This window comes from Streptomyces sp. NBC_01166 (assembly GCF_045039765.1).
Classification (GTDB): Bacteria; Actinomycetota; Actinomycetes; order Streptomycetales; family Streptomycetaceae; genus Streptomyces.
The window spans coordinates 7,013,203-7,068,679 of record NZ_CP108613.1; the positions used below are offsets into that span (position 1 = coordinate 7,013,203).

Here is a 55,477-nt window from a genome sequence, read left to right on the forward strand (position 1 = left end):
GCCGTCCGGCGCGGCAAGCCGGAGGAGTGGATCGCCAACGCCATCGCGCTGATCGGTCTCTCCATCCCGACCTTCTGGCTCGGCATCGTGCTCGTCCTCGGATTCGCCATCGCCGTCCCGGTGTTCGCCGCCTCCGGTTACGTACCCTTCGGCACCGATCCCGTCGACAACCTGCGCCGCATGGTGCTCCCCGCGATCGTGCTCGGCTCCGGCCTCGCCGCCGTCGTGATGCGCCAGACGCGGGCCGCGATGCTCGATTCGCTCTCCGCCGACTACGTCAGGACCGCCCGCGCCAAGGGTCTGTCCGGGGGCTCCGTCGTCGGCGGGCACGCGCTGCGCAACTCGCTCGTCACCGTCGTGACCGTGCTCGGCCTCCAGCTCGGCCACCTGATCTCCGGCGCCGTGGTCACCGAGCAGATCTTCGTCCTCCCCGGCTTCGGCAAACTCACCATCGACGCCGTCTTCACCCGCGACTACGCGACACTCCAGGCCGTGGTGCTCTGCACCTCCGCCGCGTACATCCTCATCAACCTGCTGGTCGACGTGGTCTATTCGGTCATCGACCCGCGCATCCGGCTCGGAGGTGCCCGGTGACCACCGCGACCACAGTGCTCCCCACCCCGCCCGAGGCGGGCAAGCGGAAGTCCGGCGGCGGCAAGCTGCGCGCCCTGCGCAGGAACCGGCTCGCGCTCACCGGCGCGGTCATCGCCGCCGTCTTCATCCTGGCCGCCCTGTTCGCCCCGCTCATCGCCCCGTACGACCCGTCGCAGCCCGACTTCGGGAACGTCCTGGCGGAGCCCAGCGCCTCGCACTGGCTCGGTACGGACGACCTCGGCCGCGACCAGCTCTCCCGCATCGTGCACGGCGCCCGCGCGTCCATGCAGGTCGGCCTCGTCGCCGTCGTGCTGGCCTTCCTCGTCGGCGTACCGCTGGGGCTGCTCGCCGGCTACTACGGCCGGTTCGCGGACACCGCGGTGTCCCGCCTCACCGACACCATGCTGGCTTTCCCCTTCCTGGTGCTCGCCGTCGGACTCGCCGCGATCCTCGGCCCGTCGCTCACCAACGCGACCATCGCCATCGGCATCTCGCAGATCCCCGCCGTCATCCGCATCACCCGGGCGGAGACCCTGCGGCTCAAGCACGTCGACTACGTCGCCGCGGCCGTCGCCAACGGGGGCGGCGACGGCACCGTCCTCTTCCGGCACATCCTCCCCAACGCCACCTCCGCCCTGATCGTCCAGGCGACCGTGGGCATCCCCGCCGCGATCATCGGCGAGGCGCTGCTGAGCTTCCTCGGCCTCGGCGTCCAGCCGCCGAACCCCTCGCTGGGTGTGATGCTCTCGGGCGCCCAGTCCTTCCTGGCGCCCGCCCCCTGGCTGGCCGTCTTCCCCGGCCTCGCGATCGTCGCGGCGACGCTGGCCTTCAACCTGCTCGGCGACGGGCTGCGTGACGTCCTGGACCCACGAGGAGCGACCCGATGACCGAGACCGTTCTCGAACCCGCGCGGAAGACGGCGGCCGAACCCGCCCTGAGCGTGCGCGACCTGTCGGTCTCCTTCCACTCCGACACCCGCACCGTGCACGCCGTCGACGGGGTCTCCTACGACCTGGCGCCCGGCGAGGTCCTCGCCGTGGTGGGGGAGTCGGGCTGCGGGAAGTCCGTCACCTCCATGGCTGCCATGGGCCTGCTCCCGCCGACCGCCCGCATCGGCGGCTCGATCAGGCTCGGCGGGCGAGAGCTGGTCGGCGCTCCCGAGAAGGAGCTCCGGCACGTCCGCGGCAAAGACATCGCGATGATCTTCCAGGAGCCGATGACCTCGCTGAACCCGGTCCTCACCATCGGCCGGCAGATCGGCGAAGTGCTCCGCCGGCACCAGGGGCTGAGCCGCAAGGAGGCCAGGGCCCGCGCCGTCGAACTCCTCGAACTCGTCGGGATCCCGGCGCCGGCACGCCGGATCGACGAGTACCCGCACCAGCTCTCCGGCGGCATGCGGCAGCGCGTCATGATCGCGATCGCGGTGGCCTGCGACCCGGCCGTCCTCATCGCCGACGAACCGACGACCGCCCTGGACGTCACCGTGCAGGCCGGCATCCTCGAGGTCCTCCAGTCCCTGCGCGAGCGCCTCGGCACCGCCATCGTCCTGGTCACCCACGACCTCGGGGTCGTCGCCGACGCCGCCGACCGGGTGCTCGTCATGTACGCCGGGCGAGCCGTCGAACAGGCCCCGGTCCACGACCTGTTCGCCTCAAGCCGGCACCCGTACACCCGTGGTCTGCTCGGCGCCGTGCTGCGGCCCGGCGGCGAGGGCAAGCGGCGGCTGCCCGAGATCCCCGGCCTGGTCCCGAGCCTCGACAGCCAGCCCGACGCCTGCACCTTCGCGCCCCGCTGCTCCCGCGCCGACGACACCTGCACCGGCAGCCGCCCCGGCTTCCGTGCCGTCGACCCCGAGGCCGGAGCGGACGCGCCGCACCGGGCCGCCTGCTGGCACCCGTACCCGGAGAGCGACGCCGAGGCCACCACCGAAACGCCCACGCGCCCCGAGGACCTCGGATCGCGACCCGACCAGGAGGCCGGAAAGTGACCACCGCACAGACCGTCCCCGCCCCGCGCGACGCCGACGGCGAGGACGCCGCCCCGCACCCCCCGGTGCTGGAGATCAACGGCATGGAACGGCACTTCGGTGCCTCCGGCGGCGGCACCGTCCGGGCCGTCGACGGCGTCTCGATCACCATCGGCCGCGGCGAGGTCGTCGGCCTCGTGGGCGAGTCCGGCAGCGGCAAGTCGACCGTCGGCCGCTGCGCCGTACGCCTCGACGAACCCACCGCCGGCACCGTCCACATCAACGGCACCGACATCAGCCACCTCTCCCGCCGCGCCCTGCGCCCCCTGCGCAAGGACTTCCACCTGGTCTTCCAGGACCCCTCGTCCTCCCTGGACCCCCGGATGACCGTCGGCCAGATCATCGCGGAGCCCATCCGGCTGCACCGCCGCGCCCGCGGAGCGGCCGTACGGGAACGGGTCGAGCAGCTGCTCGGCCAGGTCGGGCTGCGCCCCGAGCACGCCGACCGGCACCCCCACGAGCTGTCCGGCGGGCAGCGCCAGCGCATCTCGATCGCCCGGGCCCTGTCCTGCGACCCCGACCTGGTCGTCGCCGACGAACCCACCTCGGCGCTCGACGTCTCGGTCCAGGCGTCCGTGCTCAACCTCCTCGCCGATCTCCAGCGCGACCGGGGCTTCGGCTGCCTGTTCATCACCCACGACCTGGCCGCCGTCGAATTCCTCGCCGACCGGATCGCCGTGATGTACCTCGGGCAGATCGTCGAACAGGCTCCGACCGCCGAGTTGTTCGCCGCCCCCAAGCACCCCTACACCCAGGCACTGCTCTCCGCGGCGCCGGTCCCCGACCCCGTCGTCCAGCGCTCCCGCGAGCGCATCGTGCTGCACGGCGAGCTGCCCAGCCCGCTCGACCCTCCGCCCGGCTGCCGCTTCCACACCCGCTGCCCGCTCGCCGTCGACCGGTGCCGCACCGAGGTGCCCGCCCTGCGCGAGATCCCCGGCGGGCGGCAGGTCTCCTGCCATCTCGTGGCCGACGACGGCACCGCCCCGGACGCGGCGACCTGACGGGCCCCGCCCGCCCTCCGTACGATCCACAACGCACCACAGAACTCCGCACGCCCGCAGCAAGGAGCCGCACCCGTGTTCACCACCCGCCCCACCCTCCAGGGCACCTTCGGCATGGTGTCCTCCACCCACTGGCTCGCCTCGCAGTCCGCGATGGCCGTCCTGGAGGACGGCGGCAACGCCTACGACGCCGCCGTCGCCGCCGGATTCGTCCTGCACGTCGTCGAGCCGCACCTCAACGGACCGGCCGGCGAAGTCCCGATGATCCTCGCGCCGAAGGACGGCGACGTGCGGGTGCTGTGCGGCCAGGGCCCCGCCCCCGCCGGCGCGTCGGCCGCGCACTACCGCTCGCTCGGCCTCGACCTCGTCCCCGGCACCGGCCCGCTCGCCGCCGCCGTACCCGGCGCCTTCGACGCCTGGATGCTGCTGCTGCGCGACCACGGGACGAAGACCCTCGCCGAGGTCCTGCGCTACGCCATCGGATACGCCGAGGACGGCCACGCCCCCGTCGAGCGCGTCGGCCAGACGGTGGAGACCGTCCGCGAGCTCTTCGAGACCGAGTGGCCGACCTCCGCCGAGGTCTACCTCCCCGGCGGGAAGGCGCCCGAGCCCGGCAAGCTGTTCCGCAACCCCGCCCTCGCCGCCACCTGGCGCCGCCTGATAGCCGAGGCCGAGGAGAAGGGCGGTACGGACCGCGTCGCGCAGATCGACGCCGCCCGCGCCGTCTGGCGCACCGGCTTCATCGCCGAGGCGCTGCTCCGCCAGGCCGCCGTCCCCACCATGGACACCAGCGGCACCCGCCACACCGGCACGCTCGCCGCCGCCGACCTGGCGGACTGGTCCGCGACGTACGAGGCGCCCGCCACCTACGACTGGAACGGCTGGACGCTGGCCAAGGCGGCGGGCTGGAGCCAGGGCCCCGCCTTCCTCCAGCAGCTCGCCCTCCTCCCGGCCGAACTCCCCGCCTACGGTTCCGCCGACTACGTCCATCTGCTCATCGAGGGCTGCAAGCTGGCCATGGCCGACCGCGAGGCCTGGTACGGCGACGCCACCGGCGTACCGCTCGACGCGCTGCTCTCCGAGGCGTACAACGACGAGCGCCGGGCCCTGGTCGAGGACACCGCCTCCCTTGAGCTGCGCCCCGGCAGCCCCGAGGGCCGCGCCCCGGTCCTCAGCGCGCACGCCCACGCCGTGGCCTCCGGCGAGGCCGGCTTCGACGCCATGGGCATCCCGGTGGCCGGAGCGGGCGAGCCCACCGTCGCGAAGGAGGGCGCGGGCGAGCCGACGGCCACCGCGGACCGTGCCGGCGAGCCGACGGTGACCAGGGACGGCGCGACCCGCGGCGACACCTGCCACCTCGACATCGTCGACCGCTGGGGGAACATGGTCGCCGCCACCCCCAGCGGTGGCTGGCTCCAGTCCAACCCGGTCGTGCCCGAGCTCGGCTTCCCGCTCGGCACCCGCCTGCAGATGGCCTGGCTCGACGAGGATCTGCCGAACACGCTGACCCCCGGCCGCCGCCCGCGCACCACCCTGACCCCGTCCCTCGCCCTGCGCGACGGAGTCCCCGTCATGGCGTTCGGCACCCCCGGCGGTGACCAGCAGGACCAGTGGCAGCTGCACTTCTTCCTCGCCGTGGCGCTGCGGGACCGGGTCCGTGGCGGCCTCGACCTCCAGGGCGCCATCGACGCTCCCAACTGGCACAACGACAGCTTCCCCGGCTCCTTCTTCCCGCGCGGGATGCGCCCGGGCAGCGTCACCGTCGAGGAGGGCATGGACCCGGAGATCGTCGCCGAGCTGCGCCGCCGCGGTCACGACGTCACGGTGGGCGACGCGTGGTCCGAGGGCCGGATGTGTGCCGTCGCCAGGGACCCGGAGACCGGCGTCCTGTCCGCCGCCGCCAACCCCCGCGGGATGCAGGGCTACGCGGTCGGCCGCTGACCACCTGCCCGGGGTGCCCCCGGCGGACCGTGCTTAGCTGGAGTCATGATCGATGACTTTCTGTACGGGAACGCCGGGCACGCCGGGCCGGCGGCCGAGGTGGAGGCGGCGGTCCGGGCGGCGGCCGCCGCCGAGATCATGCCGCGCTACCGGCAGCTGGCCGCACACGAGATCGTCGAGAAGAGCGGCCCCCACGACCTCGTCACCGCCGCCGACCGGCTCGCCGAGGAGCACCTCGCCGCGTCCCTGACCCGGCTGCTGCCCGGCTCGGTCGTCGTCGGCGAGGAGGCCGTCCACGCCGACCCCACCGTCCTGGACGCCCTGGGCGGCGACGCACCCGTGTGGATCGTCGACCCGGTCGACGGCACCCGCCAGTTCGTCCACGGCGAACCCGGCTTCTGCACCCTGGTGGCGCTCGCCCGGCACGGAGAGGTGTACGCCTCATGGACGTACGCCCCCGTCCTCGACGAGATGGCCGTCGCCGTCCGCGGCCGGGGAGCCACGCTCAACGGCACGGCTCTGCACAGTGGTTCTCCCGCCCCCGGCGCGGTGCTCAAGGTGGCCATGTCCCACCCGGACTACACCTCCGACGCCCAGAAGCGCGCCCTGCTCGGCCTGCGGACCGACGGAATCGACGCCCGCGCGTGCGGATCGGCCGGCTTGGAGTACCTCGCGGTCGCCTGCGGCGCGCAGGACGCGGTCGCGTTCAACTGGGAGTTCGCGTGGGACCACGCGGCGGGGCTGCTCCTGGTCACCGAGGCCGGCGGCGTCCAGTCGACGCTCTCCGGGGCCCCCTACCGAATCACGGGCGGAAACGACCTGCCGTTCACCGCGGCCAGGGACAGGGCGACGGCGGACAGGATCCTTCAGGCTCTCCGGGCCGGCAAACAGGCCTAGGGGCGCTCGTCCGGATCATGCCGGGCTCGCGGGTCCAGCACCGGCGCCTCTCGTGCGGGCCGGACCCGTACAGCTGTGGCCGGTGCGGGAGTCCCGCACCGGCCACGGCCGGAAGGCCCGTACCGCTAGTTGCCCGCAGCCGCACGCCGCCGGACGGCGTAGAAGATTCCGCCGCCCGCGATCAGCGCCGCCGCTGCCGCGCCCACCATGGGCACGGTGGAGTCGGAGCCGGTCGCCGCCAGATTGCCGCTCGTCATCGTCTTCGGGTCGGAGCCACCGGCCGTGGAGCCACCGGCCGTGGAGCCACCGGAGGCGGAACCGCCGGAGGTGTCCGTACCGCCGGTGGTCGAGGAGCCTTCGGTCGAGGAACCGCCGGTCGTGGAACCACCCGTCGAGGAACCGCCGGTCGTGGTGCCGGTACCGGCGTCGATCACGATCTCCGCGGTGTCGTTGGCCGCGTTCTTGTCGAAGGGCCTGTCCGCCCCGGTGAAGGAGACCTTCCCGGTCGCACCCTCGACAGCCTTGTCGATCCGGAGGACGAACGGGTACGTCTCGCCACCCGCCTCGTCCACCCACGACTGCGAGGTGCCGCAGGTGTAATGGGTCTTGGTGACCGGGCTGCAGTAGTCGTGCGCCTTCACGACCGAGGTTCCCGAGGGGATCCGGACGTCGACGGTCGCGGCACCCTGGCCCAGCTCGCGGTAGACCCAGGCCGGTCCCTTGTTGAGGAACTTCACCGACGCGGTGACCTCGTCGCCGACCTTGCCGTCGAGCTGGGCGCCGGTCAGTGCGAAGTCGGCCGTGTTGACCGCGGTGACGTCGGCCGTGGAGGAACCCTCGCTGTGGCTCGCCCGGTCGGCGTCGGTCGCCGGAGCCTTCTCGACCAGCTTCAGCGGTGCGCCCGTGCCCGGCACGGGGTCCGTCCCGCCGCCGTCGCCCGTTCCGGGATCCGTGGCCTCGACGGTCATGCGGACCTTGTCGTACAGCGCGTTGTCCAGCGCCTTGAGCCCGATCGGCTTCTCCGGCACGTAGACGACGCCCGGCTTCAGCGGCTGCTCGACGGCGCACACCGCGAGGGTCTTCTCAGGCTCCTCGTCGGCCGACGACTGCGTCGAGTAGGTGCAGTTGCCGTAGGAGTCGGCCGTGCCGAGGCCCGACGTGACGGAGTACGTCACCCAGGTCTTCCCGACTTCCTCGGTGCCCTTGTTCAGTACCGAGAACGGCACGTCGACGCCGCTGCCCGGCTGCGCATCCGTGATCGGCGCCAGCGGCCCGATCCCGAGGTCGGGCTCCGCGGCTACGGCGACGGCGGGCAGGGAGGCGAGCCCGGTCAGCGCGGCGGCGGCGAGTACACCGACCAGGGTGCGCGACGGACGGCGGCCGGGAAGGGGGTGAGTCATAGAGGTTCCCTCGTCATGGCGTGCGGTGGAGAAATGCCGTCTCCGGCACAATCACTTACCGCGACGGAAGACGCTTACGGCCGTCGAACGGTTGCATGCACGCGCCACCGATAGTTCACCCGTCCGAAAGCCCCTGGACACCGTCGACGGCCGGGGAGTTGCCGTCCAGGACAGCCCGAACATCCTGTACGACACCGGCCGCCACCTCCACCGCCGGGGCGTCCAGGCCGCGCAGAGCGGCGGACACCCGGTCCGCGAAGTCCGCCGGGGTGTCCGGCAGGGCGGCGGCGGAGGCGAGCGCACCCTTCTCGTTCAGACACCAGGCGCGGTGGTGGGCGTGCAGGGCCTGGGTAAGGATCCCGAACGCCTTCGACAGGCAGAGGGCGACATGGAGCGTGTCCCCGGACGGGGCCGACTTGCGGGCGGAGGCCACGGAGAACTCCGCCTCCCACGCCGCGTCGGTCAGCGCGCGTCGCAGCGGCTCGGGGTAGGAGCGCGTCGCCTCCTGAAGGGACGTCAGCTCGCCGCCCGGGTCCACCAGCACCCGGCCGAGGGCGACCTCACCCACGTAACACGGTGACCAGAAGCCCAGCGGATGGCCGGGCTGGACCCCCACCTCGAAGCGACCCGCCCGGCAGTCCGACCACACCGACTCCACCCGGGCCAGATCGCGCAGGATCCAGTCGACGGCGACCCCGTCCACCGTCAGCCACGCCCCGCCGTTCACCCAGGGACCCCACTCGCCGGGTCCCGCCACGTCGGCCGGCGCCCCCTGGACGTCGGACGCCAGGGCCGTGAGGGCACCCAGATCCGGGGCGCCCCGGTAGTAGACGCCCAGATCCCAGTCCGAGTCGGGACGATGGGTGCCACGGGCGCGGCTTCCGCCCAGGGCGACGGCCTCGATACCGGACACCTGGGCGAGCCGGGACGCCATCGCGGCGACGGCGGGAGAGGGCGGGCATGCGGTACTCATCGGACGGGAGGCTACCCGGAACCCTGTTGTCGGCGTACATGAATATCCTGGGTGCCCTGGCCACCGGCTGACAAAGGAGTCCGAAGGTGCCGTCGATGCTGGATGCCGTCGTCGTGGGGGCGGGCCCGAACGGGCTGACAGCCGCTGTCGAGCTGGCCCGCCGCGGTTTCGCCGTGGAGGTGTTCGAGGCCGGGGAGACCGTCGGGGGTGGTGCCCGCACCGAGGAGCTGACCCTTCCCGGCTTCCGCCACGACCCCTGTTCCGCCGTGCACCCGCTGGGCATCGGTTCCCCCGCCTTCCGGGCGATGCCGCTCGCCCGGCACGGCCTCGAATGGCTTCAGGCGCCGCTCTCGCTCGCCCATCCGTTCCCGGACGGTTCCGCCGCGGTGCTCACCGGGTCCGTCGGGGAGACGGCCATGTCGCTCGGCCCGGAGGACGCGGGCGCCTACCGCAGGCTGGTCGCGCCCTTCACCGGCCACTGGGACACCCTCGCCGCGGACTTCCTGCGCACCCCGTGGGACGGCCTGCCCCAGGATCCGTACCGCTGGGCCCGCTTCGGGCTGGACGCCGTCCAGCCGGCCACGCTGCTCTCCCGGCGTTTCAAGGGGGAGAAGGCGCGCGGTCTGCTCGCGGGTCTCGCGGGGCACGCCATCGCGCCCGCAGGCGGCCTCGCGACCGGCGGGATCGCACTGCTCTTCGCGCTCGCGGCGCACGAGAACGGCTGGCCTGTGCCGCGCGGCGGCTCGCAAGCCATCTCGGACGCCCTCGCCGCCTTCCTGCGCGAACAGGGCGGCACCATCCGCACGGGCATCGAGGTCAAACGCCTCGACGAGCTCCCGCCCGCCCGTGCCTACGTCTTCGACACCTCACCGACCGCGCTCGCCCGGATCGCCGGACTCGGCGGCGCCTACGACCACTACCGCTACGGGCCCTCCTGCTTCAAGATCGACTACGCGCTGTCGGGACCGGTGCCGTGGACGGCCGAGGAGGCCCGGCGCGCGGGCACGGTCCATGTCGGCCCCTCCGCAGCCGAGATCGACGCCGCCCTGCGCGCCGCCGTGGCCGGCCGCGACCCGGACGTCCCCTTCCTGATCACCGCGCAGCCCAGCATCGTCGACCCGACCCGCGCCCCCGAGGGCCGCCATGTCTTCTGGGTGTACGGGCATGTCCCGTCCGGCTGGGAGGGCGACGCCACCGAGGTCATCGAGCGTCAGCTGGAGCGCTTCGCCCCCGGGTTCCGCGACCTGGTCCTCGCCCGCGCCGTAGCCGGACCGCCCCGTCTCGCCGTACGCAACGCCAACTACGTCGGCGGCGACATCGCCACCGGGGCGTTCGCCGGGCTGCAGACGGTGCTCCGCCCCAAGCTCGCCCGCGTGCCGTACGCCACCGCGCACCCCGCGGTCTTCCTCTGCTCGTCGGCCACCCCGCCCGGCCCCGGTGTGCACGGCATGTCGGGGCACCACGCGGCGAAGGCGGTGTGGCGGCGGCTGCGGGCGAGGTGACGGGGGCCGGCGGTGGCTCAGCCCGTGGGTGCCAGCACCGCCGTACGCCCGCCGAGCAGACGGGAGAAGGTGTCGGTGACCTGGGCGAGAGCCTCCGCCGAGCCCGGCGCGACGCTCAGGGTGCCGTTCTCGCCGGCGGTGAGGTCCTTGTCGAGGGTGAACCAGCCCGGGACGATGTGCGCCGCGCCCATGGAGCTGAGCACCGGGCGCAGCGCGTAGTCGATCGCCAGCACATGGGCCGTGCTGCCCCCGGTGGCCAGCGGCAGCACGGTCTTGCCGGCCAGCGCGTACTGCGGCAGCAGGTCCAGCAGCGTCTTCAGCAGGCCCGAGTAGGCGGCCTTGTAGACGGGGGTGCCTATGACCACCCCGTCCGCCTTCTCGAAGAGCGCCGTGGCCTCGACGACGGCCGGGTGCCGGAAGTCGGCGCCCAGCAGTGCCTCGGCCGGCAGTGTGCGCACGTCCAGCGGCGTCACGTCGTGGCCCTGGTCCCGGAGCCGGTCGTCCAGGTGGCGCAGGAGCCGTGCCGTGCGGGAGGTGGCGGAGGGACTGCCGGAGACGGACAGGATGGTTGCCATGGGGAGCCTTTCTCTACGGGTCAGGAACGCCGGTGGCGTTGGACATGGCCGAGGGCGGCGGCGCTCACCACGCGCTCGAATCGACGGTGACGACCGGCACCAGTTCGTTGCGCAGGGTCTCCAGGAAGGTGACGATCTCCGCGGCCACCGAGCGGTGCTGCATGTCGTTGAGGACGTCGTGGTGGGCGTCCCGCACCACCGACAGGCGGGCCCGCGGAAGGGACTTCGCCGTACGCACGAGTGCCTCACGGTCCGCGAGCGGGTCGGCGTCGCCGGTCAGGAGCAGTGCGGGAACACCGATGTCACCGGCGTACGCCGCCGCGAGCAGGGCCTCCGGCACCGCTTCGTCGAGCGCCCCGCGCCGGAGCCCGGTGTCCTCGGTGAGCGTGCCCCTGTGTGCGGGGCAGGCGGTACGCACGTCGAGCTCGTCCTCCCACCCGCCGACGGAGGCGGCCCCGCCGGAGGGGAGCCCCGCCAGGACGACGGCGTCCGGCCGGGCGGCGGACGGTACGTCCTCCCGGCCGATCAGCGCCGCGACGGCGACGGCTCCGCTGTCCGCTCCCACCAGCACGAGGGGGCGTACGACGCCGTCCTCGCCCGAGCCCTCGGCCGCGGCGGCGATTCGGGCGCCGAAGCGGGTCAGCGAACCGGCCGGGTCGCCCTCGTCGAGCTCGGGTGCGTCGACCACACGGACGCGGTAGGCGTCGGCGGCCAGCCGCCTGCCGAGCCGGGTGTAGGTCGCCCGGGTCTCGCCCCGGCCGGGCACCACGAGGAGGGTGCCGCGCGTGCGAAGTCCCTCGGGGGCGTGGTGGTCGGTGTACTCGGTCATCTGGATCCTCCGTGTGCGTGCCTGTTCAGGGGGTGCGCGGACCGCGTCAGTCGTTCGCGAGCTCGCGCTCGGCGGTGTGGCGGTTCGCGGGGACGGGCAGCCCGAGGTTGCCGCGCAGGGTGTCCGCCTCGTACTCGGTCCGGAACAGGCCGCGCTTCTGCAGGAGCGGCACGACTCCGTCGACGAAGCGGTGGAGGTCGTCGTTGTTCCGGAACGCCAGGTTGATGCCGTCCAGCGTGCCGGCGTCCGACCACTTCTCGATGGTGTCGGCGACGGTCTCCGGAGCCCCGACGAACGGCGAGCGGCGGAACGCGTTCACGGACTCGGCCACCTGACGCAAAGTCAGGTTCTCCGCCCTGGCGCGCTCGATGATCTTCCCGGCGCCCGTACGGCCACCCTTCTCCGCGAGGTGGGCGACGTCGGGGAACGGCGCGTCCAGGTCGTGCACGCCGAAGTCGTACGCGCCGAAGGACCGGCCCAGGAGCGCGAGGTTGCTCGCGAAGTCGTTGTCCTCCTCGAAGATCTCCCGTTCCCGGCGCCGGGCCTCCTCGTCGGTCGCGCCGACGATCGGGCCGCCGTGGATGAAGACCTTGATGTGGTCGGGGTCGCGTCCGTAGGCCGCGGTGCGCTTCTTGATGTCGGCGTAGTACTCCTGCGCGGACTCCAGCGTGCCGCCCGGTGCGTAGATGCCCTCGGCGACGCGCGCGGCGAGGTCGCGGCCCTCGGCGGAGACCCCGGCCTGGAAGATGACCGGCTGCCCCTGCGCCGAGCGGGAGATGTTGAGCGGACCTGCGACCTTGAAGTGCTCCCCGACATGGTCCAGCGCGTGCAGCCTGGACGGGTCGAGGAAGACGTCGCGCTCCACGTCGGCGGGGAAGGCGTCGTCCTCGTAGGAGTCCCAGAGCCCGCGGGCGACCTGGACGAACTCCAGGGCGCGGCCGTACCGGGTGGCGTAGTCGAGGTGTTCGTCGAGCCCGTAGTTCTTCGACGTGCCGGTGTCGAAGCTGGTCACCACGTTCCAGCCGGCGCGTCCGCCGCTGATGTGGTCCAGGGAGGCGAACCGGCGGGCCAGGTTGAACGGGGAGTTGTACGTCGAGCTCGCCGTGCCGACCAGGCCGAGGTGCTTGGTGTGGGTGGCGACGGCGGAGAGCAGGGTGAGCGGTTCCAGCCGGTTCAGGTAGTGCGACGGGTAGGTGGAGTTGATGAACTGGCTGTCGACGACGAACAGCGCGTCGAAGAGAGCGTGTTCGGCCGCCTGGGCCTGCTGGATGTAGTAGTTGATGTCGATGCTGGCGTTCTTCGCGACGAGCGGGTCCTTCCACAGACCGTGCTGGCCGGGACCCCCGACGCCGTACGGGTGTAGTGCGAGATGGATCCTGCGGGACATGGGTGTTCCTCTCGGTGGTGCGGGGATGTGCGGAGGCGCGCTGCGGTCAGCCGCTCAGCTGTGCGCGCAGGGCCTCTCGCCCGGAGCGGTCGGCGGTCCGCGAGTGCAGCGTCGGTGCGGAGCCGACGAGCAGCCGCGTGTACACGTGCCGCGGGTGGTTGATGACGTCACGGGCGGAGCCCACCTCGACGAGCTCCCCCCTGTAGAGAACGGCGATGCGGTCTGCGGTCCCGGCGATGGAACCGAGGTCGTGGGAGATGAAGACGAGGGAAGTCCCGGCGGCGCGGAGCTCCTTGAGGATCTCCAGGACCTGTACGCGGTTGGCGGAGTCCAGGGCACTGACGGGCTCGTCGAGGATGACCAGGGCGGGCTCCGTGACCAGGGCGCGGGCCACGGCGACACGCTGGCGCTGGCCGCCGGAGAGCTCGCCGGGCAGCCGCCCGAGCAGCTCCGCGGAGAGGTGGACCCGGTCGAGGAACGCGCGGGCCCGTTCCACCGCCTCCCTACGCGACACCCCCTGGATGAGCAGCGGTTCGGTCAGGGAGTCCTCGACGGTGAGGTCCGGGTCGAGGCTGCGCAGCGGGTCCTGGAAGACGTACTGGACGATGCCCCGGCGGCGCAGGGCGCGCCAGCGGCGGTTGCCGTAACCGGTCACCTCCTCGCCGCCGACCCGGATCGAGCCGGCCGAGGCGCGCACGAGGCCGAGCACGGCGCGGGCCAGCGTGGACTTCCCGGAGCCCGTCTCGCCGATGACGCCGACGGTCTCCCCGGGTGCGACGCTCAGCGAGACCCCTCGCAGGGCGTTCCGGCCGCGGCGTCCCCGGCCGTAGCGCACGTCGAGACCCTCGACGGCGAGGACGGGGGAGGGTGCCTCCTCCTCCCGGCCCGCGGTCCTGGCTTCCGGCGACGTGGTGGTCATGACGCCTCCTCGGGGTCTTCGGGGTCCTTCGGGGTGCCCGCGGCCTCCGGGTTCCGGGGGTTCTCCGGGCTCTCCGGGCTCCCGGGGTCCTCCGGGTTCTCCAGGTCCTTCGGGTCCTTCGGGTCCTTCGGGGTCAGGAACTTGTCCAGGCCGTACTGCTCGTGCTCGGCCATCAGCAGCCGGGTGTACGCGTGTCGCGGATCGTGCAGCACCGACCGCGTCGGGCCCTGCTCCACCACCTCGCCCTGCCGCATGACCAGGACCTCGTCGCACAACTGGGCGACGACGGCCAGGTCGTGGGAGACGACGACGAGCGCCAGGCCGGTGCGCTCGCGCAGTTCGGCCAGCAGGTCGAGGATCTCGGCCTGGACCGTGACGTCGAGGGCCGTCGTGGCCTCGTCGGCGATGAGGGCCCGCGGCTCGACGGCCACGGCCGCCGCGATCAGGACGCGCTGGAGCATGCCCCCCGACAGCTCGTAGGTGTACTGGCCGTAGACCAGCTCCGGGTCCCGCAGGCGTACGGCCCTGAGGAGACCGAGGGCCTGCCGGCGCGCCTCGCGCCGCTTCACGCCCTTCTTGACGCGGATGACCTCGGCGATCTGGGCCCCCACGCGGATCGAAGGGTTGAGATACGACGCCGGGTCCTGGAAGACGGCACCGATCGTGGTGCCGCGCAGGGCGGTCCACTGCCGGGGCGTCAGGGTCGCGATGTCGGTGCCGTCGATCTCGACCGAACCGCCGGAGACCTCGAAGTGCGGGGGCAGGATCCCGAGGACGGCCCGGCAGGTCAGGGTCTTGCCGCTGCCGGATTCGCCGACGATGCCGACCGCCTTGCCGGGGGTGAGCCCGAAGCCGACGCCGTGGACGATCTCCCGGCCGGTGACCCGGTCGGTGATGTGCACGTCGCGGACGGCGATCACCGGGGGAGCGGCGGGGGCGGCCGGATTCGCGGCCCCGGCGGGCGCCGACTCCTCGGTGCGGTCGGGGACGGTGTTCTGGGACAGGGTCCTCATCGGGAGCCTCCCACGGGGACGGGGGCGGATGTGCCGGTGCGGGCCCGGGCCTTGCGCCGGTTGACCAGGGCGCGGCCCGCCTCACCGGAGACGTCGCGGATGGCGTCGGCGAGCAGGTTGCACGCCCAGACGGTGACCATGATCAGCAGGGCGGGCGCCACCGGCGCCCAGGGCTGGTGGCTGAGGTAGCCCAGGTCGGAGGCGAGCAGACCGCCCCAGGTGGGAGCGGGGGGCTGCACTCCGATGCCGAGGAAGGTCAGGCTGGAGACGATGACGAAGCCCACGCCGATGGTCTGGGCGAGCGCCACCGCGATCGGCGGGAGCACCTTGACCCATACGTGGCGGCGTACGATCCAGCCGACCGAGGCGCCGGAGACGATCGCGGCCTCCACGTACGGCGAGCGGGCCACGGCCAGCGTCGCCGCGCGCGACACCCGGTAGAAGAGCGGTGAGACCAGTGCGCCCGTGACGAGCATGGCCTGCGTGATTCCGTTGCCGAGCAGCGCGATCACGGCGATGGCGAACAGCATGAACGGCAGGGCGACCAGGGTGTCGGCCAGACGGAGGGTCAGCCATTCGAAGACCCGGCCCGAGTAGACCGACAGGATGCCGGGGACCGCACCGACGACGAGGGCCGTCAGCGCGACCTCCAGGGACCCGAGCACGCTGATCCGTGACCCGTCCAGGAGGCGGCTGAACACGTCACGGCCCAGGTAGTCCGTCCCCAGCCAATGGGCGCCCGAGGCCGATGCGAGCGTGTTGTCGCTGGTGGCCAGGGGATCCTGCGGGGCGAGCCAGGGGCCGCAGACGGCGAGCAGGGCGACCAGCACCAGGATCACCACGGCGATCCGGCCGGATGTGAGTGAGAGGACGCGGCGCACCATCGTCATACCCCCCGCTGGGATGCCGGCATCACACGCGCCAGCACCAGGTTGATGATCAGGTTGAAGGAGACGACCAGCACGATCGACACCACGAGCACGCCCTGCACCGCCGGCACGTCACCGGCCTGGGCCGAGTCGTTGGCGAACCGGCCGAAGCCCTGGAGACCGAAGATCCACTCCGTGACCACGGAGGCACCCACCAGCGCCGGGAACTTCTGTCCGACCGTCGCGAGGGCGGGCCCCAGGCCGTTTCGCAGGACGTGGGCGAAGAAGATCCGCCGTGGGCTCAGGCCCCGGACCACCGCGCCCGTCACGTAGTTCTCGCCGTAGGCCGCGATGAGGCTGGACCGCAACTGGCGGGCGACGTCGGCGATGACGTCGAAGCTCAGCGCGAGTGCGGGGAGAGTGATGTGGGCGAGCCAGGGACCGGCACCCTGTTCGGCCGGGATGTAACCGGCCGAGGGGAACAGATCGAGTCCCACCGCGAGGACCGCCACCAGCACGATGCCCACCACGAAGGCCGGCATCACCGAGATCACGGTGACGAATCCGGTGATCGCCCGGTCCACGACGGTGGTGCGCCGGAGCGCCGCCACCGTGCCGAGCAGGAAGCCCACGACCACACCGATGACCAGCGCGAAGGTCGCGACCGAGAGGCTCACCCCCAGGCCGAGCCCGATCAGTGTCGAGATGTCGGCCCCGTTGACCCAGCTGGTGCCGAGCTGTCCGTGCAGGACCCCGCTGAACCAGTCCCAGTACTGGGTCAAAAAGGGCTTGTCGAGCCCCCACTCGGCCTCGACGCGCTGGATCGCCTCGGGGGTCGCCTCCTCGCCCAGCTGGATGCGCGCCGGGCTGAGCCCGCTCATGGACCGCAGCGCGAACGTCACGAAGGTCGCCACCAGGAACACCGGCACGAAGATCGCGACCGACCGGCCGAGGACCGCAGCCACCCGACCCGCCGCATGCCGCGTCCTGGTCGTGGCGACCCGGCCGCGCTCAGGAGTGCCGCGCTCGGGCGCGAGCTCCGGTGTGGTCGTCGTCATGGGGCTTCCTCCCCCTTTCTGCAGTGGTGGACGGGACGGTCAGGAGTCGCCGGCGATCTTCACGCCGGTCCAGTCGATGTGGGCGGGGTTCTTCGGCAGACCGGAGAGCGCCTTGCTCTTGGCGAAGAGGTTGGGCGACGAGAAGGTGAAGATCAGGGCCTTGCTCTCCAGGCCCGCACGCGTCGCCGCCTGGAGCACCCGCCGGTAGTCGGGGGCGTCCAGAGGCGTCTGACGGACCTTGGCGACGGCCTCCTTGAAGCCCTCCGGTTCGTACGGAGTGCTCAGGTTCAGCGGGCCGTTGGGGCCGAAGTGGGCGGTGAGGGTCTGCACCGCGGAGTCGCGGCCCGTCGTCGAGTACAGGGAGAAGGCCAGGTCCTTGGCGAAGAAGGGGGTGGCCCAGTTCTTGTCGATCTTGATGGTGACCTTGATGCCCACGGCCGCCAGCTGCGACTGGACGATCTCGGCCTGCGGATCCTCCGCCGGGATGACCAGGTTCAGCTTGATGTCGCCGGGGCCGTGGCCCGCCTCGGCCAGGAGCTTCTTCGACTTCGCCGGGTCGTACGGGTAGGCGTTCTCCGACTCGGTGTCGTAGGCCTCGTACCCCTTGGGGAAGGGCTGGTCGGTGGCCTCGCCATGACCGAACGTCAGCTTGTCGACGAACTCCTTGCGGTTGACCGCGTAGCGGAGCGCGTCGACGACCCTGTCGTCGTCGAACGGCGCCTTGTTGACGTTCAGGCTGATGTTGGAGGCGTTGAAGCCGGGCTGGGAGAACACGTCCAGGCCCGCCTTCTCGGCGGCGGAGGCCTGGCTCGGGTCGAGGTCGGCGAAGTTGTAGACACCGGTCTGGAGACCCGGGACCACGGTGGAGGCATCGGGTGCGGAGACCAGCTCGACGTTGTCGATGTGGATGTTCTTCGCGTCCCAGTAGTCGGGGTTCTTCCGCAGGACCGCCTTGGTGCCCGGGATCAGCTGGTCGATGACGAACGGCCCGGCACCGACAGGTGCCTGGTCCAGCTTCGCGGGGTTCGCGGCCGCCTTCGGGCTGGCTATCTGCAGGACGCGCTCCCCGAGCAACTGCGGTATCTGGTAGTCGACCTGGGTGAGGTCGAGCGTGGCGTCGAGCCCGTCGGCCTTCACCGACCCGATGGACGTCAGGTCGCCGAAGAGCGCGGAGTTCTTCTGCTTCTGCGCCCGCTCGATCGCGGCCTTCACGGCCGCGCCGTCGACCGGCTGACCGTCGCTGAACTTCAGCCCGGGGCGCACGTGGAAGGTGATCCGGTCACCCTTCTCGTTGTACTCCCAGCTCTCGGCGAGGTCCGGGACCGCCTTTCCCTCCTCGTCGGTGCGCGTCAACGAGGCGTATACGAGCGCGAGTTCGCGGAACTGCGCGCCGCTTCCCCCCACCACCGGATCCCAGTGGCTCGGGAAATAGGAGGAGGCCCATTTCAGGGTGGCGCCGCCGGCCGACGACGAGGCGCTGCCGCCGCAGGCGCTCAGAGCCGGCACGAGCAGGGCGATGAAGGCGGTTCCGAGGGCAGCGACCCTCAGGCCGCCCGCCTGTCGGACCGACCGGGCGTCCGGTCGGCGTCGGATCGTGAGTCGTGCGGGCATCTCGTTCTCTCTGATGAGTCCCGGCCCGGAGCAGGGCAGGAGGAGGCGGGGGAGCGCGGAGGGAGGCGCGGCACTCGCACGGAACCGTCGTCGCGTGTGCGGGCGTGCGTCGTCGAGGCGTCGGCGCACGGCTGGGCAGGAGCGGGCCCGGGCGGGGGCGTCGAGGAACTCACGGCCCCGGACGGGGATGCGACGGAAGGGCGCGACGGAAGGCGGGAAGCCGGCGCGAGAGCACAGGCGCGGATCAGCGGACCGGCGGACAGCCGGTGCTGCCGACAGAGGTCAGGCAGCGCCTGTGGGGCGTGGGTGGTGGGCGGTCAGCGACAGAGTGCGCTGGAGGTGCGCCGCAGGTCCACGTAGCGGCACACCACACCGGGGTGCGTCGTGAGCATGGGCTCATCCTGGCGGCAGCCGTCCTCGCCTGTCAATGGACACCCTTTGGTGTCTCATTCAGCGGGACGGGGCTCAACCGCAGCTCAGGGCGGTGCCGCAGCGAACTCAGCCGAGACCAGGGTGCGCTGACGCCTCGTCGGGATGCAGCCAGAGGAGGCCGTTCGCCGTCTCCATGGGGACCGCTCCCGGCGGAGGCCACGCGCCCTCCGCCAGCAGGCCTCGGTCCGGTCCGGTGAGGCTCCGGTACCGCTCCAGTGCCTCGGCGGGGGAGAGCGGCGCGGAGAGGCCGAGGAGCCCCGGGCAGAGCTCGTCGACGGCCGCAGCGTACGTCCCGTACGACCGCCAACCGGGTACCGCGCGGTAGCCCGCCGGGGCGCGCAGCAGGAGCGTCGGCAGCGCGTAGCGGTACCCGCCCTCAGGGGTCTCCTTGGCCGTGCCGGGGTGCGGCGATCCGCTCTGCACGGACAGGACTTCGGGGACCGGGCTCCGCGCCTCCGCCCGGTCCGCGCGCACCCGCTCCAGGACGCCGGGCGAGGCCGCGTCGGCCCTCAGCCGGTCCGGGTCCAGGCCCGGGACGCCCCGCGCGGCGGCCACCGCGGCCTCCAGGGTGTCCGCCGGCTCGCCCAGGACGAAGACGGTCTCCCGAAGCCGCCGCAGGACCCGTTCGGCCACGTCGGCGCCCTGGAGCTCGGCGGCCCCGGCCACGAGCGACGACGGCCAGGAGCTCGCCGCGACGCGGCTCAGCCGGGCCGCCCGCGGGGCTCGGGTGTGCGCGCTGATCCTCTCGACGTAACCCGCGTAGTACGCGGTTTCGGCTGCCGGATCGGGTGCCGGGTCGTCCTCGTCGTCGAAGAGGATCGCGTACGCCCGCCGCCAGCGGACCCGGCCGGCCAGCGCGGTCCGCAGCCTGCGGAAGGCGGGCTCCGACCCCCAGGCCCAGGGGCACATCGGGTCGGTGTACTCCACCACCTCCAGTGGCGGCGCGTCCGGCCCGCCGGTCACGCGGCACCGATCGCGGACGGCTGTTCGCGCGCCTCGGCGGGCAGTAGCGAGGCCAGGGTCAGCCCTCCGAGGACCGCCGCGGCGTCCGACTCGACCCGCCTCCACACCCCGGGCAGACCCACAGCGGGGCCCGGGTAGTCGAGCCCTCTGAGCGACTCGCCCCGGAGGGTGATCAGCTCACCGTCGACGGCGCGCACGACATCCAGCAGGGCGATCTCCCCGGCAGGTCTGCCGAGCCAGTAACCGCCCTCGCAGCCGCGCTGGCTGCGCACCAGACCGGCCCTGCGCAGCTCGCCCACCACGGACTTCAAGAACCTGAACGGAATCTCCTGCGAGGAGGCGATGGCTTCGCAGGAGAGCGGACGGCCGGGATCACTCGCGAGCTCCAGAAGGGCGCGCGTGGCGTAGTCCGCCTTCGCGGAGATATGCATGCGCACATCATGCCCCGGCGGTGCGCCGCGGGCGAGGCACTTCCGGCCGTTACCCCGACTGCGTCGCGCCGTACATTGCGGGAACATTGCCGCAGGTGAAGGGCAAAGGACACCTCTTGACATCCTTTTCGCCGCCGCCCTAACGTCCCTGCCATGAGCGAGCCGTTGACGACCCCCGGAGAAGGGTTCCACCCTCACCTCCACGAAACCCCGGGCCGCGCGGCGGCACCCCTGCGCACCCGTCTGCACCACATCCGCGCGGACGCGCTGGACGGCGACACGGCCCAGACCGGCGGCATGCGGAGATTCGGTGCCGTCAGCGGCAGGACCGTGGGTTCCGAGAAACTCTGGATGGGCCAGACCCACGTCGCCCCCGCGACCGCGTCCTCCGACCACCATCACGGCGAGTCCGAGACCGCCATCCATGTGGTCAGCGGACACCCGGAGTTCGTCTTCCTGGACGACTCGGGGGACGAGCCGGAGGAGGTGCGGCTGCGCACCTCACCCGGCGACTACATCTTCGTCCCGCCGTTCGTGCCGCACCGCGAGGAGAACCCGGACCCCACCGAGGAGGCCGTGGTCGTCATCGCCCGCAGCACCCAGGAGGCGATCGTGGTCAACCTGCCGCGTCTGTACGCCCTGGACCTCGACGCGAACGCCTGACGGGCCCGGTCACCCACGGCCGAGCAAGCGGCACGGCCATGCCCGCTCGCTCGCACGGCCGTCCCCGTCGCGTTCCACGCGGTACAGGCCCGAGTCCGGGGCCCGGGTGACGGATTCCTGGACGCGTCCGTCCGTGAGGAGAACGCCCACGCCGTCGTCCAGCGCCCACCCGGCCGGCAGCATGCCGGTGGCGACGGCGTCCTGGTAGGAGGGGCGGCGGCCCGGTTCGCTGCCGTAGTGGGGACACACCGACCCGGGCAGCAGGCCGAGCCCGTCCCGCAGGAACGTCAGCGGGCCGAAGGAGTCGGTGTGCGAGCCCTCGGCCCAGCAGTTGGCGCCGGCACTGATCCCGCACAGCAGCGTGCCCCGCTCGGCCGCCTCCCGCAGCAGCTGGTCCACGCCGTGCACGCGCCAGACCGCGAGCAGGTTCGCGGTGTTGCCGCCGCCGACGTACACCACGTCCTGCGAGAGCAGAAAGGTCCGCAGATCGGCGTCGTTCAACTCCCTCCGGAACAGTGGCAGTACGGAGGGCTCGCAGTGGCGCGAGCGGAAGGCTCTCTCGAACTGCTCGACATAGGCCGGCGCGTCCCCGCTCGCCGTGGGGACGAAGCACACCTTCGGGCGGGCAACGCCCGCACGGGAGAGCAGCCAGTCGTCCAGCAGCCCGTCCTCATCCATGGAGAAGCCGCCTCCGAGGAGTGCCACACGGTGAGGGGGAACGACGGCCACGGGAGGTCCTCTCGGCAGGCAGGCAGGCAGGCGTCGGCGACAGGAGAAGGCGCTCCGCACTCTGCCCGGGTCACGGGCCCCCTGACAGACGAACAGCCAGGTGGAGGAAGCCCCGGCGCTCGATATCGCCCCGAGATTACCTCAGCGGTAATCGACCCTCTGCGACGAGTGCGACAGGCTGCGGAGCACAAGGAAGGGCGGCACACCGACGGTGAGCCGCCGTCCGGCCAGGCTGCCCGCCGGTGAGGCGGGAAGCACGGCCGTTTGCCGCAGGCGCGCCGTCCGGTGCACCCGCAGAGACGAGAGGACACCGCTGTGACCATGCACGAGGACGCCGTCGAGCGCTACTTCACCGCCTGGAACGCTGCCACCCCCGAGGATCTGGCCAAGGCAGTCGCTGCCGCGTTCACCGAGGAGGGCACCTACACCGACCCGTTGGGTGAGGCGAAGGGGCACGAGGGGATCGCTGCGGCGATCACGGGCGCCCACCAGCAGTTCCCCGGCTTCGCGTTCGAGCTCACGGGTACGCCCGACGCGCACCACAACCTGGTGCGCTTCACATGGGACCTGGTCTCCACCGCCGACGGGTCCGCTCCCGCCGCCGGCTTCGACGTGATCACGCTCGCCGGCGACGGCCGCATCAGCAGCGTCGCCGGCTTCCTGGACCGCCTGCCGGGGGCGTGACCTCTCCCTCAGCCGGTCTCCTGAAGGGCGGCGGCGGTCTCCGTGTCCGCGGGCAGGAACGTCTCGACCGCCAACTCGGCAACGGTCACATCCATCGGTGTGTTGAAGGTCGTCGCCGTCGAGATGAAGGACAGCACCCGGCCGCCCGCCGCGATCCGGAGCGGCAGCGCGTACGGGTGGGCCGCCGAGCCCCGCCCGTCCGTACGCCCGTCCGGGCCGGCAGACGTGTCGCCGGCCGGGACCGGATAGGCGGCCACCTCCTCGTAGAGGCCGCGCAGCGCTTCGGAGGAACGCAGCGCGGCCTGCCGCTCCATCCGTTCCAGGAGGTGGCCACGCCATTCGCCCAGGTTGCGGATCCGCGGGGCCAGGCCCTGAGGGTGCAGCGTCAGACGCATGGCGTTCATGGGCGGCCGCAGCAGGTGGCCGGCCACCCCGTCGAGCAGCAGCCGCACGCCCTTGTTCGCGGCCACCACGTCGTACATCCCGTCCATCACCAGGGCGGGAAAGGGTTCGTAGGCGGTCAGCAGCTGGTCCAGTCCGGCCCGCAACGTCGTCATGGCCGGTGCGGTCAGCGCTGTTTCCGGATACGAGGGGGCGTAACCCGCGGCCACGAGCAGCGCGTTGCGGTCCCGTACGGGAACGTCGAGGTGCTCGGCCAGATGCAACACCATGGACCGGCTCGGCGTGGACCGGCCGGTCTCGATGAAACTGATATGGCGTGCGGAACTGTCGGCCTTGAGGGCCAGTTCGAGCTGGGTGACACCCCGCAGCTTGCGCCAGCCCCGCAGCAGGCTCCCGGCGTTCACGTCATCGACCGTCCTGGTCATGGCAGTCGTCATGGCCAGGACGGTACTAGAGGGCCTCAGGACCCCGCTCGCCCGTGCGGACCCGCACAGCGGTCTCCACGGGCATCGCCCACACCTTGCCGTCGCCGATCTTGCCGGTGCGGGCGGCGCGGACCACCGCTTCGATCACCGGCTCCGCGTCCGCGTCCTCGACGAGGACCTCTATACGGATCTTGGGCACCAGGTCCACCCGGTACTCGGCGCCCCGGTAGACCTCGGTGTGACCGTGCTGGCGCCCGTACCCGCTGGCCTCGGTGACCGTCAGCCCGTTCACACCGAGGTCCTGCAGAGCGGTCTTCACCTCGTCGAGGCGGTGCGGCTTCACGACGGCGGTGATGAGCTTCATGGGGCGGTGCTCCTGTCCTGGGAGAGAAGTGCGGAGTGGCCCGGGGTCTGCGCGGCTGCGTGACCCAGGCCGCCGTGATCGTAGGCGCTCTCCGCGTGCACTGTCTGGTCCAGGCCCGTGAGCTCCTCCTCCTCGGACGCCCGCACACCCATCAGCCGGTCGATCGCCTTGCCGATCCCGTACGTCGCCAGGAAGGTGTACGCGGCCACGGCGAGCACCGCGACCGCCTGCCGGGCGAGCTGGCCCGCTCCGCCGCCGTAGAGGAGACCCTCCGCGCCCCCGGTCATCGTGGCCGTCGCGAACAGGCCTATGAGCAGCGTGCCGACGACGCCTCCCACGAAGTGCACACCGACGACGTCCAGGGAGTCGTCGTAGTCGAACCGGAACTTCCACGCGACGGCGTACGAGCAGACGACTCCGGCCGCGAGTCCCACGACGGCCGCGCCGAGCACCCCGACGGTCCCGCAGGCGGGTGTGATCGCGACCAGGCCGGCGACCACCCCGGAGGCCGCACCGAAGGTGGTCGGGTGGCCGTCGCGCCGCTGTTCGACGAAGAGCCAGCCGAGCAGCCCGGTGCATCCGGCGACCAGGGTGTTGAGGACGGAGGCGGCGGCGAGGCCGTTGGCGCCGAGCGCCGAGCCGCCGTTGAACCCGAGCCAGCCGAACCAGAGCAGGCCCGCGCCGAGCATCACCATCGGCAGGTTGTGCGGACGCATCGCGTCCTTCTTGAAGCCGATGCGGGGCCCGATCACCAGGGCGAGGGCCAGGCCCGACGCTCCGCAGGTGATCTCCACGACGAGACCGCCGGCGAAGTCCAGGGCCCCGAGAGAGTCCTTGATCCAACCGCCGGGCCCCCATACCCAGTGGGCGACGGGAACGTATACGAGCAGGGTCCACACCGGCACGAAGACCAGCCACGCCGCGAACTTCATACGGTCCGCGATCGCCCCGCTGATCAGCGCGGCGGTGAGGATCGCGAAGGTCAGCTGGAAGGTGGTGAACAGCAGGGTGGGGACGCTGCCGGTGAGGTCGTCGGGGCCGATACCGACCATGCCCACGTGGCCGAGGCCGCCGACGAGCCCGGCGAAGGTGTCGTCGCCGAAGGCCAGCGAATAGCCCGCGACCAGCCACACGACCGTGACCAGCGCGATCGACACGAAGCTCATCATCAGCATGTTGAGGACGCTCTTCGTACGGACCATGCCGCCGTAGAACAGGGCCAGGCCCGGCGTCATCAGCAGGACGAGAGCGGTGGCGGCGAGGAGCCAGGCGGTGTCGCCGGTGTCGAGGCCTGCCGAGGCCAGGGTCACGGGGGTCAAGGGGGGTTCCTCCTCGGGGCGGCGTGGGGTCCGGCCCAGAGAGGGTCGCGGGCGCGCGTTTCGCGGAGGGCGCCGTCGCGTTTCGGGGATGTTTCATTGCTTCAAGGTGACCGAAACCTCACCGTGGGCGGACCGACGGCCTCCGCCGGCCCGTCCGGATAGGGCGGACGGACCGGCGGAGGCGCGGGTGTGGCTGCGGTTACGGCGTCACCTTGTTGCCGCCGAAGGTCACGACGAGGGAGCCGTCCGAGGCGAACGACCAGTCCATCGCACCGGCGTACGCCGAGCAGGACGAGCCGTTCGAGCCGGTCCAGAACTGGTTGGAGCTGTCCGCGTCGCCCACCGTCTTGTCGTTGGAGCCGTCGTCGCTGCGGCAGGAGACGTTGTCACGGAACACCGAAGTGCCTTTGTCGAAGGAGAAGTTGCGTTCGGCGTTGTCGATGCTGACGTTGCCCGACACCGTCATGGAGCCGGGGTTGCTGTTGTAGGTGAATCCGTGGTGGCCGTTGTTGTAGGCGATGTTGCGCCGGACGATGTGGTCCACCTCGATGTCGTCACCGCCGAGCTTGTAGCCGTTGCGGTCGCCGTCGGAGTTCACGGTCCCGTCGGACAGGGTGCCGTTGTCGTAGGAGAGGGAGTCCTCGATGGTCACAGGACCGATCGGGCCCGTCTCGGACTTGGTGTAGAGGTCCCATCCGTCGTCGATGTTGTTGTGGGACACGGTGTAGCGGAAGACGTTGCCGGGGCCCGAGGTGAGCTTCGACGCGAAGCCGTCGGCGTCCTCACCGTCGGAGTCCGCGTTGTCGTGCGACTCCGAGCTCAGGATGAGGTTGTCGGCAGGCCACTCGTCGTCGGGGGTGTCGGAGGCGATCCGGGAGATCTGCAGGCCCGAGTCGTGGTTGAAGCGCGTCACGACATGTTCGATGACGTTGTTGCTGCCGCCGACGAAGATCCCGTTGTCACCGGCGTGCTCGACGACGATGCCGTCGATGTGCCAGTACGCGCCGTTCACGGCGAGCCCGCGGTTCGCCGGATCCTCGCTCATGGCGGCGAAGTTGAGGACGGGGGTCTCGTCCGGGTAGGCGGCGAGCGTCGTGCGGGCACTCGACGTGCCGTCGTTGCCCGGCGGGATGGTGACCGTCTCGGAGTGCTCGTACGTCCCGCCGCGCAGGTAGATCGTCCCACCGGAGGTCACGCGGCCGATCGCCGAGGCGAGCGTGGTCGGGTCCGACTCCGTGCCCGCCGCGTCGTCACTGCCGTCGGGCGCCACATACAGGGCGCCGGCGGCCACCGCAGCCGAGGCGCTGACCGTTCTGGTCGCGGCGGTCGTGTGGGGGGCGGACGTGGCCTGCGCCATGGTGCCGGAAAGCGCGAGGGCGGATCCGGCAAGCAGGCTGATACACGCGATGACGGACTTCTTCTTCTGCATCGATCGTCTCCAGGTCGGTTGGTTCGTCCGGCCGGTGGGCGCCGGGGCCGCGGATCCGGAAGCCGGGCCGGGGATACGACAAGGCGATCTGTTCGAGTTTCTGAACAGGTCGCGTCACCGGTGCCACACTGGGTGGGGGGCAAGCGCTTTCTAGGACCGTAAGTGCGTGTCGTGACCACGTCAATAGATCTGTACGTGATCAAAGTTCATGAATCTGAACTACGGATCCGGCCGGGGGAGTCGTCGGCGCCGTGGAACCGTGTCGGATTTCCGCGCGAGGTCGATGTCGGATTTCCGCCAGCCGACCGGCCCCTCCGTGGCCGATGCTTGGACCATGCACACCGACACCGAGCGCTGCGTGAGGGCCGTACGGTCGAGAGACGCCCGCTTCGACGGCTGGTTCTTCACGGCGGTCCTGACCACCCGGATCTACTGCCGGCCCAGCTGCCCGGTGGTGGCGCCGAAGGCCCGGAACATGACCTTCTACCCCAGCGCCGCCGCGTGCCAGCAGGCCGGCTTCCGCGCCTGCAAGCGGTGCCGGCCCGACACCAGCCCCGGCTCCCCGGAGTGGAACGCCCGCGCCGACTCCGTCGCCCGGGCCATGCGGCTCATCCAGGACGGCGTCGTCGACCGGGAGGGCGTGCAGGGACTGGCCGCCCGGCTCGGATACTCCGCCCGGCAGGTCGAGCGCCAGCTCCTCGCCGAGCTCGGCGCGGGCCCGCTCGCGCTGGCCAGGTCCCAGCGCGCCCAGACCGCAAGGGTCCTCATCGAGACGACCGGGCTCCCCATGGCCGAGGTCGCGTTCGCGGCCGGGTTCTCATCGATCCGTACGTTCAACGACACCGTGCGGGAGGTCTTCGCGCTCGCCCCGGGCGAACTGCGCGCCCGGGCGGAACGCGGGACCCGTAAGCCGGTGGCCCCGGGGGTCATCGCCCTCCGGCTCCCGTACCGGGCCCCGCTCAACCCGAGCAACCTCTTCGGCCACCTCGCCGCCACCGCCGTCCCGGGCGTCGAGGAATGGCGCGACGGCGCCTACCGCCGCACCCTCACCCTGCCGCACGGCCACGGCATCGTGGCGCTGTCCCCGCAGCCCGGCCACATCGACTGCCGGCTCTCCCTCACCGATCCCCGCGATCTCACCCAGGCCATCAGCCGCTGCCGCAGACTCCTCGACCTGGACGCCGATCCGGTCGCCGTGGACGGCCAGCTGCGCTCGGATCCGCTGCTCGCCCCGCTGGTCGACGCGGCCCCGGGACGCCGGGTGCCGCGCACGGTCGACGCGGCGGAGTTCGCCGTACGCGCGGTGCTCGGCCAGCAGGTCTCCACGGCCGCCGCCCGTACCCACGCGGCCCGTCTGGTCAGCGCCCACGGGATCCCGGTGGAGGACCCCGAAGGCGGCCTGACCCATCTCTTCCCGACCCCTGAGGCACTGTCCGGGCTCGACCCCGAGGCGCTCGCCCTGCCGCGCAGCCGCCGCGCGACGCTCACCACCCTCGTGGCCGCCCTCGCCGGAGGGTCCCTGGACCTGGGGGAGGGGACCGACTGGGAGAGGGCACGCGCGGAACTGGCCGCGCTGCCGGGCTTCGGTCCCTGGACGGTCGAGGTCATCGCCATGCGGGCCCTCGGGGACCCGGACGCCTTCCTCCCCACCGACCTCGGGATCCGCAGGGCGGCCGGACAGCTCGGACTCCCGGCCACCCCCGCCGCCCTCACCGCATCCGCCACGCGGTGGCGCCCCTGGCGGGCGTACGCGGTGCAGTATCTGTGGACCGTCGACGACCACCCCATCAACCACCTGCCCACCTGAGGACGACCATGACCACACCCACATCGACCAGGCAGCACACGGTCGTCGACAGCCCGTACGGGGCGCTCACCCTGGTCGCGACCGACGGCGTGCTGTCCGGTCTCTACATGACCGGGCAGCGGCACCGCCCGCCCGAGGAGACCTTCGGCGTACCCGACGCGCGGCCCTTCGGCGAGACCGTCCGCCAGTTGCACGCCTACTTCGCGGGCGAGCTGAAGGAGTTCGACCTCCCGCTGCGCCTGCACGGCACCGACTTCCAGCGGGGCGTGTGGTCCGAGCTCGTACGCATCCCGTACGGCGAGACCCGCTCCTACGGGGAACTGGCCGACCGCCTGGGCAGGCCCGGAGCGTCCCGCGCGGTGGGCCTCGCCAACGGCAGGAATCCGGTCGGGATCATCGTGCCCTGCCACCGCGTCATCGGAGCCTCGGGGAGCCTGACGGGGTACGGCGGCGGGCTGGACCGAAAGCAGCGGCTGCTCGCCTTCGAGCGGGGTGCGGAGTGCGAGGTGCCGGCCCTGTTCTGAGCGGGGTGGCCGGGAGATCCGGCCACCCGGCTCACCCCGGTACCCGGGGCGCCGCTCAGCCCGTGAAGATCTCGACGACCGACCAGATGGCCAGACCGAGCATGCACAGCCCGCCGATGCGCTGCACCGTCTTCAGCGGCACCCGCTTGGCGATGAACCGCCCGGCCAGCAGCGCCAGCGCCGACACCGACATCAGGGCGACAGCCGCCCCGACGGCCGTGGACCAGGCGCCGTTGCTCGCGGCGAGGTTCGCGGTGGTGATCTGGGTCAGGTCGCCCCACTCGCTGATGAACACCGCCATGAAGGCGGTCGAGTAGACCGGCCAGAAGCCGGTGACGGTCTTGATCTCCCCGTCCTCGTCGTCGTCACCGCCACCACTGCGCAGCAGCATGAACGCGCCGAAGGCGAAGAGGGCGGCCGAGACCACCTTGACGACCCAGTCGGGCAGCAGGCCGATCAGACCGCCCGCCCCGACCGCGATGGCGACGTGCACGATGAACGCGGACGACGTACCGAACCAGACGTAGAGCGGGCGCATACGCGTGCCCATGGCCAGCGAGGCGAACATCGTCTTGTCGGGGAGCTCCGCGAGGAAGATCAGCCCGAAGGCGGTGAGGATCGCCAGGGGGTCGAGATGCATTCCGGGTGGCCTTCTGTGAGAGCCGGGCTCCGGGACTTCCGCGAAGCGCCGCTCGGGCTTTTCGGAGGACCACTCGGCCCGGCATGACGGCAACGCCCGCAGGGCGCGGACGTGTCATACCTGACCGAAGGTCTCGCCCGCCCGTGGAAATCCACGAACCCGGCCACCGGGAACCCGGAGGCTCCAGTGTGTCGACGACCGGTTTGCAGGGCTACTCCCCTTCGCAGCCGTCAACACTACCTCACCGGAGCTGCCGGGAAGCGGCTCGGTAGAGTCCTACGATGATCAGCAACGCAGTCCCCGGGAGCACACCCGCATGAGCCGCCGACCGCACAAGGCCGCCGGGCCCGGCCCGTCCCGGCCCACGGTGAGCGTCTGCCGGGGCTGCTGCTGCGGCACCGAGAAGATCCCGGGAGTGGACCACGCCGGGCAGCTCGCGCAACTACGGCAGTCCGCGGGCGCGGCCGCGACCGTGCGCGCGGTGGAATGCCTGGACGCCTGCGAGCACGGCAACGTCATCGTCGTACAGCCCTCGGCCGAGGGTCGCCGGGCGGGCGGCCGGCCGGTCTGGCTGGGTCTGGTCAACGATCCGCATGCTGTGGCCGACATCGCCGCCTGGGCGGCGGCCGGCGGGCCCGGCCTCGCGGACGCCCCGGAGATCCTGGACCTGTACGCCTTCAGCCCTTCCCGCCGGATCCGGGCCGGGCTGGAGGACTGAGCGCCTGCCGGGCGGACTCCGGCAGCGGACCGTGCGCGGTCGGCGCGTCTCGCCGCGGAGGGTCCGCGGCGACCGCCGCCTCGACGAACGAGGCGACGAGTGGCCGGCGGTCCGTCTCCGGCCAGGCGAGGACCAGGTGACTGGCCGGTGCGTCGGTCACGGGGACGCAGACCACCCCCGGGGGGACGGGTTCGACGAGCGAGCGCGGCAGCACGGCGATCGTCCGGCCGAGGACGATCATCTGCATCATCTGCGCCACATCGGCGATCTCCGGCCCGGTCCCTCCGTCGGACACTCCCCTCCAGCGCGGCAGCGTCTCGTGTTCGAGGTCCCTCAGGCGCAGTTCGGTGCGCGAGGCGAGGCGGTGGTCGCGGGGCAGGATCGCGACGCGCCCCTCGACGTGCAGCGTTTCGTGCGCCAGGCCCGTGAGGTCGTCGAAGGGCGTGTGGAGCAGTGCCACGTCCGCCCGGCCGTCATGCAGGCGTTCGACCCGGTCGGTGGCCCCGCCGAACAGGATGTCCACCTGGCGAGCGTCGGGCTGAAGGGAGTACCGGGCGAGGATGCCGGACAGCAGGCCGGCATCGCCGCCCGCCTTGATCACCAGCCGCAGGTGGGCCCGGGTCTCACCGGCCCGGCGTGCGTTCCGGGACGCGGCGGCGACCGCGTTGAGCGCGTGGCGGCCGTGGTGCAGCAATGCCTCCCCGGCGGGCGTGAGCGAGACGTGACGGCTCGAGCGCAGGAGCAGCTGGACGCCCAGGCGCGACTCGACGCGTCGGACCGCCTTCGACAGCGCCGGCTGGGCGATCGACAGACGCTGGGCGGCACGGCCGAAGTGCAGCTCCTCGGCGACCGCGACGAAGTACTCGAGCTCCCGCGTCTCCAGATCAACCATGCCTCCAGGTTATCGCCGAAGAACCAACAGGTCTTGGACTTCACCGGCACCGCACGGGTTCGATGGGTGCATGATTCACCACACGATGATCGTCTCGTTCGATGACTCCGTCCCGGACGCCGAGCTCGACCGATTCCTGAAGGACATCGAACAGCTGATGCGTGACTCCGGGACGATCCTGACCTTCGCGGCCCAGCGCCACATCCGCGTGCCCGCCGACGACCACAGTCCGGTGTTCGCCGCCACGGCCGTCGTCCAGTTCGGATTCGCCGACCTCGACGCACTCGACGCCTCGTTCGCGGCGCCCGGAGTCGAGGCGCTCATCCGGCGCTGGCAGTCCCGATTCCCCTACAAGGTCGTCTGGGTGAACCACGAGCCGCTCTCCTGACCGGCCCGACGTCCACCACCGGCCCACCGGCCCGCGGTCAGAGGGCGCCGCTCCCTGCGGAGAGCCGCTCCAGCAGCGCCGGCAGGGCCGTCCCGATCGGTTCGCGCACGGTCTCCTCGGCCAGGTCGTCGTACGGGGTCGGCTCGGCGTTCACCACGACGAGCCGCGCCCCGTGCTCCACCGCGATCCCCGCCAGCGAGGCCGCGGGCTGCACCTGGAGCGTCGTACCCACGGCGATGAACACCTGACTGGCCTTGGTGATCGCCATGGCGTCGGCGAGCACCCGAGGATCCAGGCGCTCGCCGAACATCACCGTCGCCGGCTTCAGGATCCCGCCGCAGACCGTGCACGGCGGGTCCGCCTCGCCGGCCTCGACCCGGGCCAGTGCGTCCGCCATGGCCGACCGGGCGTGGCACCGGGTGCAGACCACCTCGTGCGCCGTGCCGTGGAGTTCGACGACCTTGCGGGCGGACAGCCCTGCCCGCTGGTGCAGTCCGTCGATGTTCTGGGTGATCACCCGGACCGGGGTGCCCGACCGTTCGAGCGCGGCCACCGCGCGATGGGCGGTGTTCGGCTCGGCGCCCCACGTCGCGCCGGCGCGGCGCATCTGCCAGGAGCGGCGCCGGATCTCCGGATCGGACATGTAGAAGCCGTAGGTGACGAGCTTCTCCGCCTCCGGGTCCTTCCGCCAGAGGCCCTGGGGCCCGCGGTAGTCGGGGATGCCGGAGTCCGTGGAGATGCCGGCGCCGCTGAGGATCGCGACGAGAGTCATGGCCCGAGCCTACGGACGGCTCCCGGCACCCGCGACGGTATTTCCGCGGGGGCACGGCTCAGGTCTCCTCCGTGTCAGGCGCCACCACTGGTGCCGTCGTGCCGGCCGACAGCAGTCTCTCCGCGAGTGCGTGACACCGCTCCACCAGCTCCGGAGGGTCGAGCACCTCGAAACCATGTCCCAGCAGGAGCACCCGCATCAGCACGAAGTCGAGGTCGTCGGCGCCGCACAGGACCTCGCAGCGCTCCTTCTCCCGCGGTCGCACGACGGCCGCCGAGGCGGGGATCTGCGCACGCACCGTGCCGGCCGGCGCGTGTACGAGGAAGCGGGCCTGATGGGCGTAGACCCGGCTCGCCACCCCCTCCTGCACATACGCCGCCGCGTCGGGCGCCGTGCGCCGCGCGAAGCGCCAGGTCCGTGCGGAGACCTCGGTCATCCGGTCGACGCGGAAGCTGCGCCAGTCGTCGCGGTCGAGGTCGAAGGCGAGGAGATACCAGCGGCGGTCGGACGCGACCAGTCGGTAGGGCTCGACCCGGCGCCGTCGCACCTCGCCGGTCCCGGAGGGATAGCCGAAGCCTGCCTCGACCTCGTCGCGGCAGGCTCCGGCCAGGGTCATCAGGGCCCCGGGGTCGACCGGCGCCCGGCCTCCGTCGAAGAACTCCACCGAGCCGGAGAGCGCGCGCACCTCGTGCCGCAGCCGGGCGGGCAGCACCCGGTCGAGCTTGGTCAGCGCCCGGAGTGCCGCGTCCCCGGCGCCGGCGACCGCGCCACCGGCGCCGGCGAGCAGCGAGACGGCGGTGGCGATCGCCTCCTCGTCGTCGAGGAGCAGCGGAGGCAGGTCCTGCCCAGGGCCGAGCCGGTAACCGCCGCCGACACCCAGGCCCGCGTGGACCGGATAGCCGAGCTTGCGGAGCCGTTCGACATCGCGGCGCACCGTGCGCGGTGTGACCCCGAGCCGGTCCGCGAGTTCGGGGCCGGTCCAGACGTGGCGCTGCTGGAGCAGCCCGAGCAGGGTGAGCACCCGCTCCGTCGTGCTCCGCTCGTCACCGCCCGCCACGCCCATATGGCTCACCTTGCCAGAGAAGGCGGACCGATCCTGTCCTCCAGGGGTGCCAGGGTGGTTCCATGAAGGCAGACGAAATGGACTGGAACCGGACGTTGCGCGAGCAGTGGGAGTTCCACTGGAACCATCAGATCCGAGCCCGGCTGGAGGGCCTCACCGACGACGAGTACGTCTGGTCGCCGGTGCCGGACGCCTGGAGCGTGCGGCCGCGCTCCACCTCGACGGCACCCGTACAGGCCGGTGCCGGGGACTTCACGATCGACTTCGCCTTCCCGCAGCCCGACCCGGAGCCCTTCACCACGATCGCCTGGCGGCTCGGCCATGTCATCGTCGGCGTCCTCGCCGCACGGAACGCGGCACACTTCGGCGCGCCGGCGGCCTCGTACGAGAGCTGGGAGTACGCAGGGGACGCGGCCACCGCGCTCGACCAGCTCGAGACGCAGCTCGACGTCTGGCTGGCAGGGGTGCGGAGCCTCGGCGACGCCGGACTCCGGGTCCCGGTCGGCGAGAAGGAGCCCTACCCCGAGGCGCCCATGGCAGACCTGGTGCTGCACATCCACCGTGAGCTGATCCACCACCTGTCCGAGGTCTGCCTGCTGCGCGACCTCTACCTCCACACGCATCACGCCACGAACGGAGCAACCCGATGAGCCACCACTTCCAGGTCACCTTCGACGCCCACGACCCGCGGGCGCTGTCGTCCTTCTGGCGCGACGTACTGCGCTACGTCCACCCCGGCCCGCCCGGGGTCGACCTGCCGGAGGGCGCCGACCCCCTGGCCGCCTGGGACGACTTTCTCGCGCGGATCGGCGTACCGGAGGATCAGCGCAACTCGAGATCGGCGATCGAGGACCCCGAGGGGCACGGCCCGCGCGTGTTCTTCCAGCAGGTCCCGGAGGGCAAGACCGCCAAGAACCGTGTCCACCTCGACGTCCGCGCGGCACCCGGACTCCAGGCAGAGGAGCGGATGGCGGCGCTGGAGGCCGAGTGCGAACGCCTCGTCGCGCTGGGAGCGACGCGGGTACGCCGCGACGAGCCCGCTCCTCCGATGAGCGCCGGCTTCATCGTGATGACCGACCCCGAGGGCAACGAGTTCTGCCTGGACTGACGGCGCCGCAGGGCCGGTCACGTGGTTTCGGACAGCCATGGGCAGATCAGGGGTGGTCCGGATAAGGTCGGGGCGGCGCGACTGCCTGTTCGAAAGCAAAGGGATGCAAGGTGACGGACGGAGCAGTGATGGAGACCCCCCACGTGCTCGTGGCGGCGGACAAGTTCAAGGGCTCGCTGACGGCCGTGGAGGTCGCGGAGCGGGTGACGGCCGGGCTGCGGCGCGCCGTGCCCGGGGTGCGGGTCGAGACCCTGCCCGTCGCGGACGGCGGCGACGGCACGGTCGCGGCGGCGGTGGCCGCCGGATTCGAGCGCCGCGAGGCGCGGGTGACCGGGCCGCTGGGGGACCGGGTCACGGGGGCGTACGCGGTGCGCGGCACCACCGCAGTGGTGGAGATGGCCGAGGCCTCGGGCCTCCAGCACCTCCCCGCGGGGGAGTTCGCCCCGCTCACGGCGACCACGTACGGCTCCGGGGAGCTGCTGGCGGCCGCGCTCGACGCGGGCGCCCGGACGATCGTGTTCGGCGTCGGCGGCAGCGCCACGACGGACGGCGGCGCGGGCATGCTCGCCGCGCTCGGAGCCCGCTTCCTGGACGGCGACGGCAAGCCCGTCGGCCCCGGGGGCGGCGCGCTCGCCGAGCTGGCCGAGGCCGACTTGTCGGGGCTCGACCCCCGGCTCGCGGACATCGACCTGATCCTGGCCAGCGACGTGGACAACCCGCTGACCGGCCCGAAGGGCGCCCCCGAGGTCTACGGGCGGCAGAAGGGCGCCACCGAGGACGACATCGCGGTCCTCGACGCGGCACTCGTCCACTACGCGTCCGTGCTGGGCCCCGAGACCGCCGAGCTTCCCGGAGCGGGCGCCGCCGGAGGCATCGGCTACGGCGCACTGGTCGCGCTGGGCGCGCGCTTCAGGCCCGGCATCGAGGTCATGCTCGACGTCCTGGGCTTCGCCCCCGCTCTGGACCGCGCCACGCTGGTCGTCACCGGCGAGGGCTCGCTCGACGAGCAGACCCTGCACGGCAAGGCCCCGGCGGGCGTCGCCGCCGCGGCGCGTGCCGCGGGGGTGGAGGTCGTCGCCGTGTGCGGACGCCTCGCGCTGCCGCCGGAGGCCCTGGGCAAGGCGGGCATACGCCGTGCCTACGCCCTGACGGAGCTGGAACCGGACCCCGCCGTCTGCATGGCACAGGCCGGGCCCCTGCTGGAACGCGCGGCCGAGGCGATCGGCCGCGACTTCCTGTCCTGACGTGTCGTCATGAGGGGGGTGCCGGGCGGCCGGCACCCCCCTCACGGCTGCGAAGCCGTCAGTGTGAACGCGTCCAGCGCCAGCATCATCTCGATCAGCTCACGCGGCCGTGACAACGACCGAGAGGTCAGCCGCTCCAGCCGCCGCAAGCGGTTGAGCACGGTGTTGCGGTGGCAGTACAGCCGGCCGGCCGCCCGCCCCGCCGACCCCCCGCACTCCAGCCACGCCTCGAGCGTCCGCACCAGCAGTGCCCGGTCCGCCGGATCCAGCGCCAGCAGCGGACCGAAGACATCCGCGACCAGCCTGGCCGCCAGCTCCGGCTGGCTCACCACCAGCGCCGCGGGCAGCCGCTCCTCCAGCCGGACGATCTCCGCCGTGTCCGGTGGACAGGTCAGCAGCGCCACCTCCGCCAGCCGGCGCGCGGCCCCCAGCCCCGTCAGGCCGTCGGCCACCGGGCCGATTCCGCCGGGGCCCGGACACCCCGTCAGCAGGGCGGTGAGCGCCGCCGGATCCCGGTCACCCAGAGCGACGACGACGGTCTCGCGGTCTCCTCGTCTCCGGCGGAAGCACCGCAGCCCCTCCGCCTCCAGCGCCACGCACACCGGCCCGCCCTCGCCCGCCCGCACCACCGCCACCGCGTAACGGCCCCGCTCCGGCAGACCGAGACCGCTCGCCGCGCGCGCCGCGAGGCCCGGCTCCGACCGGCCCTCCAGCAGGGCGTCGAGCAGTGCCCGGCCCTGCTCGTCACCGCGCCGCCGCATGTCTTCGCTCCGTTCCGCAGCCAGGGGCCCCTCGTTCGGATCAGGCTGGGCTCCAGTCCGATCCGAACGAAGGACCCGCCCCGCTCATGGCTGGTGAGAATGCCACCGGCCGCCCCGGGGAGGACCGCGCATCACCTCCCTCTGTGCACCCGCACAACCGGGCCGTTCGAAGACTGGTCACCCGCAGCGATTGCGCCCGGGGCCGTGGACGCGCGCCCCGCCCGCTGCTGGTCTGTGGCACCACAACGACCAGTCGGAAGGAGGAGGACGCATGGCAACGCTCGAGATCCGCGAACTGTCCGTGGGCTACGGCCCGGTACGGGCACTGCGCGACGTCTCCGTCGACGTGCCGGCCGGCGCGATCACCGCTGTACTCGGTGGCAACGGCGCCGGCAAGACCACGCTGCTGCGGGCCGTATCGCGGACCCTCGGCTTCCACCGCGGCACGGGCACGGGCACCATCCGCTTCGACGGCCGTCCCCTGGACGGGCTCCGCCCCGCCCAGGTGGTGGCGGCGGGAGTGATCCAGGTACCGGAAGGGCGGCAGGTGTTCGCCCGGATGACGGTGGCGGACAATCTGCGGGCGGGCGCCCTCGGGGCAAGCGGCGGGCGGAAAGCGACGGCCACCGCCCTCCGGCGCGTACACGAACTGTTCCCCGTGCTCGCCGAGCGCGCGCACCAGCGGGCGGGACTGCTCTCCGGCGGTGAGCAGCAGATGCTGGCGATGGGCCGGGCCCTGATGGCCGCCCCCCGCCTGCTGCTGCTCGACGAACCGTCCCTCGGGCTCGCCCCGCTGATGGCGGCCAGGATCGCCGAGACGATCCAGGAGATCAACGCGGGCGGCACCTCCGTCATGCTCGTCGAGCAGAACGCGGCCATCGCGCTGCGGCTCGCCTCCACGGCGTACGTCCTGGATGTCGGCGAGGTGGCGCTGGACGGCCCGGCCGACGAACTCGCCGCCTCCGACGAGGTGCGCCGGCGCTATCTCGGTGTCGTCGACGAGACGGCCGCCGAGGACGCCGCCCAGGCGGAAGGCGTCACCCGCACCCTGAGCAGGTGGTCCGCGTGACGACCGCCCCGGCCCCTCTCGCCGTGCGCGACGTGACCGTGCGCTTCGCCGGGCTCACCGCCCTCGACGCGGTGTCCTTCACCGTGGAACCGGGCAGTGTGCACGCCGTCATCGGACCCAACGGCGCGGGAAAGTCCACCACGTTCAACGTGCTCTCCGGCGTCTACCGCGCCACCTCGGGCAGCGTGCACCTCGGCTCCACCGAACTCACCGGTCTCGCCCCGCACAGGATCGCCGACCTCGGCGTCGCCCGCACCTTCCAGAACCTGGCCCTGCCGCCGCACGCCACCGTCGCCGAAAGCCTCATGCTCGGCCGGCACCGGCTCACCCGCGCCGGGTTCGTGGCCTCCGGGCTGAGGCTGCCCTCCGCCACCCGTGAGGCCCACCGGCATCTCGAACGAGTGCGTGAGATAGCCGAGTTCATCGGCCTGGACAAGGAACTCGACTTCCCCGCAGGCGCCCTCCCGTACGGGAAGCAGAAGCTCGTCGAGCTCGGCCGCGCCCTGTGCATGGAGCCCGAGATCCTGCTCCTCGACGAGCCCATCGCGGGCATGACCGCCGACGAGCGCCGCCGCACCGCGGCCGTCGTCGCCGGTGTGCGCGACAGCCTCGGCATCTCGATCGTCATGGTCGAACACGACATGGGGGTGGTGATGCGGCTCGCGGACGCCGTGACCGTACTCGACTTCGGACGCAGGATCGCGGGTGGCACGCCCGCCGAGGTGCAGAACGACCCGGCCGTCGTGCAGGCCTACCTGGGGGCACAGGAATGACCACCTTCATCGAACTCCTCCTCGGCGGCCTCTCCATAGGGTCGGTCTACGCACTGATCGCCCTGGGCTTCGTCGTCATCTTCAAGGCGACCGAGGTCGTCAACTTCGCCCACGCCTCGCTGCTGCTGGCCGGCGGATACGTCACCGCCGTGCTCCACGACGACATCGGCTTCTGGCCGGCCCTCGGCGTCGGTATCGCGGGCGCGGCGGTCGTCGGCTCGGCGGTCGAGTTCCTCGTCATGCGCCGCTACCGGGGGAGCGACCAGAGCGTCCTGGCCATCGTCACCATCGGCGTCGACATCATCCTCACCACCGAACTCACCCGGCGCATGGGGACGGACGTCATGTCACTGGGCGACCCGTGGGGCGACGACGTCGTCACCATCGGGGGCGTCACCCTCGCGGAGACCCGCATCGCGGCGTTCCTCGTCGCGGGGCTGCTCATCACGGTGTTCCTGCTCGCCTTCCGCTTCACCTCGTGGGGCGTCTCCATGCGGGCCGCCGCCGAGAACCCGCAGACCGCCGCGCTGATGGGCATCCGCCTCGGCCGGGTCTCCCTCTCCGCCTGGGCGGTCGCGGGAGCACTCGCCGCCGTCGCCGCGCTCTTCCTCACGGTGTTCCCGACCCCCGGTCTGGAACGGGCCACCTCACTCGCCGCCCTCAAGGCGTTCCCCGCCGCGATCCTCGGCGGCCTCGACTCGACGACCGGGGCGCTCGTCGGAGGTCTCGTCGTCGGAGTCACCGAGTCACTCGCCACGGGCTACCAGAGCGACCTCTCCTTCCTCGGACGCGGCATCGGTGATCTCGCGCCGTACCTGGTGATGGTGGTCGTCCTGCTCGTCCGGCCGGCGGGACTCTTCGGTACGAAGGAGCTGTCCCGTGTCTGAAGCCGTCAAGGACGTCACGGGGGCCGCACCCGCCGCCGGAGCGTCGTTCACCGACCGGGTGCGGCGGCCCGCCCCGTACCTCTGGCTCGCCGGCTCGGTGCTGCTCCTCCTGTTCCCGTTCTACCTGGACAGGTTCTGGCTCCAGGCCGGACTGTTCGCCATGGCCGCCGCGATCGGGGCGATCGGGCTCAACCTGCTCACCGGCTCCACCGGCCAGCTCTCCATGGGGCACGCCTTCTTCCTCGCCGTCGGCGCGTACGGCTACTGCATCCTGGGGGGCGAGAGCAGTACCGAGAACGGGCACGCCCTCACCGGCCTCGGCCTGCCCACCTGGCTCGCGGCTGTCCTGGCCGTGCTCCTGGCCGGTGCGGCCGGGGGGCTCTTCAGCCCCATCGCGGGGCGGCTGAGCGGCGCCTACCTCGGTATCGCCACGCTCGCGCTGATCTTCATCGGCCAGCACGTGCTGTTCAACGCGGGCTCGCTCACCGGTGGCTTCAACGGCCGCCCGGTGCCGCCCCTCTCGCTCTTCGGGTTCACCTTCGACGACGCCGAGGTGGTCGTCGCCGCAGTGCCCTTCCAGTCGTCCGAGAAGCTCTGGTACCTGGGGCTGGCCGCCCTGCTGGCGAGCGGGCTCTTCGCCCGCGGGGTGCTGCGCGGCAGGCCCGGCCGGGCGCTCAACGCCATCCGGGACCACCGGATCGCGGCCGGCGTGATGGGGGTGCCGGTCGCCCGGTACCGGGCGGGCGTCTTCGTCCTGTCCTCGATGTACGCGGGCCTCGCGGGCGTCCTGCTCGCGCTGGTCTTCCAGCGGACCGTGCCCGAGTACTTCGGCATGATCCTGTCCCTCGAATACCTCGCCATGATCGTCATCGGCGGGCTGGGCAGCGTCGCGGGAGCCGTCATCGGTGCCGCGTTCGTGTCGCTGCTCCCGCAGGTGCTCACCCACTACAGCGACTCCCTCCCCCTGGTGTCCGCCCCTGGTACGGGCGGCATCGCACCGGGCGAGGCGTCCCGCTATCTGTACGGCGCCGCGGTCGTCGCGGTCGTCCTGTTCCTGCCCGGCGGCATTGCGCGTCTGAAGAATCCAGGGGAGAAGAAGAAATGAAGCTACGTGTTGTCGGAGCCGTTGTGGCGGCTCTCACCCTCACCCTCGCGGGATGCAGCGAGAAGGCGAAGTCGTCTGACGACGGCGCCGCTGACAAGAACGGTGTGAAGACCGGGGAGGGCGTCACCGACTCGAAGATCACCCTCGGGGCCCTCACCGACATGACCGGGGTGTACGCCTCGCTGGGCAAGAGCGTCACCCAGGCCCAGCAGCTCTGGGTGAAGGAGACCAACAAGGCCGGCGGCATCTGCGACCGGCAGATCGAACTGACCGTACGTGACCACGGATACGACCCGCAGAAGGCGATCGGCGCCTACACCGAGCTGGAGCCGGAGGTGCTGGGCTTCACCCAGTTCATCGGCTCCCCGTTCGTCGCCGCCGTCGAGTCCCGCATCGACGGCCAGGACAAGGGCATCGTCCTGCCGCAGGCATGGTCGGCGAACCTGGTCGGATCCAAGTACGTCCGCGTCATCGGCGCCACCTACGACGTCGAGACCATCAACCTGATCGACTTCCTGCTCGACGAGAAGCGCATCGCCAAGGGCGACAAGATCGGTCACGTCTACTTCGAGGGCGACTACGGCGAGAACGCCCTGGCCGGCTCCAAGCACGCGGCCCAGGAAGCGGGTCTCACCGTCGTCGAGCAGAAGATCAAGCCGACCGACAACGACATGACCGCCCAGGTCTCCGCGCTCAAGCAGGCCGGCGTGAAGGCCGTCGTCATCAGCGCGGGACCGCGCCAGGCGGCCTCCCTGGTCGGTGTGGCCGCGGCCACCGGCTTCAACGTCCCGGTCGTCGGCAACAACTCCGCGTACGCCCCGCAGCTCCTGGCGACCCAGGCGGGCGCGGCCCTGCAGAAGGACTACTACATCGGTTCCTCCACCCTGCCCATCGGTGACAGTGCCGAGGGCCCGGCGAAGCTCGCCAAGGCGTACGCCGCCCAGTACCCCAAGGACGGTCTCGACAACGGCGTCATCGCCGGATACAACGCCGCGTCCGTCTTCGGCGAGGCGCTGAAGAAGGCCTGCGAGTCGAAGGACCTCACCCGTGAGGGTGTCGACAAGGCGCTGCTCACCATCAAGGGCTTCGGCGATGACTTCGGTATCTCGCACGACTTCACCGACCCGTCGGCGCCCTCCACCCGGGAGACCGTCGTCATGAAGCCGGACGCCAAGACGCCCGGAGGCCTCAAGGTGGTCCGCCCGGCCGAGGTGGCCCCGGCCGCCGAGTCCTTCACGCTCAAGCCCTGACCTCCCCGTACGGAGACGGGCCCGGCCGCCGGGCCGGGCCCGTCTCCATGCGCGCGGTCAGCTGGTGTAGGCCTCCAGCTCGGACAGCTGACCCGCCGGCCAGCCGGTGTTCGCGGTGAACGTCAGCCGCAGGTAGCGGACCGGCGTTCCCGTCAGCGTCACCGTCGCCGTGTTGCCGCTCGACGGGTTGAAGGTGTACCCGGCGGGCGACTTCAGTGAGCTGTACGCCGAGTTGTCGGTGCTGCCCGTGACGCCGATCGTCTGGGTGCGTGTCGCCCAGGCGGTGGCCGGGGGCAGCTTCAGCACCAGCCGCTTGACCGCCTTCGCGGCACCGAGGTCCACGGTGACGGACTGCGGGAAGGCGTTGTTACGGCTCTCCCAGTAGGTGTCCGCGTTGCCGTCCACCACGTTGGCCGCGCCGTAGACGTCGGCGTGGCCGGTCTCGGTGACCGTGCGTCCCCGGGCGAGGTTGCCCGTCTCCTCGGGCGGATCCGTCGGGTCCGTGGGATCCGTCGGGTCGGTGGGGCCGCCGCTCCCGGGCACCCCGCCGTTGGTCCACACCGGGTCCGGCCAGACGCCCGTGCAGGCGGGCGGGTCCGCGTACCAGCCGGAGTTGCCGGTGCCCTGGGTGATCCGGAAGCCGCTGCCCACGCAGTTGTGGATCGGGTTGGACTGGGCGATGTGCGTGGCGACGACCTTGTTGAACGAGGCCGTGCCCGGAGCCTGGATCTGCAGGGCGTACGTGCCCGCGCCGTCGATCTTGATGTTGTCGAAGTGCAGCCCGTTGCTCGCGCCCTCGATCAGATGGATCGCGGCGTAGGAGCTGTCCAGGATCTCGCTGTCGGTGATGTTGATCGTGGCGTTGCTGATCGGCTCGTTGAGTCCGCTGAACCAGATCGCGCCGACGCCGAAGCGCCAGTTGAAGTCGTTGTTGCCGGTGCGGATCAGGGTGTTGCGGGCAGCGGTGTGCGTGCCCGAGACAGCCGTCCCCTGGCCGGAGTTGACACCTGGGTAGCGGTTGGCGATGTGCAGCCCGCCGCCGTTGGTGACGGTGTCCGACATGACGTTGTCGGAGATCGTGATGTCCTTGCCGCCGTACGTGACGATGTTGTTGGCGAGGATCGGCAGGATCACCGTGTTGAACGTGAACTTGTTCTTCACGTTCGGGACGTTCTCCGCCCACATGGCCAGTCCGTCGTCGCCGGTGTTGCGGACGAAGGTGTTGGTCACCGTGGAGTTCGTGACGCCGTAGTGGAAGTTCACGCCGTCGGCGGTCTGGTCCAGGATCCGGCTGTTCCTGATGGTGAAGTTGTCCATCGGACCGTCCATCCAGGCGCCGCACTTGGTGTGCTGCATCCAGACGTTGTCGACGACCGAGTCGGACATGGCCCCGCCGATGGCGTTGACCTGGTCGTTGTCCACCCGCTCACGGATGTCGCCGATGATGGCGAAGTCCTTGAGCGTCACGTTGCTGCTGCCACCCTGCGCCGAGTACTTCCCGTAGACACCGACCGCCTTGCTCCGGTCGGTGGGATGCCGTCCCGTCAGCACGCTGTACCAGGGCCCGGCGCCCCGCAGGGTCACCTTGTCGACGACGATGTGGTCCTGGACCTTGAAGGTGCCCTGCGGGATGTACACCTCCTTGCCCTGCGTGCGGCCGGCGTCCACCGCGGCCTGGATCTTCGCGGTGGAGTCGGCGGCACCCGTCGGGTCCGCGCCGAAGTCGCTCACCACGTCCAGCGCTCCGGACGGCTTGCCGACGGGGGCGCCGACCTGCTCGAAGTCCGTCAGGTCGATGGTGAACGACGGTGAGGCCGCGGTGGAGGTCACCTGGAGCCGGATCTTCGTACCGGCGGCCAGGGTGGACCCGAACATGGTCCGTGTCTCGTCGTAGAAGTGGTGCGGGGCGGTGTCGCCCGGGTTGTTGTTGAAGGGGTAACCCCCGTAGTACCAGCCGTACTTCGACGTCACCGGCACGCTCTTGAGCGAGCTGCCGTCGACCCGCAGATCGAGCGAGGCGTCCCGGCCCGTCCCGGCCGCGTTGTCCGGCAGCGAGTAGCGGAACGTCATCGCGTTCGCGGGGGCGGTGAGCGTGAACTCGACGTACTCACCTGCGGCGTCGAGGGTCACCGCCTGCCGGCCGGACGCCTCGGAGGGCAGGGCGCCGTAGAGGCGGTCGGGGCCGATCAGGGTGCCGTTGGTGGCGGCGTACTCGGCTTCCTGTTCCTTGAACGGGACGGTGGCGCCCCGGCCGGATATGCCGACCGGGGAGGGCGCGGGGACCGCGGCGGCCTGAGCGGCCGGAGCGCCGGCCATGACCACCGCCGCCGCGGTGCCGACGGCGGTGAGGGCCAGGGAGAGGGAGGCGGACACGGAGCGTCTGAACAGACGGTGTCTGGGTGGTGGGGTCACGTGTGGGTCGTCCTTGCGGCTCGTGGGGGCTCTTCGGACGCCCCACAGGCTAGGAGCACCGATGTAGGGAAGTCCACGGTGCTGCGCAAAAATATGTTTCCCCAGCTCAAATTCATGACTCCATACCGTGAAAACCGACCTCTCAGGTCCGGTGGTCATCAATCGGTGCGATCCGGCGGTCCATGAATAATTCCTTCTGGTAGGTTTTTTTAGAGATCCGGGTCGGCCGAGGGGGAGATCATGGGTGTGGGGATCTGCGGGTCGGGGGAGTGCGGCGGGCGATACCTCGTCTTCTCCGACGTGGACGAGACCCTGGTGGGGCTGAAGACGATGTTCGACTTCCTCCGCTTCGTCTCGGTGCCGTGGTACGAGCAGGTGGCCGACGGGATACGCGCCCTGGGCGCGGCCGGGACACCGCGGTCGGAGGTGAATCGCGCGTACTACCGGCTGTGGGCCGGCCGGAGCGTGGAGGAGACCGAACGGCTGGGCACGGAGTGGTATGCGCTGCGGTCCGCCGGAGCGGACTTCTTCCTGCCCGGCACCCTGGCCGAACTCGCGCGGCACCGTGCGGCGGGAGCGGGCGTCGTCCTCGTCTCCGGATCGTTCCCGCCGTGCGTCACTCCGATCGCCGCCGAGGTCGGCGCGGCGCACGTCCTGTGCACCGAACTCCTCGTCGAGAACGGGACGTACACGGGTGAGATCAGGGAACCGGTTATCGGCGAGGGGAAACGGTCCGCGGTGCGACGTACCCTGCGGCTCCACCCAGGCATCGACGCCCGCGACTGCTATGCCTACGGGGACCACGTCTCCGACATCCCGATGTTCGACTGTGTGGGACGGTCGTACGCGGTCGGTGACGATCCGGCACTCGCGTCCTACCCGCGGTCGCCCGGGGCCGAGTCCACGCCGGACCCGTCAGCAGTCGCGCGCAGGGCGGGCGGCCAGGAGGTCCGCGATGTGGGCGATGATCGCGCGCCGGTGCCTGTGCAGGAAGAAGTGCCCCCCGGGGTAGAGGCGTTGATGGAAGCCCGCTGATGTCAGGGTGTTCCATCCGCCGACTTCGGCAGGGCCGGCCAGGGGGTCCCCGCTGCCTCCCAGAGCCAGGATCGGACAGTCGAGCTCGGTGGGGCGGGCCCGGTCGGTGAAGGCGGACGTCAGCCTCAGGTCGGCGCGCACCGCGGGCAGCCAGAGAGGTCTCAGCGCCCGGTGGCGCAGGAGTTCGGGCGGCGTGCCACCGAGCTTCTCGAGGCGGTCCAGCAGCTCCTCGTCCGAACAGGCGGACGCAACCGTACGGCCACCCGTTCCCACCGGCCCGCTGCCGGACACCACCAGGAGCCGCGGCAGCGTACGTCCCGCCGCCCGCAGACGCCGGGCGGTCTCGTAGGCCAGACAGGCTCCCATGCTGTGGCCGAGCAGCGCGAAGGGCTCGTCCGAAGGCCGCCGGGCGAGATGGTCCACGACCCCGTCCGCCAGCTCCGTCATCGTCTCCGCCAGGGGCTCGTCGCGGCGGCCCCCGCGGCCAGGCAGCTCCAGGGGGACGAAACGCGGACCCGTCCCCGTCGTGGACGGCAGCCAGTCACGGTAGGCCTCGGCACTCCCTCCCGCGTGCGGCAGACAGTAGACGCGGATCCGGTCCCGCCGGTCCGGCGTACGGGGCGTCACGGTCCTGCCTGTACCGGGTGAAGGGCGGGAATGACGGTCGAGGGAGCACGGTCCCTCGCGTGGAAGGCGCCGGTCCTGCCCGGGGCACGGTGGATGGCGCCCGACACGGCGGACAGCGGCAGGCAACTGCCCCCGCCCCGCAGCGCGATGATCTCGGCGGCGACGGAGACCGCTGTCTCCTCCGGCGTACGGGCGCCGAGGTCGAGGCCGATCGGCGAGCGCAGCCGCGCCAGTTCGGCGGGGCCGAGCCCGGCTGTGCGCAGCCGGGCCAGCCGGTCCGCGTGGGTGCGGCGCGACCCCATGGCCCCCACGAAGCCGAGCGGCAGCCGCAGAGCCCTGAGCAGCAGAGGGACGTCGAACTTCGCGTCGTGGGTGAGTACGCACAGCGCGGTGCGGCCGTCCAGCGCGGACGACTGCGCGTCCAGATAGCGGTGGGGCCAGTCCACGACGACCTCGTGCGCGTCGGGGAAGCGGGCGGTGGTGGCGAACACCGGGCGGGCGTCGCAGACCGTCACGTGATAGCCGAGGAAGCGGCCGGCGCTCACCACCGCCGCGGCGAAGTCGACAGCACCGAAGACCAGCATGCGTGGCGGTGGCGCCCACGTCTCCACCAGCACCGTGACCGTCCCCGGTACGTCCCCGGGGCACGGTCGGCCGTCCGGGGTGAGAGTGAACATGCCCGTGCGGCCCGCTTCCAGCAGGGTGCGCGCCTCGGCCTCGACGGCGTGTCCGAGGGCGTTGCTCCGCGGCGGGAACACGCTGTGACAGCCCTCGGGTGTGACGACGAGCCCGAGTCCGAGCAGGAGGTCAGGACCGTCGGCCACCCGCGCCAGCGCTACCGGGAGCCCGGCCGCGATCCGGGCGAGCACGGTGCCGAGGAGCGGAGCGATGTCCCCGGTGTCCGCAGCCGGTCCGGCGCGGCCGACCGGCTGGACCAGGATCTCCAGCTCCCCGCCGCAGGTCAGTCCCACGGCGAAGGCGTCGGTGTCGCTGTACCCGAACCGTTCACGCAGAGGCCGCCCTTCCGCGAGGGCCCGCAGACACAGTTCGTACACCGACGCCTCCACGCAGCCGCCCGAGACGCTGCCGACGGCGCTGCCGTCCTGGCGGACGGCCAGTGCCGCGCCCGGTCCGCGGGGGGCGCTGCCCGACACCCGCGTGACGGTGGCGACGGCGTACGGGTCGCCGGCCGCGTGCCAGGTCCGCAACTGTTCAGCTATGTCGCGCATGTGAGGCCTCTCTCCTTCTCGGAGCCGGCGGGAGCAGCAGCGCTCCGTACGGTGCGCCCGGCTCCTGCTCGCGCAGCCACTCCAGGGCGAGCGACCTGGCCGTCACCGGACTCCCGGCGGCGCCGCGCCAGGCCACGGCGGCGACGTGGCCCGGGTCGCAGGGCAGGTCCCGTACGGCCCACCCATCAGGGTGCCGCGCGGGGTCGGTACCCAGGTAGTCGGCGCTCAGGCCGCGGCTCAGTCCTGTGCCGATGCCCTTCAGATAGGCCTCCTTGCGGGTCCAGAGGCGCCCGAAGGCGTGTCTTCGTGCCGTGTCGCCGAGAGCGGCCAGTTCCGTGCACTCGTCGGGGTGCAGCGCCGGGGCGCAGATCTGTACCGTCTCCGCGCCGGGCAGCTGTTCGACGTCCACACCGATGGGCATGGACGAGAGCCCCAGCAGCACCAGACCGCTGCCGTGGGACAGGGAGAAGTGGGTCGGCACCCCGCCGGCGCGCCCGGCCTGGTCCGGATGCACGGCCGGTCTGCCGTGCGGTTCACCGCAACCGGGGCACGGCTCGCGTACGAACAGGATCTCCGCGGCGGGCAGGCCGAGCCGGTGGCCGAGCAGCCGGCGCAGGGCGATGTGCGCCAGCGCGTACAGCCGGCCGCCCGCGGAGCGGCGGCAGGTCCCGGCCCGTTCGCGCTCGGTGTCGTCGAGCACCGTGCGGTCGAAGTCGTCGGCGGCCGTGCCGGTGGAGGGCTGGCGGACCAGCCAGAGCTCCGTCCCGCCCGCGGCCCGGCCGGGCGCGCTCACGCCGCTGCCTGCTCGTACCGCGCGGTCACGTGGTCGATCAGGTCGTCGACGACGGCGGCGGTGAGCACGACATGGAGGCTGACGGGGACGCCGAGCTCCGCTTCCAGGCGGCGTTGCAGCTCCAGGGCGGCCATCGATCCGACGCCCAGCTGCCGCAGGCCCGCCCGCCCGTCGGTCAGTCCGCCGGGCGGCACACCGAGGGTACGTCCCAGGGCGCGGCGCACATGACCGGCGAGGTCCTCGCGAACACGAGAGAGGGGAGGGACAGGAGGGGCGGGAGAGGCAGGGCGGGAGGAGTCGAGGCGGGGCATGGAGTTCTCTCTTTCTGTGCCGGGCCGGAGGGCCGGGGGCCGGGAACGGGGTCAGCGGCGGGCGAGCAGGAGGTCCAGCACCCTCGGCGGGTGCAGCGGGAGCCTCCCGACGTCGCCCGTGAGCTGGAGGGCGTCACGCACGGCGTTGGCGACGGCTGCGCCCACGCCGGCGGTGCCGCCCTCGCCGGCACCGCGCACGCCAAGCGGATTGCCGGGTGCCGGCGAGTCCTCGTACAACTCGACCTGGATGTCCGGCACATCCCCCGCACGGGGCCACAGGTAGTCGCGGAAGGTGAGGGAGAGCGGTCTGCCGCGTTCGTCGTAGCGGAATTCCTCGAATAGCGCCCCGCCGATCCCCTGCGCGACGCCACCGACGAGCTGGCCGTGGACGGATCGCGGGTGGACGGCGCGGCCGATCTCGTAACTGACCGCGTAACGCAGTAGGGTGACCCTTCCGGTACGGGGATCGACCTCGGCCTGTGTGTAGTGGGCGCCGTACGGATAGGTCATCCCGTCGGCGACGTACGTGCCACGCCCGATGAGGCCCGGCTCCTCCCCGGTGCGGATGAACCGCGGGGTGAAGCAGGCGGCGGCGACAGCCGCCAGCGGCACCCTCCGCTCCGGGGCGTCGGCCACGACCACCTCGCCCCCGGCCATGACCAGTCGGGACGCCTCGGTCTCCAGGAGCACGGCCGCCACCCGTTTCGCCTTGGCGACCACCGCCTCCGCGGCCAGTTTCACCGCCGTTCCGCCGACCACGGTGGAACGGCTGGCGAAGCTGCCCGCACCGTCCGGCAGGATGTCGGTGTCGGAGAGGACGACCTTCACGGTCCCGGCGGGAACATCCAGCTCCTCCGCCGTGATCTGGGCCATCACCGTCTCGATGCCCTGCCCCGATCCGGCCCCGCCCATCGACACGCGCACCGCGCCGCCCACCCCGATGTCCACCACCGCGCTGTCGTGGCCGAGCCCCGCCTTCTCCAGCAGGACCGCGCATCCGGCGCCCACCAGCCGGCCCGCCGCCCGTGCCGCACGGGCCTCGGCGCGCCAGTCCTCGTATCCCACGGCCGTCCGGGACTTGTCGAAGTGCTCCAGGTGGTCCTTGCCGTCCAGCAGCATCGGGGCACCGAAGACCTGCATCGGCCGGCGGTGCGGGAGCTCCGTGGCGTCGAGCAGATTGCGGCGCCGCAGCTCGACCGGGTCGATGCCCAGGCGGGTGGCGGCCAGATCCATGGCGTGCTCGCGTACGAAGTTGTTCTGGAAGCGGCCGGGGGCACGGTACGTACCGATCGGCGTCTTGTTCGTCATGACGATGTGGACGTCACTGCTGCACGCGGCGAGCCGGTAGGGACCGCAGATCATGGCCGAGGTGAGGGCCGCGACGACCGCGCCGTGCGTGCGGATGTAGGCACCGCTGTCCAGCCACGCCTCGTCACGCAGCCCCAGCAGCGTCCCTTCGTCGTCGAAGGCCAGCTCGATGCGGTGGTGCTGCTCGCGGGCGTGGTTCGCCGCCAGGAAGTGTTCCTCGCGGTCCTCGGACCACTTGACCGGGCGGCCGGTCAGCCGGCACAGGAACGGAACGAGGAGGTCCTCCGGATAGAACTCGCCGCGTATCCCGAAACTGCCGCCGGCGTCGGACTCCAGCATGTGGATGCTGTGTTCGGGCAGGCCGAGCAGTGTGGTGAGCACCCTGCGGTTGAAGTAGGGGACCTTCGTCGCGCCCCAGATCGTCATGCGCTCCGCGCGCTCGTCCCACTCGGCGACCAGCCCCCGGGGCTCCAGCGGGGTGCCGCTGTGGCGGCCCGTACCGAGCTCGGCGGTCACCACGTGCGGGGCGGTGCGGAAGACCTCCTCCACGTCCCCGTACGCGAAACGCACCACGCCCACCTCGGCGTCGGCGCCGCCCAGGCTCTCCGGCCGCTCTCCGGTGGCGCCCCTGGCGTCCAGTGCGACAGGCAGCTCCTCCAGTTCCATGGTCACCAGGTCGGCGGCGTCCTCCGCCACATAGGGGTCGTCGGCCAGGACGACCGCGACCGGTTCGCCCACGTAACGGACGAACCCGGTGGCCAGCGGGGACTGCAGGTAGGGCGTGAAGTCGAGCCCCGGGTGCGGCTGGCGCACCGGGATGCGCAGGTCACCCGGCAGGTCCCCGACGGTGTACACACCGGTGACACCGGGCAGTCGCAGAGCCTCCCGGGTGTCCACACCGACGAGCCGGGCATGCGCGGAGGGCGAGCGGACCACACGCATCCACAGCTGGCCTGGACGCGTCACGTCGTCGTGGAATCGTCCCCGGCCGGTCAGCAGGCGCTGGTCCTCCAGCCGGGTCACGGACAGACCTATGGCGTTCATGAGGTCTCCTCGGGGGAGTCGGCCAGCGCCGCCACGGCGTCGACGATGCCGCCGTATCCCGTGCAGCGGCACAGGTTGGCGCTGACGCACTCCCTGATCCGCGCACGGTCGGCGGCGGGTTCCGCGCGGAGCAGACCGGTGCCGAGCATCAGGAAACCGGGGGTGCAGAAGCCGCACTGGAGGGCGCCGTGCTCGCTGAAGGAGGTCTGCAGCCCGCCCAGTTTTCCGTCGGGGGCCAGCGACTCGACGGTTTCGACGACGGCGCCGTCCGCCTGTGCGGCGAGCATGAGACACGACCGTACGGGGGCGTCGTCCACGAGGACGGTGCAGCTTCCGCACTCTCCCTGGTCGCAGCCGACGGTGGTGCCGGTCAGCCCCAGCTTCCGGCGCAGCGCGTCGGCGAGGCCGCGCCAGGGTTCGACCGAGATGGTCCGCTGCTCTCCGTTGACCGTGAGACGCACGGAGCGTTCCGCGGTGCCTGTGGGGGAGTCCATCGCCTGCCTGCTTTCTCTGGAACGTCGGATGGAAGATAGGGAGTGACGGGCTGTCAGGAGGCCGGTACGGCGTCACGGGCGCGGGAGACCGACCGCTCGAAGGCCCGCAGGAGCATCGCCTGGGCCGCGCGGCGGCGGTAGGAGGAGTCCGCGAGCTCGTCGGACGGAGGCTCGGGCAGCTCCGCGACCGCATCCCCGACCCTGTCCTGCCAGCCCCCGTCCGGCCGCGTGCCGCACAGGGCACGCTCCAGCGCCGGCAGCCGCACCGGGCGGTCGGCGGTGCCTGCCAGGGCGGCCCTGACCGACACGGCGATACCGTCGGGACCGAGGCGGACCGCGGCGCCGGCGGCCACCAGGGGCAGTCCGCCCTCCTGGAAGGCCGTCTCGGAGAGAGCTGCACCGGGCTCCGGCCGGGGCAGGAACACGGCGGTCAGCAGTTCGTCATGGGCGAGGACGGTGCGCCCGCCACCCGCGAACAGGTCCTGTACCGGGAGCGATCGTGCCCCGTAGGCCCCGCGTACGGTGACCACCGCGTCCAGGAGGACGGCGAGCAGACACCATTCCGCCCGCGGGTCCGCGTGCGCCAGACTGCCGACCAGGGTGCCCCGGGACCGCACCGGCGGATGCCCGATGAGCCGCGCGGTCTCCGGCACGACCGCGAATCCGGGCGGCAGCCGGTCGGCCGTCTCCAGGTCGTGGTGGGTGGCGAGGGCGCCGATCCGCAGGCCTTCGCCCTCCCCGCCGAAGTGCCGCAGTCCGGGCAGCCGGCCGATGTCCACGACGGCCTCGGGCCGCACGGCACGGCGGTTCAGCTGGGGGATGAGGCTCTGCCCGCCCGCGAGCACCCGCGCCGTGCCCCCGAAGGAGCCGAGCAGCGCGATCGCCTCGCCGACGGAAGTGGGCTGGTGGTAGGCGAACCGGACCGGCTTCATGATCTCTCCTGAGCGGGGTGCGACGGGTACGGAGGGGGAGGACGGACGGTGGCGGCGGCCCGCCGGAGTACGGGGGCCGCCGGCCGACTCAGGGCTGGGCGACGGGCGGCACCCGCAGGGACTCGTGTCCCAACTGCCGCATCAGGTCGACGATGTCGAAGTGGGCCGAACGCTCGACGACCTTCTCGCCGTCGAACCGGTCGATACCGATGGCGGTGAAGGTGACCCGCTTGCCGCTCGGAGGCAGGCCCCGGAACGGGCCCAGCTGGGTGCCGACGCACTCCACGCGGGTGACCACCAGGTCGCCTTCCGCGGTCTGCTCCTGGACGAGGTCACTGATGTCCGGGAAGGCGGTACGGAAGGCACGCACCCACGTACGGACGCCCTCCGGGCCGCGCAGGTCGAACTGCGGCCAGTAGAAGTCCTCGGCGAAGATCTCGTCGGCCAGTTCCAGACGGTTGTTGGTGATGATCTCCTCGAACAGCAGCGCGATACGTCGCTTGCGGTCCGCGAGGACGGACGGGGCTGTCGCGGTCATGGCGGGGCTCCTTCGGTATGGGCGGACAGGGGGGCCGGACGGGCTCGGGCCCCCTCGGTCGGCTGGTTCAGCGGGTGGTGGCCGGGGCGGTGGCCACGGGCGCCACGGGCTTGGGGGGACGCGGCAGCCGGGTGCTCATCAGGCAGGCGAGCAGGACCAGTGCCAGGTCGATGGCGGCGACCCAGGTGAGGGCGTCGCCGTAGGCGGAGACACCGTGCCGGGTGCCGACCGCGGCGAAGAACACGGTGCCCAGTACGGCGACACCCGCGGCGCTGGCGAACTGCTGCGACGTGGTCAGCACTCCGGCGGCGGCTCCCGCCTGTGCGGGACGGGCACCCGCCAGCACGGCCCCGGTCACGGCCGGTACCGCCAGTCCGTTGCCGAGACCGATGAGGATCATCGGGGCAACCAGGCGCAGCGCCGTCGTGTCGTCCCCGGAGAGCTGGACGTCGATGACGAGCGCCAGCATGCCGACCGCGGCCACGGCCGTGCCGATGGTGATCAGCCTGGCACCCTGCCGGGCGGCGATGCGGGGGGAGAGGATCGAGGCGATGGCGAACGCCAGGCCCAGCGGCGTGAACATGATGCCGGCCTTCAGCGGGCTGAGCCCGAGACCCGTCTGGAAGACCAGGGTCAGGGCGAACATGAAGCTGAAGAAGGCGCAGAAGGCTCCGAAGCACACGACGAGTCCCTGCACGAACACCTTGTTGCGCAGCAGGAGGGTGTCCAGCATCGGCTGTCCCCCGCGGCGCAGCAGGGCGTTCTCCCACTTCAGGGTCAGCGCCATCAGGGGCACCGACGCCACGAGGCAGACCCAGGCCCAGACCGGCCAGCCCTCACTGCGCCCGATGACGAGGGGAAGCAGGAAGAGGGCCAGCGAGACCGAGATCCCGAGGGCACCCAGCGGGTCGAGTCTGACGCCGGCACCGGGCGCCCGGCGGGGCAGCAGACGCAGGGCGAAGCCGACGGCTGCCAGCCCGATCGGCACGTTGACCAGGAAGATCACGCGCCAGCCGAGGCCGAGCACGTCCACCTGGAGCAGCACACCGCCCAGGACCTGGCCCGCCACGGCGCCGACGCCGATGGTGACGCCGAACCAGGCGAGAGCCCTCGCCCGCTCCGCCGCGGGGAAGACGCTCGTGATCGTGGCCAGCACCTGCGGCACCATGGCCGCGCCGGTGAGGCCTTGCAGCAGGCGGGCGCCGACGAGTTCACCCGAGTTCTGCGCGAGTCCGCACAGCAGCGAGGCGAGGGTGAAGGCCAGCGTTCCGTAGAGGAACATCGCCCGGGAGCCGAGCAGGTCCCCGAGACGTCCGCCGGTGATCAGTCCGCTGGCGTACGTGAACCCGTAGCCGGCGACGATGAGTTCGAGTGCGGCCTGACCGGCGCCGAGGTCGTGCTCCAGCGACGGGGCCGCGACGTTGACGACGTAGAGGTCGAATTGGGCCATGAACATGGCGGCGAGGAGGACGGGCAGCATCAGCCAGCGCTTCGCGTAGGGCGCCGGCGGCTGGGCTGCGGGTGGCTCCGGACGCGGCTGGGCGGCCGTGTCGGTGAGCTGGGACATGATGGTGTTCGCTTTCTCGGGATCCTGGGCGGGTGCCCCGGACGGGCCGGTGCGGCGGGGGCCGCACCGGCCGGCTGATGGGTGACGTGCGGTCAGGCTGCGGACACGGTGGGGCGGCGGGCCTTCTCCAGGCGCCAGTCGACCTTCGCGTAGTCGGCCTCGGCCAGGGCGATCGCCTCGTCCAGTCCGCGCACGACGGGCAGACCGAAGTGACCGACGATCGTCGTGAGGCGCTCGGGAACGGAACCGCCCACGGGCAGGTACGGGATGGCCAGGTCGTCCAGGGCGCGCAGCAGCAGTTCGTCGCACCGCGCCCGGAACCCCTCGTTCATCGGCCGGTGGCCGTCGGCGCCGAGTGCGAACTCGTTGCGCAGATGGACGAAGCCGTCGAAGCCCTCCTTGACGTGCTGGCGGAAGGCGTGGCCGAGCTGGTCGGCGACCTCGCCGAAGAAGAGCATCTCGGCCGTGGGAGGGGACGGCACACCGGTGTCCGCCCCGGGGTCCATGCCGAACTCGACACGGGCCGCGGCGTAGGTCCACTCCTGCAGCGACGAACCGTCGGCCACGAAGTTGTCGCCCAGAAGCGCCTCGCTGACGGCACGGCCGACATGGCGGCGGACCGCGAGCTGGATGTACTCGGCGGGGGTGACCTCGGTCAGGGCCTTGCCGGGAACGGCGTCCGGCATGATCTCCCGGATCGTCCGTGCGGGCGATCGCGGGATGCCGGTGTAGTGGGCGAGGGCCATGGTGGTGAAGGTCTTGCCGGCCGAGTACGTACCGGATATGGACAGTCGCATGGGTGTACTTCCTGTAGATGGGGGGCCGTTCAGGCCGTGGCGGCCTTGGCGTCGGCCGGCAGTTCGTGGGCGAAGGTGGCGCGCATCCGGATGCCCGCCAGCTCGCCGCTCAGCTCGACGCTGCGCCAGACCGCGCCGCGCAGCGGGAGCGTGCGCTTGGCCGTCACCGCGGTCGTGGCGGTGAGGGGCAGGGCGTCCGCCCCGTCTCCGGCCGTCAGCGGCCCGGGGGTCCGGGCCGCCTCCAGCGAGGTCTGCATCATCCAGAGCGTGTTGCTGTTCTCCCGGGTGACGGAGTCGAGTTCGTACATGAGCACCTGGGCCAGCTGGAGGGTGACGACGAAGCAGTCGATCAGGGAGACGGAGGGCTGCCGCGCTCCCTCGATGCCCTCGGTGGGCGCCTGGCTGCCGGCGACCGTGGTGAAGCCGACCGCTCCGTGCGCCGTCAGCTCGGGGACGGAGACCCGTACGTCGCTCACCGTGTGCCTGCGGAGCTTGAAACCCTCGCCGTAGAAGCGGGGCTCCCCGGGGCCGAGGAGATCGGCCAGGGAATCGTGGACGACACCGGTCGTCGCCTCCGCCACGACCGGGTGGACCAGCTCGCACCGCACCCGCAGTCCGCCCACCGAGCAGTCGTAGACGGACCGGTGCAGGCCCGGCTCGTCCGGTTCGGGGCCGGTTCGCGTCAGGGAGGCGGAGAGTGGGATGTCGTTGAGCACCTCCTGAGGTGCTGTTCCCGCACGCAGCACCACCTTGGCCAGCCGTACGGTCCTGCGCTCCGCGGTGCCGAGGCCCCAGGCGTGGGCCGTGTGGGCCTCGGCCAGCTGGACGCCCAGCACCAGCGCGTCGACGGTGCTCAGGTGGGGCCGCAGGTCGACGCCGGCCTTCTTCCTCGACCAGTCGGCGGGGTACGTGATGTCGGCGGTCGCGGTGACCCCGGCGTCGCACGCCCGGGC

56 protein-coding genes (2 of these 56 running past the window's edge) are annotated in these 55,477 nt (G+C 72.0%); 22 read left to right on the plus strand and 34 right to left on the minus strand.

Features of this window, described 5'->3' with window-relative positions:
- From OG379_RS31720 to OG379_RS31745, 6 genes are all read left to right on the plus strand, one after another.
- Positions 1-594: the 3' portion of an ABC transporter permease gene (locus OG379_RS31720; RefSeq protein ID WP_405666478.1), read on the plus strand. 360 nt of this gene lie to the left of the window's left edge; 594 of the gene's 954 nt are visible here — the last part of the coding sequence; the start codon falls outside the window, past its left edge; the stop codon is at positions 592-594.
- A complete protein-coding gene (locus tag OG379_RS31725) occupies positions 591-1,481 on the plus strand; it encodes an ABC transporter permease (RefSeq protein ID WP_393765950.1) in 891 nt (296 codons plus the stop codon). The genes OG379_RS31720 and OG379_RS31725 overlap by 4 nt, the downstream gene beginning before the upstream one ends.
- Entirely contained in the window at positions 1,478-2,581 is a 1,104-nt protein-coding gene (locus OG379_RS31730; RefSeq protein WP_405666480.1) for an ABC transporter ATP-binding protein, read from the plus strand. Before OG379_RS31725 ends, OG379_RS31730 begins: the two co-directional genes overlap by 4 nt.
- 83 nt (positions 2,582-2,664) lie before the next feature.
- Positions 2,665-3,621: an ABC transporter ATP-binding protein gene (locus OG379_RS31735; RefSeq protein ID WP_405668720.1), complete on the plus strand. Its 957-nt coding sequence runs from the start codon at positions 2,665-2,667 to the stop codon at positions 3,619-3,621.
- 75 nt (positions 3,622-3,696) lie between these two features.
- Entirely contained in the window at positions 3,697-5,562 is a 1,866-nt protein-coding gene (locus tag OG379_RS31740) for a gamma-glutamyltransferase family protein (protein WP_405666481.1), read from the plus strand.
- 45 nt (positions 5,563-5,607) lie between these two features.
- On the plus strand, positions 5,608-6,459 hold the full coding sequence (locus OG379_RS31745; RefSeq protein WP_405666483.1) for an inositol monophosphatase family protein: 852 nt from the start codon (positions 5,608-5,610) through the stop codon (positions 6,457-6,459).
- Between the two features lie 125 nt (positions 6,460-6,584).
- Here OG379_RS31745 and OG379_RS31750 read toward each other — a convergent pair whose 3' ends face one another.
- The gene (locus OG379_RS31750) at positions 6,585-7,859 is read right to left on the minus strand and encodes an LAETG motif-containing sortase-dependent surface protein (protein ID WP_405666484.1); all 1,275 of its coding nucleotides are present in this window, start codon (positions 7,857-7,859) and stop codon (positions 6,585-6,587) included.
- Between the two features lie 115 nt (positions 7,860-7,974).
- A complete protein-coding gene (locus OG379_RS31755; RefSeq protein WP_405666486.1) occupies positions 7,975-8,832 on the minus strand; it encodes a nucleotidyltransferase domain-containing protein in 858 nt (285 codons plus the stop codon).
- Between the two features lie 86 nt (positions 8,833-8,918).
- On the opposite strand from OG379_RS31755, the gene OG379_RS31760 reads away from it, so the two are divergent.
- Positions 8,919-10,334: a phytoene desaturase family protein gene (locus OG379_RS31760; protein WP_405666488.1), complete on the plus strand. Its 1,416-nt coding sequence runs from the start codon at positions 8,919-8,921 to the stop codon at positions 10,332-10,334.
- Positions 10,335-10,351: 17 nt separating this feature from the next.
- Here the strand turns inward: OG379_RS31760 and ssuE are convergent, their stop codons facing one another.
- From ssuE to OG379_RS31810, 10 genes are all read right to left on the minus strand, one after another.
- The gene (ssuE, locus tag OG379_RS31765; RefSeq protein ID WP_405666489.1) at positions 10,352-10,909 is read right to left on the minus strand and encodes an NADPH-dependent FMN reductase; all 558 of its coding nucleotides are present in this window, start codon (positions 10,907-10,909) and stop codon (positions 10,352-10,354) included.
- Positions 10,910-10,973: 64 nt separating this feature from the next.
- A complete protein-coding gene (locus tag OG379_RS31770) occupies positions 10,974-11,738 on the minus strand; it encodes an alpha/beta hydrolase (RefSeq protein ID WP_405666491.1) in 765 nt (254 codons plus the stop codon).
- Positions 11,739-11,784: 46 nt separating this feature from the next.
- Positions 11,785-13,125, minus strand: a complete 1,341-nt coding sequence (locus OG379_RS31775; protein ID WP_405666493.1) for an NtaA/DmoA family FMN-dependent monooxygenase — start codon at positions 13,123-13,125, stop codon at positions 11,785-11,787.
- A 46-nt stretch (positions 13,126-13,171) separates the two neighbouring features.
- The gene (locus OG379_RS31780; protein WP_405666495.1) at positions 13,172-14,044 is read right to left on the minus strand and encodes an ABC transporter ATP-binding protein; all 873 of its coding nucleotides are present in this window, start codon (positions 14,042-14,044) and stop codon (positions 13,172-13,174) included.
- Positions 14,041-15,057, minus strand: a complete 1,017-nt coding sequence (locus OG379_RS31785; RefSeq protein WP_405666497.1) for an ATP-binding cassette domain-containing protein — start codon at positions 15,055-15,057, stop codon at positions 14,041-14,043. The genes OG379_RS31780 and OG379_RS31785 overlap by 4 nt, the downstream gene beginning before the upstream one ends.
- Entirely contained in the window at positions 15,054-15,941 is an 888-nt protein-coding gene (locus OG379_RS31790; RefSeq protein WP_405666499.1) for an ABC transporter permease, read from the minus strand. Before OG379_RS31790 ends, OG379_RS31785 begins: the two co-directional genes overlap by 4 nt.
- Positions 15,942-15,943: 2 nt before the next feature.
- Positions 15,944-16,984, minus strand: a complete 1,041-nt coding sequence (locus OG379_RS31795; protein ID WP_405666501.1) for an ABC transporter permease — start codon at positions 16,982-16,984, stop codon at positions 15,944-15,946.
- Between the two features lie 39 nt (positions 16,985-17,023).
- Positions 17,024-18,595, minus strand: a complete 1,572-nt coding sequence (locus OG379_RS31800; RefSeq protein ID WP_405666502.1) for an ABC transporter substrate-binding protein — start codon at positions 18,593-18,595, stop codon at positions 17,024-17,026.
- A gap of 498 nt (positions 18,596-19,093) precedes the next feature.
- Entirely contained in the window at positions 19,094-19,936 is an 843-nt protein-coding gene (locus OG379_RS31805) for a DsbA family protein (protein WP_405668721.1), read from the minus strand.
- 50 nt (positions 19,937-19,986) lie between these two features.
- A complete protein-coding gene (locus OG379_RS31810; RefSeq protein ID WP_393766386.1) occupies positions 19,987-20,421 on the minus strand; it encodes an RrF2 family transcriptional regulator in 435 nt (144 codons plus the stop codon).
- 153 nt (positions 20,422-20,574) lie between these two features.
- Here OG379_RS31810 and OG379_RS31815 point away from each other — a divergent pair, with 153 nt between their 5' ends.
- Positions 20,575-21,084, plus strand: a complete 510-nt coding sequence (locus OG379_RS31815; protein ID WP_393766385.1) for a cupin domain-containing protein — start codon at positions 20,575-20,577, stop codon at positions 21,082-21,084.
- A 9-nt stretch (positions 21,085-21,093) separates the two neighbouring features.
- Here the strand turns inward: OG379_RS31815 and OG379_RS31820 are convergent, their stop codons facing one another.
- Entirely contained in the window at positions 21,094-21,789 is a 696-nt protein-coding gene (locus OG379_RS31820) for a Type 1 glutamine amidotransferase-like domain-containing protein (protein WP_405666503.1), read from the minus strand.
- Positions 21,790-22,128: 339 nt separating this feature from the next.
- Here OG379_RS31820 and OG379_RS31825 point away from each other — a divergent pair, with 339 nt between their 5' ends.
- The gene (locus OG379_RS31825) at positions 22,129-22,497 is read left to right on the plus strand and encodes a nuclear transport factor 2 family protein (protein WP_405666505.1); all 369 of its coding nucleotides are present in this window, start codon (positions 22,129-22,131) and stop codon (positions 22,495-22,497) included.
- Positions 22,498-22,505: 8 nt separating this feature from the next.
- On the opposite strand, the gene OG379_RS31830 is transcribed toward OG379_RS31825, so the two are convergent.
- The 4 genes from OG379_RS31830 to OG379_RS31845 form a co-directional block, all read right to left on the minus strand.
- Complete coding sequence (locus tag OG379_RS31830; RefSeq protein WP_405668723.1) at positions 22,506-23,324, minus strand: helix-turn-helix domain-containing protein; 819 nt, start codon at positions 23,322-23,324, stop codon at positions 22,506-22,508.
- A 25-nt stretch (positions 23,325-23,349) separates the two neighbouring features.
- Positions 23,350-23,688: a P-II family nitrogen regulator gene (locus OG379_RS31835; protein WP_073748732.1), complete on the minus strand. Its 339-nt coding sequence runs from the start codon at positions 23,686-23,688 to the stop codon at positions 23,350-23,352.
- On the minus strand, positions 23,685-25,007 hold the full coding sequence (locus OG379_RS31840; protein ID WP_393766382.1) for an ammonium transporter: 1,323 nt from the start codon (positions 25,005-25,007) through the stop codon (positions 23,685-23,687). The genes OG379_RS31835 and OG379_RS31840 overlap by 4 nt, the downstream gene beginning before the upstream one ends.
- A gap of 199 nt (positions 25,008-25,206) precedes the next feature.
- Positions 25,207-26,436 (minus strand): right-handed parallel beta-helix repeat-containing protein, encoded by a 1,230-nt coding sequence (locus OG379_RS31845; RefSeq protein WP_405666506.1) that lies wholly within the window; start codon positions 26,434-26,436, stop codon positions 25,207-25,209.
- 334 nt (positions 26,437-26,770) lie between these two features.
- Here OG379_RS31845 and OG379_RS31850 point away from each other — a divergent pair, with 334 nt between their 5' ends.
- Together OG379_RS31850 and OG379_RS31855 are read left to right on the plus strand one after the other, a co-directional pair.
- Entirely contained in the window at positions 26,771-28,243 is a 1,473-nt protein-coding gene (locus OG379_RS31850; protein ID WP_405666508.1) for an AlkA N-terminal domain-containing protein, read from the plus strand.
- Between the two features lie 8 nt (positions 28,244-28,251).
- The gene (locus tag OG379_RS31855) at positions 28,252-28,767 is read left to right on the plus strand and encodes a methylated-DNA--[protein]-cysteine S-methyltransferase (RefSeq protein ID WP_393766379.1); all 516 of its coding nucleotides are present in this window, start codon (positions 28,252-28,254) and stop codon (positions 28,765-28,767) included.
- A gap of 55 nt (positions 28,768-28,822) precedes the next feature.
- On the opposite strand, the gene OG379_RS31860 is transcribed toward OG379_RS31855, so the two are convergent.
- Positions 28,823-29,407: a TMEM165/GDT1 family protein gene (locus tag OG379_RS31860; RefSeq protein ID WP_405666510.1), complete on the minus strand. Its 585-nt coding sequence runs from the start codon at positions 29,405-29,407 to the stop codon at positions 28,823-28,825.
- A gap of 316 nt (positions 29,408-29,723) precedes the next feature.
- On the opposite strand from OG379_RS31860, the gene OG379_RS31865 reads away from it, so the two are divergent.
- Positions 29,724-30,125, plus strand: coding sequence for a (2Fe-2S) ferredoxin domain-containing protein (locus tag OG379_RS31865; protein WP_393766377.1), 402 nt, complete (start codon positions 29,724-29,726; stop codon positions 30,123-30,125).
- Here OG379_RS31865 and OG379_RS31870 read toward each other — a convergent pair.
- Entirely contained in the window at positions 30,085-31,017 is a 933-nt protein-coding gene (locus tag OG379_RS31870; protein ID WP_405666512.1) for a LysR family transcriptional regulator, read from the minus strand. The two genes, OG379_RS31865 and OG379_RS31870, sit on opposite strands and share 41 nt — an antisense overlap.
- Before the next feature lie 70 nt (positions 31,018-31,087).
- On the opposite strand from OG379_RS31870, the gene OG379_RS31875 reads away from it, so the two are divergent.
- A complete protein-coding gene (locus tag OG379_RS31875) occupies positions 31,088-31,405 on the plus strand; it encodes a hypothetical protein (RefSeq protein ID WP_393766375.1) in 318 nt (105 codons plus the stop codon).
- Positions 31,406-31,442: 37 nt separating this feature from the next.
- Here OG379_RS31875 and OG379_RS31880 read toward each other — a convergent pair whose 3' ends face one another.
- Together OG379_RS31880 and OG379_RS31885 are read right to left on the minus strand one after the other, a co-directional pair.
- On the minus strand, positions 31,443-32,177 hold the full coding sequence (locus tag OG379_RS31880) for an SIR2 family NAD-dependent protein deacylase (protein ID WP_405666514.1): 735 nt from the start codon (positions 32,175-32,177) through the stop codon (positions 31,443-31,445).
- Positions 32,178-32,235: 58 nt separating this feature from the next.
- Entirely contained in the window at positions 32,236-33,240 is a 1,005-nt protein-coding gene (locus OG379_RS31885; RefSeq protein ID WP_405666516.1) for a helix-turn-helix transcriptional regulator, read from the minus strand.
- A gap of 62 nt (positions 33,241-33,302) precedes the next feature.
- On the opposite strand from OG379_RS31885, the gene OG379_RS31890 reads away from it, so the two are divergent.
- The 3 genes from OG379_RS31890 (at position 33,303) to OG379_RS31900 (ending at position 35,592) form a co-directional block, all read left to right on the plus strand.
- On the plus strand, positions 33,303-33,890 hold the full coding sequence (locus tag OG379_RS31890; RefSeq protein ID WP_405666518.1) for a DinB family protein: 588 nt from the start codon (positions 33,303-33,305) through the stop codon (positions 33,888-33,890).
- A complete protein-coding gene (locus OG379_RS31895; RefSeq protein ID WP_405666520.1) occupies positions 33,887-34,348 on the plus strand; it encodes a VOC family protein in 462 nt (153 codons plus the stop codon). The genes OG379_RS31890 and OG379_RS31895 overlap by 4 nt, the downstream gene beginning before the upstream one ends.
- 128 nt (positions 34,349-34,476) lie before the next feature.
- Positions 34,477-35,592 (plus strand): glycerate kinase, encoded by a 1,116-nt coding sequence (locus tag OG379_RS31900; RefSeq protein WP_405666522.1) that lies wholly within the window; start codon positions 34,477-34,479, stop codon positions 35,590-35,592.
- A gap of 41 nt (positions 35,593-35,633) precedes the next feature.
- On the opposite strand, the gene OG379_RS31905 is transcribed toward OG379_RS31900, so the two are convergent.
- Entirely contained in the window at positions 35,634-36,353 is a 720-nt protein-coding gene (locus OG379_RS31905; RefSeq protein WP_405666523.1) for a helix-turn-helix domain-containing protein, read from the minus strand.
- A 271-nt stretch (positions 36,354-36,624) separates the two neighbouring features.
- On the opposite strand from OG379_RS31905, the gene OG379_RS31910 reads away from it, so the two are divergent.
- From OG379_RS31910 to OG379_RS31930, 5 genes are read left to right on the plus strand one after another with little or no spacing between them, the layout of a single operon-like run.
- Complete coding sequence (locus tag OG379_RS31910) at positions 36,625-37,422, plus strand: ABC transporter ATP-binding protein (RefSeq protein WP_393766368.1); 798 nt, start codon at positions 36,625-36,627, stop codon at positions 37,420-37,422.
- Entirely contained in the window at positions 37,410-38,195 is a 786-nt protein-coding gene (locus tag OG379_RS31915) for an ABC transporter ATP-binding protein (protein WP_405666525.1), read from the plus strand. The genes OG379_RS31910 and OG379_RS31915 overlap by 13 nt, the downstream gene beginning before the upstream one ends.
- The gene (locus tag OG379_RS31920) at positions 38,192-39,082 is read left to right on the plus strand and encodes a branched-chain amino acid ABC transporter permease (protein ID WP_393766366.1); all 891 of its coding nucleotides are present in this window, start codon (positions 38,192-38,194) and stop codon (positions 39,080-39,082) included. The genes OG379_RS31915 and OG379_RS31920 overlap by 4 nt, the downstream gene beginning before the upstream one ends.
- Entirely contained in the window at positions 39,075-40,187 is a 1,113-nt protein-coding gene (locus OG379_RS31925; protein WP_405666527.1) for a branched-chain amino acid ABC transporter permease, read from the plus strand. Before OG379_RS31920 ends, OG379_RS31925 begins: the two co-directional genes overlap by 8 nt.
- On the plus strand, positions 40,184-41,437 hold the full coding sequence (locus OG379_RS31930; RefSeq protein WP_405666529.1) for an ABC transporter substrate-binding protein: 1,254 nt from the start codon (positions 40,184-40,186) through the stop codon (positions 41,435-41,437). Before OG379_RS31925 ends, OG379_RS31930 begins: the two co-directional genes overlap by 4 nt.
- A 57-nt stretch (positions 41,438-41,494) precedes the next feature.
- Here the strand turns inward: OG379_RS31930 and OG379_RS31935 are convergent, their stop codons facing one another.
- The gene (locus tag OG379_RS31935; protein ID WP_405666531.1) at positions 41,495-43,849 is read right to left on the minus strand and encodes a discoidin domain-containing protein; all 2,355 of its coding nucleotides are present in this window, start codon (positions 43,847-43,849) and stop codon (positions 41,495-41,497) included.
- 240 nt (positions 43,850-44,089) lie between these two features.
- Between OG379_RS31935 and OG379_RS31940 the strand changes: the two genes are divergently transcribed.
- Positions 44,090-44,884, plus strand: a complete 795-nt coding sequence (locus OG379_RS31940) for an HAD-IB family hydrolase (RefSeq protein ID WP_405666532.1) — start codon at positions 44,090-44,092, stop codon at positions 44,882-44,884.
- On the opposite strand, the gene OG379_RS31945 is transcribed toward OG379_RS31940, so the two are convergent.
- The 11 genes from OG379_RS31945 to OG379_RS31995 all read right to left on the minus strand — a co-directional run.
- Positions 44,765-45,511, minus strand: coding sequence for a thioesterase II family protein (locus OG379_RS31945; protein ID WP_405666534.1), 747 nt, complete (start codon positions 45,509-45,511; stop codon positions 44,765-44,767). The two genes, OG379_RS31940 and OG379_RS31945, sit on opposite strands and share 120 nt — an antisense overlap.
- On the minus strand, positions 45,508-46,740 hold the full coding sequence (locus tag OG379_RS31950) for an XdhC family protein (RefSeq protein WP_405666536.1): 1,233 nt from the start codon (positions 46,738-46,740) through the stop codon (positions 45,508-45,510). Before OG379_RS31950 ends, OG379_RS31945 begins: the two co-directional genes overlap by 4 nt.
- Positions 46,724-47,533 carry a 4'-phosphopantetheinyl transferase family protein gene (locus OG379_RS31955; protein WP_405666538.1) on the minus strand — a complete coding sequence of 270 codons (810 nt, stop codon included), beginning with the start codon at positions 47,531-47,533 and terminating at the stop codon, positions 46,724-46,726. The genes OG379_RS31950 and OG379_RS31955 overlap by 17 nt, the downstream gene beginning before the upstream one ends.
- On the minus strand, positions 47,530-47,844 hold the full coding sequence (locus OG379_RS31960) for an acyl carrier protein (protein WP_405666540.1): 315 nt from the start codon (positions 47,842-47,844) through the stop codon (positions 47,530-47,532). The genes OG379_RS31955 and OG379_RS31960 overlap by 4 nt, the downstream gene beginning before the upstream one ends.
- A 51-nt stretch (positions 47,845-47,895) precedes the next feature.
- Positions 47,896-50,196 (minus strand): xanthine dehydrogenase family protein molybdopterin-binding subunit, encoded by a 2,301-nt coding sequence (locus OG379_RS31965; protein ID WP_405666542.1) that lies wholly within the window; start codon positions 50,194-50,196, stop codon positions 47,896-47,898.
- Complete coding sequence (locus OG379_RS31970) at positions 50,193-50,690, minus strand: (2Fe-2S)-binding protein (protein WP_405666544.1); 498 nt, start codon at positions 50,688-50,690, stop codon at positions 50,193-50,195. The genes OG379_RS31965 and OG379_RS31970 overlap by 4 nt, the downstream gene beginning before the upstream one ends.
- A gap of 53 nt (positions 50,691-50,743) precedes the next feature.
- Complete coding sequence (locus OG379_RS31975) at positions 50,744-51,622, minus strand: FAD binding domain-containing protein (protein ID WP_405666545.1); 879 nt, start codon at positions 51,620-51,622, stop codon at positions 50,744-50,746.
- 88 nt (positions 51,623-51,710) lie between these two features.
- On the minus strand, positions 51,711-52,160 hold the full coding sequence (locus OG379_RS31980; RefSeq protein ID WP_405666547.1) for an ester cyclase: 450 nt from the start codon (positions 52,158-52,160) through the stop codon (positions 51,711-51,713).
- A gap of 67 nt (positions 52,161-52,227) precedes the next feature.
- Entirely contained in the window at positions 52,228-53,727 is a 1,500-nt protein-coding gene (locus OG379_RS31985; protein WP_405666549.1) for an MFS transporter, read from the minus strand.
- Between the two features lie 92 nt (positions 53,728-53,819).
- The gene (locus tag OG379_RS31990; RefSeq protein ID WP_405666550.1) at positions 53,820-54,524 is read right to left on the minus strand and encodes an AAA family ATPase; all 705 of its coding nucleotides are present in this window, start codon (positions 54,522-54,524) and stop codon (positions 53,820-53,822) included.
- 29 nt (positions 54,525-54,553) lie between these two features.
- Positions 54,554-55,477, minus strand: partial view of an AvrD family protein gene (locus OG379_RS31995; protein ID WP_405666552.1) — the 3' portion only. It continues 123 nt past the right edge of the window; only the last 924 of its 1,047 coding nucleotides appear in the window; its start codon lies off the right edge, out of view — the gene reads right to left on this strand; it ends in the stop codon at positions 54,554-54,556.

Coding starts and splice junctions, on each gene's coding strand:
- OG379_RS31975 (WP_405666545.1), bottom strand. CDS start 51,622: ATGAAGCCGGTCCGGTTCGCCTACCACCAGCCCACTTCCGTCGGCGAG.
- OG379_RS31750 (WP_405666484.1), bottom strand. CDS start 7,859: ATGACTCACCCCCTTCCCGGCCGCCGTCCGTCGCGCACCCTGGTCGGT.
- OG379_RS31930 (WP_405666529.1), top strand. CDS start 40,184: ATGAAGCTACGTGTTGTCGGAGCCGTTGTGGCGGCTCTCACCCTCACC.
- OG379_RS31990 (WP_405666550.1), bottom strand. CDS start 54,524: ATGCGACTGTCCATATCCGGTACGTACTCGGCCGGCAAGACCTTCACC.
- OG379_RS31795 (WP_405666501.1), bottom strand. CDS start 16,984: ATGACGACGACCACACCGGAGCTCGCGCCCGAGCGCGGCACTCCTGAG.
- OG379_RS31755 (WP_405666486.1), bottom strand. CDS start 8,832: ATGAGTACCGCATGCCCGCCCTCTCCCGCCGTCGCCGCGATGGCGTCC.
- OG379_RS31985 (WP_405666549.1), bottom strand. CDS start 53,727: ATGTCCCAGCTCACCGACACGGCCGCCCAGCCGCGTCCGGAGCCACCC.
- OG379_RS31780 (WP_405666495.1), bottom strand. CDS start 14,044: ATGACCACCACGTCGCCGGAAGCCAGGACCGCGGGCCGGGAGGAGGAG.
- OG379_RS31980 (WP_405666547.1), bottom strand. CDS start 52,160: ATGACCGCGACAGCCCCGTCCGTCCTCGCGGACCGCAAGCGACGTATC.
- OG379_RS31775 (WP_405666493.1), bottom strand. CDS start 13,125: ATGTCCCGCAGGATCCATCTCGCACTACACCCGTACGGCGTCGGGGGT.
- OG379_RS31895 (WP_405666520.1), top strand. CDS start 33,887: ATGAGCCACCACTTCCAGGTCACCTTCGACGCCCACGACCCGCGGGCG.
- OG379_RS31770 (WP_405666491.1), bottom strand. CDS start 11,738: ATGACCGAGTACACCGACCACCACGCCCCCGAGGGACTTCGCACGCGC.
- OG379_RS31910 (WP_393766368.1), top strand. CDS start 36,625: ATGGCAACGCTCGAGATCCGCGAACTGTCCGTGGGCTACGGCCCGGTA.
- OG379_RS31785 (WP_405666497.1), bottom strand. CDS start 15,057: ATGAGGACCCTGTCCCAGAACACCGTCCCCGACCGCACCGAGGAGTCG.
- OG379_RS31830 (WP_405668723.1), bottom strand. CDS start 23,324: ATGACCAGGACGGTCGATGACGTGAACGCCGGGAGCCTGCTGCGGGGC.
- OG379_RS31805 (WP_405668721.1), bottom strand. CDS start 19,936: ATGTGCCCCTGGGCCTGGGGGTCGGAGCCCGCCTTCCGCAGGCTGCGG.
- OG379_RS31860 (WP_405666510.1), bottom strand. CDS start 29,407: ATGCATCTCGACCCCCTGGCGATCCTCACCGCCTTCGGGCTGATCTTC.
- OG379_RS31865 (WP_393766377.1), top strand. CDS start 29,724: ATGAGCCGCCGACCGCACAAGGCCGCCGGGCCCGGCCCGTCCCGGCCC.
- OG379_RS31815 (WP_393766385.1), top strand. CDS start 20,575: ATGAGCGAGCCGTTGACGACCCCCGGAGAAGGGTTCCACCCTCACCTC.
- OG379_RS31965 (WP_405666542.1), bottom strand. CDS start 50,196: ATGAACGCCATAGGTCTGTCCGTGACCCGGCTGGAGGACCAGCGCCTG.
- OG379_RS31890 (WP_405666518.1), top strand. CDS start 33,303: ATGAAGGCAGACGAAATGGACTGGAACCGGACGTTGCGCGAGCAGTGG.
- OG379_RS31810 (WP_393766386.1), bottom strand. CDS start 20,421: ATGCATATCTCCGCGAAGGCGGACTACGCCACGCGCGCCCTTCTGGAG.
- OG379_RS31845 (WP_405666506.1), bottom strand. CDS start 26,436: ATGCAGAAGAAGAAGTCCGTCATCGCGTGTATCAGCCTGCTTGCCGGA.
- OG379_RS31940 (WP_405666532.1), top strand. CDS start 44,090: ATGGGTGTGGGGATCTGCGGGTCGGGGGAGTGCGGCGGGCGATACCTC.
- OG379_RS31735 (WP_405668720.1), top strand. CDS start 2,665: ATGGAACGGCACTTCGGTGCCTCCGGCGGCGGCACCGTCCGGGCCGTC.
- OG379_RS31950 (WP_405666536.1), bottom strand. CDS start 46,740: ATGCGCGACATAGCTGAACAGTTGCGGACCTGGCACGCGGCCGGCGAC.
- OG379_RS31875 (WP_393766375.1), top strand. CDS start 31,088: ATGATTCACCACACGATGATCGTCTCGTTCGATGACTCCGTCCCGGAC.
- OG379_RS31870 (WP_405666512.1), bottom strand. CDS start 31,017: ATGGTTGATCTGGAGACGCGGGAGCTCGAGTACTTCGTCGCGGTCGCC.
- OG379_RS31970 (WP_405666544.1), bottom strand. CDS start 50,690: ATGGACTCCCCCACAGGCACCGCGGAACGCTCCGTGCGTCTCACGGTC.
- OG379_RS31850 (WP_405666508.1), top strand. CDS start 26,771: ATGCACACCGACACCGAGCGCTGCGTGAGGGCCGTACGGTCGAGAGAC.
- OG379_RS31745 (WP_405666483.1), top strand. CDS start 5,608: ATGATCGATGACTTTCTGTACGGGAACGCCGGGCACGCCGGGCCGGCG.
- OG379_RS31855 (WP_393766379.1), top strand. CDS start 28,252: ATGACCACACCCACATCGACCAGGCAGCACACGGTCGTCGACAGCCCG.
- OG379_RS31905 (WP_405666523.1), bottom strand. CDS start 36,353: ATGCGGCGGCGCGGTGACGAGCAGGGCCGGGCACTGCTCGACGCCCTG.
- OG379_RS31880 (WP_405666514.1), bottom strand. CDS start 32,177: ATGACTCTCGTCGCGATCCTCAGCGGCGCCGGCATCTCCACGGACTCC.
- OG379_RS31885 (WP_405666516.1), bottom strand. CDS start 33,240: ATGGGCGTGGCGGGCGGTGACGAGCGGAGCACGACGGAGCGGGTGCTC.
- OG379_RS31835 (WP_073748732.1), bottom strand. CDS start 23,688: ATGAAGCTCATCACCGCCGTCGTGAAGCCGCACCGCCTCGACGAGGTG.
- OG379_RS31900 (WP_405666522.1), top strand. CDS start 34,477: ATGGAGACCCCCCACGTGCTCGTGGCGGCGGACAAGTTCAAGGGCTCG.
- ssuE (WP_405666489.1), bottom strand. CDS start 10,909: ATGGCAACCATCCTGTCCGTCTCCGGCAGTCCCTCCGCCACCTCCCGC.
- OG379_RS31790 (WP_405666499.1), bottom strand. CDS start 15,941: ATGGTGCGCCGCGTCCTCTCACTCACATCCGGCCGGATCGCCGTGGTG.
- OG379_RS31800 (WP_405666502.1), bottom strand. CDS start 18,595: ATGCCCGCACGACTCACGATCCGACGCCGACCGGACGCCCGGTCGGTC.
- OG379_RS31960 (WP_405666540.1), bottom strand. CDS start 47,844: ATGCCCCGCCTCGACTCCTCCCGCCCTGCCTCTCCCGCCCCTCCTGTC.
- OG379_RS31920 (WP_393766366.1), top strand. CDS start 38,192: ATGACCACCTTCATCGAACTCCTCCTCGGCGGCCTCTCCATAGGGTCG.
- OG379_RS31730 (WP_405666480.1), top strand. CDS start 1,478: ATGACCGAGACCGTTCTCGAACCCGCGCGGAAGACGGCGGCCGAACCC.